The 57,671-nt window shown below is 53.1% G+C and carries 55 protein-coding genes (1 of these 55 running past the window's edge); 6 read left to right on the top strand and 49 right to left on the bottom strand.

Annotated features, from left to right (window positions below):
• The 35 genes from GQY55_RS25135 to GQY55_RS24965 form a co-directional block, all read right to left on the bottom strand.
• A protein-coding gene (locus GQY55_RS25135; RefSeq protein ID WP_160044667.1) for a YlmH family RNA-binding protein crosses the window boundary here: on the bottom strand, positions 1–416 show its 5' portion. Its footprint begins 367 nt before the window's first position; 416 of the gene's 783 nt are visible here — the first part of the coding sequence; the start codon lies at positions 414–416; the stop codon falls past the left edge of the window.
• A 6-nt stretch (positions 417–422) separates the two neighbouring features.
• Positions 423–692: a YggT family protein gene (locus tag GQY55_RS25130; RefSeq protein ID WP_160044666.1), complete on the bottom strand. Its 270-nt coding sequence runs from the start codon at positions 690–692 to the stop codon at positions 423–425.
• A gap of 7 nt (positions 693–699) precedes the next feature.
• Positions 700–1,143, bottom strand: a complete 444-nt coding sequence (locus GQY55_RS25125; RefSeq protein WP_160044665.1) for a cell division protein SepF — start codon at positions 1,141–1,143, stop codon at positions 700–702.
• The gene (locus GQY55_RS25120; protein ID WP_160044664.1) at positions 1,140–1,835 is read right to left on the bottom strand and encodes a YggS family pyridoxal phosphate-dependent enzyme; all 696 of its coding nucleotides are present in this window, start codon (positions 1,833–1,835) and stop codon (positions 1,140–1,142) included. The genes GQY55_RS25125 and GQY55_RS25120 overlap by 4 nt, the downstream gene beginning before the upstream one ends.
• Positions 1,836–1,842: 7 nt before the next feature.
• Positions 1,843–2,697: a peptidoglycan editing factor PgeF gene (gene pgeF, locus GQY55_RS25115; protein WP_160044663.1), complete on the bottom strand. Its 855-nt coding sequence runs from the start codon at positions 2,695–2,697 to the stop codon at positions 1,843–1,845.
• A gap of 38 nt (positions 2,698–2,735) precedes the next feature.
• Complete coding sequence (locus tag GQY55_RS25110; RefSeq protein ID WP_236575847.1) at positions 2,736–3,050, bottom strand: YlmC/YmxH family sporulation protein; 315 nt, start codon at positions 3,048–3,050, stop codon at positions 2,736–2,738.
• A gap of 453 nt (positions 3,051–3,503) precedes the next feature.
• Positions 3,504–4,286 (bottom strand): RNA polymerase sporulation sigma factor SigG, encoded by a 783-nt coding sequence (gene sigG / locus GQY55_RS25105; protein ID WP_160044661.1) that lies wholly within the window; start codon positions 4,284–4,286, stop codon positions 3,504–3,506.
• A gap of 77 nt (positions 4,287–4,363) precedes the next feature.
• Entirely contained in the window at positions 4,364–5,086 is a 723-nt protein-coding gene (gene sigE, locus GQY55_RS25100) for an RNA polymerase sporulation sigma factor SigE (RefSeq protein ID WP_160044660.1), read from the bottom strand.
• A 536-nt stretch (positions 5,087–5,622) separates the two neighbouring features.
• Complete coding sequence (gene spoIIGA, locus GQY55_RS25095) at positions 5,623–6,597, bottom strand: sigma-E processing peptidase SpoIIGA (RefSeq protein WP_160044749.1); 975 nt, start codon at positions 6,595–6,597, stop codon at positions 5,623–5,625.
• 499 nt (positions 6,598–7,096) lie between these two features.
• Entirely contained in the window at positions 7,097–8,218 is a 1,122-nt protein-coding gene (gene ftsZ, locus GQY55_RS25090; protein WP_160044659.1) for a cell division protein FtsZ, read from the bottom strand.
• 62 nt (positions 8,219–8,280) lie between these two features.
• Complete coding sequence (gene ftsA, locus GQY55_RS25085) at positions 8,281–9,558, bottom strand: cell division protein FtsA (RefSeq protein ID WP_160044658.1); 1,278 nt, start codon at positions 9,556–9,558, stop codon at positions 8,281–8,283.
• A 281-nt stretch (positions 9,559–9,839) separates the two neighbouring features.
• Positions 9,840–10,610, bottom strand: coding sequence for a cell division protein FtsQ/DivIB (locus tag GQY55_RS25080; protein WP_160044657.1), 771 nt, complete (start codon positions 10,608–10,610; stop codon positions 9,840–9,842).
• Positions 10,611–10,672: 62 nt separating this feature from the next.
• Entirely contained in the window at positions 10,673–11,956 is a 1,284-nt protein-coding gene (murA, locus tag GQY55_RS25075; RefSeq protein ID WP_160044656.1) for a UDP-N-acetylglucosamine 1-carboxyvinyltransferase, read from the bottom strand.
• Between the two features lie 16 nt (positions 11,957–11,972).
• Complete coding sequence (locus GQY55_RS25070; RefSeq protein ID WP_160044655.1) at positions 11,973–12,248, bottom strand: hypothetical protein; 276 nt, start codon at positions 12,246–12,248, stop codon at positions 11,973–11,975.
• Positions 12,249–12,383: 135 nt separating this feature from the next.
• Positions 12,384–13,493 (bottom strand): undecaprenyldiphospho-muramoylpentapeptide beta-N-acetylglucosaminyltransferase, encoded by a 1,110-nt coding sequence (murG, locus tag GQY55_RS25065; protein WP_160044654.1) that lies wholly within the window; start codon positions 13,491–13,493, stop codon positions 12,384–12,386.
• 5 nt (positions 13,494–13,498) lie between these two features.
• Positions 13,499–14,596, bottom strand: coding sequence for a stage V sporulation protein E (spoVE, locus tag GQY55_RS25060; protein WP_160044653.1), 1,098 nt, complete (start codon positions 14,594–14,596; stop codon positions 13,499–13,501).
• Between the two features lie 48 nt (positions 14,597–14,644).
• Positions 14,645–16,066: a UDP-N-acetylmuramoyl-L-alanine--D-glutamate ligase gene (murD, locus tag GQY55_RS25055; protein ID WP_160044652.1), complete on the bottom strand. Its 1,422-nt coding sequence runs from the start codon at positions 16,064–16,066 to the stop codon at positions 14,645–14,647.
• Positions 16,067–16,069: 3 nt separating this feature from the next.
• Complete coding sequence (gene mraY / locus GQY55_RS25050; protein ID WP_160044651.1) at positions 16,070–17,035, bottom strand: phospho-N-acetylmuramoyl-pentapeptide-transferase; 966 nt, start codon at positions 17,033–17,035, stop codon at positions 16,070–16,072.
• Positions 17,036–17,056: 21 nt separating this feature from the next.
• Positions 17,057–18,460 carry a UDP-N-acetylmuramoyl-tripeptide--D-alanyl-D-alanine ligase gene (locus GQY55_RS25045; RefSeq protein WP_306434049.1) on the bottom strand — a complete coding sequence of 468 codons (1,404 nt, stop codon included), beginning with the start codon at positions 18,458–18,460 and terminating at the stop codon, positions 17,057–17,059.
• Positions 18,460–19,947 (bottom strand): UDP-N-acetylmuramoyl-L-alanyl-D-glutamate--2,6-diaminopimelate ligase, encoded by a 1,488-nt coding sequence (locus GQY55_RS25040; RefSeq protein ID WP_160044649.1) that lies wholly within the window; start codon positions 19,945–19,947, stop codon positions 18,460–18,462. The genes GQY55_RS25045 and GQY55_RS25040 overlap by 1 nt, the downstream gene beginning before the upstream one ends.
• 56 nt (positions 19,948–20,003) lie before the next feature.
• Positions 20,004–21,956: a stage V sporulation protein D gene (locus GQY55_RS25035; RefSeq protein ID WP_160044648.1), complete on the bottom strand. Its 1,953-nt coding sequence runs from the start codon at positions 21,954–21,956 to the stop codon at positions 20,004–20,006.
• Between the two features lie 114 nt (positions 21,957–22,070).
• Entirely contained in the window at positions 22,071–24,311 is a 2,241-nt protein-coding gene (locus GQY55_RS25030; protein WP_236575846.1) for a penicillin-binding transpeptidase domain-containing protein, read from the bottom strand.
• Between the two features lie 96 nt (positions 24,312–24,407).
• The gene (locus GQY55_RS25025; protein WP_201452228.1) at positions 24,408–24,830 is read right to left on the bottom strand and encodes a hypothetical protein; all 423 of its coding nucleotides are present in this window, start codon (positions 24,828–24,830) and stop codon (positions 24,408–24,410) included.
• A gap of 87 nt (positions 24,831–24,917) precedes the next feature.
• Positions 24,918–25,871 carry a 16S rRNA (cytosine(1402)-N(4))-methyltransferase RsmH gene (gene rsmH, locus GQY55_RS25020; RefSeq protein ID WP_160044646.1) on the bottom strand — a complete coding sequence of 318 codons (954 nt, stop codon included), beginning with the start codon at positions 25,869–25,871 and terminating at the stop codon, positions 24,918–24,920.
• A 20-nt stretch (positions 25,872–25,891) separates the two neighbouring features.
• On the bottom strand, positions 25,892–26,329 hold the full coding sequence (gene mraZ, locus GQY55_RS25015; protein WP_160044645.1) for a division/cell wall cluster transcriptional repressor MraZ: 438 nt from the start codon (positions 26,327–26,329) through the stop codon (positions 25,892–25,894).
• Positions 26,330–26,547: 218 nt separating this feature from the next.
• Positions 26,548–27,819, bottom strand: a complete 1,272-nt coding sequence (locus tag GQY55_RS25010; protein ID WP_160044644.1) for an adenosylhomocysteinase — start codon at positions 27,817–27,819, stop codon at positions 26,548–26,550.
• Between the two features lie 47 nt (positions 27,820–27,866).
• Complete coding sequence (gene bshC / locus GQY55_RS25005; RefSeq protein ID WP_160044643.1) at positions 27,867–29,498, bottom strand: bacillithiol biosynthesis cysteine-adding enzyme BshC; 1,632 nt, start codon at positions 29,496–29,498, stop codon at positions 27,867–27,869.
• A 368-nt stretch (positions 29,499–29,866) separates the two neighbouring features.
• Entirely contained in the window at positions 29,867–30,793 is a 927-nt protein-coding gene (locus tag GQY55_RS25000; RefSeq protein ID WP_160044642.1) for an ABC transporter ATP-binding protein, read from the bottom strand.
• Entirely contained in the window at positions 30,790–31,785 is a 996-nt protein-coding gene (locus GQY55_RS24995; protein ID WP_160044641.1) for an ABC transporter ATP-binding protein, read from the bottom strand. Before GQY55_RS24995 ends, GQY55_RS25000 begins: the two co-directional genes overlap by 4 nt.
• 14 nt (positions 31,786–31,799) lie before the next feature.
• Positions 31,800–32,747 (bottom strand): ABC transporter permease, encoded by a 948-nt coding sequence (locus GQY55_RS24990; protein ID WP_160044640.1) that lies wholly within the window; start codon positions 32,745–32,747, stop codon positions 31,800–31,802.
• Positions 32,748–32,749: 2 nt separating this feature from the next.
• The gene (locus GQY55_RS24985; RefSeq protein WP_160044639.1) at positions 32,750–33,682 is read right to left on the bottom strand and encodes an ABC transporter permease; all 933 of its coding nucleotides are present in this window, start codon (positions 33,680–33,682) and stop codon (positions 32,750–32,752) included.
• Between the two features lie 219 nt (positions 33,683–33,901).
• The gene (locus GQY55_RS24980) at positions 33,902–35,557 is read right to left on the bottom strand and encodes a peptide ABC transporter substrate-binding protein (protein ID WP_160044638.1); all 1,656 of its coding nucleotides are present in this window, start codon (positions 35,555–35,557) and stop codon (positions 33,902–33,904) included.
• Positions 35,558–35,701: 144 nt separating this feature from the next.
• Positions 35,702–36,091, bottom strand: coding sequence for a DUF3397 domain-containing protein (locus GQY55_RS24975; RefSeq protein ID WP_160044637.1), 390 nt, complete (start codon positions 36,089–36,091; stop codon positions 35,702–35,704).
• 5 nt (positions 36,092–36,096) lie between these two features.
• Positions 36,097–37,074, bottom strand: coding sequence for a ketopantoate reductase family protein (locus GQY55_RS24970; RefSeq protein ID WP_160044636.1), 978 nt, complete (start codon positions 37,072–37,074; stop codon positions 36,097–36,099).
• Between the two features lie 217 nt (positions 37,075–37,291).
• Positions 37,292–37,939 carry an RsfA family transcriptional regulator gene (locus GQY55_RS24965; RefSeq protein ID WP_160044635.1) on the bottom strand — a complete coding sequence of 216 codons (648 nt, stop codon included), beginning with the start codon at positions 37,937–37,939 and terminating at the stop codon, positions 37,292–37,294.
• A gap of 360 nt (positions 37,940–38,299) precedes the next feature.
• Between GQY55_RS24965 and GQY55_RS24960 the strand changes: the two genes are divergently transcribed.
• Together GQY55_RS24960 and GQY55_RS24955 are read left to right on the top strand one after the other, a co-directional pair.
• Positions 38,300–38,536 (top strand): DUF2626 family protein, encoded by a 237-nt coding sequence (locus GQY55_RS24960; RefSeq protein ID WP_160044634.1) that lies wholly within the window; start codon positions 38,300–38,302, stop codon positions 38,534–38,536.
• 230 nt (positions 38,537–38,766) lie between these two features.
• Complete coding sequence (locus tag GQY55_RS24955; protein ID WP_236575845.1) at positions 38,767–39,867, top strand: coiled-coil domain-containing protein; 1,101 nt, start codon at positions 38,767–38,769, stop codon at positions 39,865–39,867.
• Positions 39,868–39,878: 11 nt separating this feature from the next.
• Here the strand turns inward: GQY55_RS24955 and GQY55_RS24950 are convergent, their stop codons facing one another.
• Positions 39,879–41,120, bottom strand: a complete 1,242-nt coding sequence (locus GQY55_RS24950) for an extracellular solute-binding protein (RefSeq protein WP_160044633.1) — start codon at positions 41,118–41,120, stop codon at positions 39,879–39,881.
• Between the two features lie 183 nt (positions 41,121–41,303).
• On the bottom strand, positions 41,304–42,635 hold the full coding sequence (locus GQY55_RS24945; RefSeq protein WP_160044632.1) for a PhoH family protein: 1,332 nt from the start codon (positions 42,633–42,635) through the stop codon (positions 41,304–41,306).
• Between the two features lie 108 nt (positions 42,636–42,743).
• Between GQY55_RS24945 and GQY55_RS24940 the strand changes: the two genes are divergently transcribed.
• Positions 42,744–43,313 carry a YhcN/YlaJ family sporulation lipoprotein gene (locus GQY55_RS24940; protein WP_160044631.1) on the top strand — a complete coding sequence of 190 codons (570 nt, stop codon included), beginning with the start codon at positions 42,744–42,746 and terminating at the stop codon, positions 43,311–43,313.
• 68 nt (positions 43,314–43,381) lie between these two features.
• Here the strand turns inward: GQY55_RS24940 and GQY55_RS31855 are convergent, their stop codons facing one another.
• From GQY55_RS31855 to GQY55_RS24915, 6 genes are all read right to left on the bottom strand, one after another.
• A complete protein-coding gene (locus GQY55_RS31855; RefSeq protein WP_268895063.1) occupies positions 43,382–43,510 on the bottom strand; it encodes a hypothetical protein in 129 nt (42 codons plus the stop codon).
• A 73-nt stretch (positions 43,511–43,583) separates the two neighbouring features.
• Positions 43,584–44,660, bottom strand: a complete 1,077-nt coding sequence (locus GQY55_RS24935; protein WP_160044630.1) for an LCP family protein — start codon at positions 44,658–44,660, stop codon at positions 43,584–43,586.
• A 97-nt stretch (positions 44,661–44,757) separates the two neighbouring features.
• A complete protein-coding gene (locus GQY55_RS24930) occupies positions 44,758–45,054 on the bottom strand; it encodes a YlaH-like family protein (RefSeq protein ID WP_160044629.1) in 297 nt (98 codons plus the stop codon).
• A 55-nt stretch (positions 45,055–45,109) separates the two neighbouring features.
• Positions 45,110–46,951 (bottom strand): translational GTPase TypA, encoded by a 1,842-nt coding sequence (gene typA, locus GQY55_RS24925; RefSeq protein WP_160044628.1) that lies wholly within the window; start codon positions 46,949–46,951, stop codon positions 45,110–45,112.
• Positions 46,952–47,090: 139 nt separating this feature from the next.
• Positions 47,091–47,600, bottom strand: coding sequence for a hypothetical protein (locus GQY55_RS24920; protein ID WP_160044747.1), 510 nt, complete (start codon positions 47,598–47,600; stop codon positions 47,091–47,093).
• Between the two features lie 202 nt (positions 47,601–47,802).
• Positions 47,803–48,462 carry a TerC family protein gene (locus tag GQY55_RS24915; RefSeq protein WP_160044627.1) on the bottom strand — a complete coding sequence of 220 codons (660 nt, stop codon included), beginning with the start codon at positions 48,460–48,462 and terminating at the stop codon, positions 47,803–47,805.
• 132 nt (positions 48,463–48,594) lie between these two features.
• On the opposite strand from GQY55_RS24915, the gene GQY55_RS24910 reads away from it, so the two are divergent.
• Positions 48,595–49,287 (top strand): TerC family protein, encoded by a 693-nt coding sequence (locus GQY55_RS24910; protein WP_160044626.1) that lies wholly within the window; start codon positions 48,595–48,597, stop codon positions 49,285–49,287.
• A gap of 124 nt (positions 49,288–49,411) precedes the next feature.
• On the opposite strand, the gene thiI is transcribed toward GQY55_RS24910, so the two are convergent.
• From thiI to GQY55_RS24885, 5 genes are all read right to left on the bottom strand, one after another.
• Complete coding sequence (thiI, locus tag GQY55_RS24905) at positions 49,412–50,638, bottom strand: tRNA uracil 4-sulfurtransferase ThiI (protein WP_160044625.1); 1,227 nt, start codon at positions 50,636–50,638, stop codon at positions 49,412–49,414.
• A gap of 1 nt (position 50,639) precedes the next feature.
• A complete protein-coding gene (locus GQY55_RS24900) occupies positions 50,640–51,794 on the bottom strand; it encodes a cysteine desulfurase family protein (RefSeq protein ID WP_160044624.1) in 1,155 nt (384 codons plus the stop codon).
• Between the two features lie 148 nt (positions 51,795–51,942).
• Entirely contained in the window at positions 51,943–52,668 is a 726-nt protein-coding gene (locus GQY55_RS24895; protein ID WP_160044623.1) for a lytic transglycosylase domain-containing protein, read from the bottom strand.
• Between the two features lie 227 nt (positions 52,669–52,895).
• A complete protein-coding gene (locus GQY55_RS24890; RefSeq protein WP_160044622.1) occupies positions 52,896–53,288 on the bottom strand; it encodes a hypothetical protein in 393 nt (130 codons plus the stop codon).
• A 42-nt stretch (positions 53,289–53,330) separates the two neighbouring features.
• Complete coding sequence (locus tag GQY55_RS24885) at positions 53,331–53,552, bottom strand: DUF1540 domain-containing protein (protein WP_160044621.1); 222 nt, start codon at positions 53,550–53,552, stop codon at positions 53,331–53,333.
• A gap of 208 nt (positions 53,553–53,760) precedes the next feature.
• Here GQY55_RS24885 and GQY55_RS24880 point away from each other — a divergent pair, with 208 nt between their 5' ends.
• Entirely contained in the window at positions 53,761–54,741 is a 981-nt protein-coding gene (locus GQY55_RS24880) for a family 43 glycosylhydrolase (RefSeq protein ID WP_373309176.1), read from the top strand.
• 79 nt (positions 54,742–54,820) lie between these two features.
• On the opposite strand, the gene GQY55_RS24875 is transcribed toward GQY55_RS24880, so the two are convergent.
• Positions 54,821–55,327: a YpuI family protein gene (locus GQY55_RS24875; protein WP_160044619.1), complete on the bottom strand. Its 507-nt coding sequence runs from the start codon at positions 55,325–55,327 to the stop codon at positions 54,821–54,823.
• Between the two features lie 239 nt (positions 55,328–55,566).
• Here GQY55_RS24875 and GQY55_RS24870 point away from each other — a divergent pair, with 239 nt between their 5' ends.
• Complete coding sequence (locus GQY55_RS24870) at positions 55,567–57,453, top strand: S8 family peptidase (RefSeq protein ID WP_160044618.1); 1,887 nt, start codon at positions 55,567–55,569, stop codon at positions 57,451–57,453.
• Positions 57,454–57,671: the final 218 nt, after the last annotated feature.

Below are 57,671 nucleotides of genomic sequence, written 5' to 3'. Positions count from 1 at the left end.
TCGCATACGACCGTGTGACAGCCGCTCTCCAGCACGTGAATGTCGCCGATTTTGGAACGTTTAATGCCAAGGCCAAGAATCGATCCCATATAATCGCCATGCTCCAACGTCAGAAATTTCCGGTCTACGGAATCGATGCTGAGCACCTTCAGCTTCATGTCCTCGCCGCTTAAATCGCGGTAGTCGGGGGCGATCAACGCCCTTGTCCGTTCCGCTTCCTCATAACCTCCGTCAAACCGCACGTGCACGTCCGGGTGGCGGTTCGCCAGCGATTCCACGATAAAAGCCTGCCTTGGATCCAAAAAGTCCGTCAGACGGGTTTCATGGTATTGGCCAGCGTTCACAACCCATTCCCAGGCCCGATCGACGAACTCGCGCTCATCCGGATGAAAATGATCGTAAATATCCAGTTTCATCGTCACTCACACCAATAAATACATCAGAATCGCGAGAACGCCCCGTTCGGCGAACTGCAGCACGATCAGCGCGATGATCGGCGAAATATCAAGCATTCCCGCGATCGGGGGGATAAAACGGCGAAACGGCGACAAATACGGCTCCACAAGCTTGCCCAGAAGCTCGCCGATAAAGCTTTCCCGCAGGTTCGGAAGCCAGGACATCAGCACGTAAACGATAATCATGTAAAAGTAAATTTGGAACAGATAATCCACGATGGTAATTATATCTAACAAAACCGCTTCACCTCATTCTGTTGTAATCATGTTCATCCGCAAGTATTTCGGAAATGGTGCCTGAGATTTCAACGGTATCCGGGGTACATAAAAAAATGTTCCCGCCAATCTTGGAAATGCCGCCGCTCAAGGCATAAACCGTTCCGCTGAGAAAGTCGATGATCCGCAGCGCCTGGTCGGTACGAACCCGCTGCAAATTGACGACCACCGTCCGGTGGGAACGCAAGTGATCGGCGATTTCCTGGGCTTCGTCGTAGGAGCGCGGTTCATGGAGGATTACCTTGACGTTTTTTTGCGAATGAATGCTGACCACATTATTTCCCCTTGGGTTTCTACGCGCTTCCAACTGCGGAGTTTCCACTTCTTCTTCAACCGGAAGCTGCTCCCGCTCCACGATTTCTTCCTGCTCCTGCAATCCCAAAAAAGACATAAATTTATTCATCACGCTCATCCTTCCCCCTCCTCTTTCCCTACTAAAATGCTGCCTAAACGGATCCAAGTCGCTCCTTCCTCAATCGCCACTTCAAAATCGTTAGACATGCCCATGGAAAGCTCCGTTAACGGTTCCTGCGTAATGCCCCTGCGGTTCAATTCGTCCCTTAACTCGCGCAGCCCCCTGAATACGAAACGGGTATCCTCCGCCTCGTCTTCAAAAGGAGCCATGGTCATCAAGCCGATCACTTTAATATGGGAAAAGTTTTGAATTTCCTGCAAAAACGATGCCGCTTCCTCGGGGGGCAAGCCGTACTTGCTGTCTTCCCCGGAAATGTTGACCTGTAAAAAAGCTTTGACCTGAAGCCCCCGCGCGGCGGCTTGCTTCTCCAGTTCCTTGGCAAGCGAGAGCCTGTCCAGCGAATGGATGTACTCGAACTTTCCGATCACGTCTTTTACCTTGTTGGTCTGCAGATGACCGATAAAATGCCACGTGCCCCGGTGTCCGAGCGCCTCCCATTTATCCTGTGCGTTTTGCCAACGGTTTTCGCCAATATGCTCAAGCCCGCTGTCCAGCACCTTGGCCGTCATCGCGGGCGAAACATATTTTGTAACCGCCACGATCTTTACTTCTTCAGGCGTTCTGCCGCTGCGCCGGCATGCCTGCTCAATGCGTCGATTGACGTCCTGTATCCGCTCTTCCAAAGTCACGGAAGGCTCACCCCTCTTTTAGCCCGATCCAACTAGCCATTCGTCCTGTCGTTCCCCCATCCTTCCGGTATGAGAAAAACAAATCGTTACGACAGCTCGTACACCATGATGTACATTCGATATGAGTCGGCAATATTCCTGCTTTAATCATAATGTGTCGATTCATTTCTTTCAAGTTGAGCATATATTTGCCGCCTTCTTTGGTTATGTACCAATCCGATACGGAATACTCGTCATTACCCAGGAAATCTTTTGCTAAATCATGGACATAAGACATAACTTTTCCATCGATTTCATAACAGCAGGACCCGATCGACGGCCCGATAGCCGCTTGTATATCTTCTGGCCGGCTGCCAAAAACCTCCGTCATGCGTTCCGCCATTTTTGCTGCGATTCGCGCCACGGTTCCTTTCCAGCCTGCATGCGCAAGACCGACCACCTGCCGAACCGGATCATAAAAAAACAAAGGCACGCAATCGGCATAAAAAGACGTGAGCATCACGCCCGGTACGTTGGTAAGCAGCCCATCCGTGTCCTGAACGGCCGATTCCCGCGTTAAGCTTCCCGCACCCGCCAGGCTTTTGTCAATAACGGCGATATCGGCGCGGTGGACCTGCTCCCCGCATGTCCATGAAGCAAGCGTAAACCCAAGCCGAGACGCGACAAGCTCGCGGTTGGCAATGACGTCCTCGGCACGGTCGCCGACGTGAAAGGCGCAATTCAGCGAATCGTAAGGCGTCTGGCCCACGCCCCCGTTCCGGCTCGTAAAGCCGGCACTGACGCCGCCATAACGGCTAACCCAAGGCTCCAGCATAAACAGCGCCGGGCGTCCCTGTTCCTCTTTCAAAACAAACGGTTCCATACCTGTTCACCTCAACATCCAGTGTACCACATGAAGACTCACAAATCCCTGTAATTTCGGCGATCCCTTTCCTGGCGGTCTCCTTGGGACGAAGCTTCCTTTTCGTTCGTCAGCGTTTTGAGTTCTTCCATTTTGACCAAAACGACATCCGAACCGATTTTGACGATGTTTTGCCATGGGATGATGAGATCCGCCCCGCCGCCGAACAAGCCCAAAAATTTATTATAACTTGGCACGACGATCGCGTCGATCCGGCCCTGGCGGAGATCCAGCTCCAAATCGCTGATTTGGCCGAGCCTTTTGCCGTCCACGATGTTGATGACGTCTTTGGTTTGAAAATCGGATATTTTCATGTTTATCCCCACCGTCTGTTTTTCTGGAATCAATGTCCGCAGCCCCTTTTCCTCCTAAATTTGCGTGCCTGCATCATCCGTTACCGTATTCTTGATATAAGTATATGTTCCCTTTGGGCAAAATGCCCTTCTTTTTCGAAAATCAAAAACGTTCACCGGCGCCCTATGCTCAGGCCTGATGCGGGTTTGCCCCGACAAATGCTTCAAGTGAAACAACCATGAATGAAACCGCTGCTTGCCACATATGTCTGATGAAGAGGCCCTTCGGACATGATCCATAAAATAACCCGGTTTTTTGCTTCGACGCCGATTCAGGGGCTTTATAGGTTACCTCGGAAACCATGAGCTCCGATGCATTAAAAAAACGACCCGAAACGGATCGCTTTTAGGTTTATAGGCTTGGCATAAACGTAAATGTCTTTTCCGCCAATCCTCAATATTCAATTGTTGGTTTTACGATTTCACATGTTTTTGCATTTGCTGAATGGCCGATTTCTCGAGCCGGGACACTTGCGCCTGGGAAATGCCGATTTCGTCGGCAACCTCCATCTGGGTTTTTCCTTCAAAAAAGCGCATGGAAAGAATCATTTTTTCCCGCTGGCCGAGCCTTTGCATCGCTTCACGGAGGGCGATTTCTTCGATCCACTGCACATCCTTGTTTTTGTCGTCGCTGATTTGGTCCATCACGTAGATGGGATCGCCGCCGTCATGGTAAATCGGTTCGAAAAGCGACACGGGATCCTGGATCGCGTCCAGGGCAAAAACGACATCCTCTTTGGGTACGTTCAGCACTTCGGAAATTTCGAAAATCGTCGGTTCCCGCGAATTTTGGTTGGTCAAGGAATCGCGCACCTGCAGCGCCTTATAGGCGATATCCCGCAGCGATCTCGAGACTCTGATCGGATTGTTGTCCCTCAGGTACCGGCGGATTTCCCCGATGATCATCGGGACCGCATAGGTCGAAAATTTCACGTTTTGCGACAAGTCAAAATTATCAATAGCTTTCATCAGTCCGATACAGCCTACCTGAAACAAATCGTCGACAAATTCCCCCCGATTGTTGAAGCGCTGAATGACGCTGAGCACAAGTCTCAGGTTGCCGTTCACGAGCTTTTCTCTGGCTGACCGTTCGTTGTGTTGCTGCAAGGAGTGGAATAATTCCCGCATTTCCACGTTGGTTAGGACCGGTAATTTTGCGGTATCCACGCCACAAATTTCGACTTTGTTTCGGGTCATGATGATATACCTCCCAAGGAGAAACATTAATGTACATTATCTCCCTGGGGGCTCATTTTATTCCTTGCAAAATTTCGCTACACCATCTTGTTGAACTCCTTGCGGAGGCGTTTGATAATCCTTTTTTCCAGCCTGGATATGTAGGATTGGGAAATCCCGAGCATATCCGCAACATCTTTTTGCGTTTTTTCTTCGCCGTCCTGCAGGCCGAAACGAAGCTCCATAATCGTGCGTTCCCGGTCGGTCAGCTTTTCGAGCGCTTTGTGGAGCAGCTTCCGGTCGACCTGTTCCTCGATATTGCGGTAGATCGTATCATTCTCGGTGCCGAGCACATCCGACAGAAGCAGCTCATTGCCGTCCCAGTCGATATTGAGCGGTTCGTCGAAAGAAACCTCGCTGCGGATTTTGCTGTTGCGGCGCAAATACATCAAAATTTCGTTTTCGATGCAGCGCGAGGCATACGTGGCAAGCTTGATCTTTTTTTCGGGGTCGAACGTGTTGACCGCTTTAATCAGGCCGATGGCGCCGATGGACACCAGATCCTCGATGTTGATGCCGGTATTTTCGAACTTGCGGGCAATGTAGACGACCAGGCGCAGATTGCGTTCAATCAGCATCGACCGGATGGCCGCATCCCCCGTCGGAAGCCGCTGCAGCAAATATTCCTCTTCTTCCCGGGTCAGCGGGGGAGGGAGCGCCTCGCTGCCGCCGATATAGTAGATTTCTTCGCTTTTCAGCCCCAAAAGAAACAGGATTCGGTAATATTGCAGCTGCGCTATCAATCGCCATTTTACAAGCATTTGTCGTCCTCCTAAAAGTTTCCCGAAGGGAAACTATCTTCGTAAGCATAAACTAATTTCCCGAAGGGAAACTATCTTCGTAAGCATAAACTAATTTCCCGAAGGGAAATTTGACTTCGTAAGCATAAGCTTCGTTTCCCGAAGGGAAACGATCTTCGTAAGCATTAACTTAGTTTTCCAAGGGAAAACTATCTTCGTAAGCATAAACTAATTTCCCGAAGGGAAATTTGACTTCGCAAGCATAAGCTTCGTTTCCCGAAGGGAAACGATCTTCGTAAGCAATAACTTCCCGAAGGAAACGATCATCGTGACATGAGCTTCATTCCCGAAGGAAACCGTCGACGATCCATGCATGTCATATCGCGTTGGAACGTTAAATTTAGATCCCTAAGCATCCACTTTGCAAAAGACACCGCCCGCCCAAGGCATCAATTTCGCGCTCCCAAATCGGTTTTTCCGCTGACATTGGCTCTCGCTTCGGAAAACCAGGTCCGCCGTCATCGCAGGACTTTTCCGAATGATCCGCTTGCTTCCCCTTACAAATGAGCCGACGTAGAGTTGACCGGCAGAATCGCTTCAGCCTTGACGGCGTTTTCCTCCCGTACCAGCTCCGGATGGATGATCGCCTGATAGGATCTGTCACCGGACAATTTGCCCCCATCCAGTCCGATCAACACCTTAGACGAACGGCTTGTCTGATTTCCGATTCGTATTTCGACGGCATCCGGTTTCAGGGCAAGCATAAACGCCGATCCGCGATTGACGCCCCGGTAGGGCACCAGACGCAGCCTGTCGCGCCATTCGAAATCGGCATCGTCCAGCTCGAGCAGCAGTTTGTCCGGTTCTCCCCCGTCCAGCCGCTGCAGCCAGGCCGCAGGCAGCTTTTCCTTCCACAGCGACGCTTCCATGACCATTACAGGGGTTCTCGTCAGCGGGTCCGACAGCTGGTTGCCGGTATCAAGCAATCCGGGGCAGGTTACGGTAAAATCCCCGATCGCCACTTGGACTTCTCCCATGTATTCCAGCCTGTTCTCCAGTTTCCGCCGCGTGGAATAAACGAATTTGAACCACAGCAGCACCGCAAAACACATGATAAACGTAAACCAAAACCCGATTTTCAGCTCAAACGAGAGTCCCCCCGAAGCCGTAAACCAGATGCCGTTAAAAATCTCTCCCGTATTTTTCAGCAAATAATGAATACCGATGATTCCGCCGGCCGCCGCAAAGTTGATCATATAAAAAGCTCCCATGTTCCGGATATAGTTTTGCAGACTACCAAAACCGAAAGCGATCCAGAGCATCAACAGAGACAATGCGAATTTGATGATAAAGGTATACATAAAGGAAAGCTCGGGCAGGAACATCATGACGACGTACAGCGCTCCTACCGTCGACGACGCCGCAAGGCGCCACCACCGCAGTCGCTGTTTTCTCGTCCAGGCGGTCAACCACAAGAGCGCGCCGTCGATCAACAGATTGGTGATGAAAATCAGATCAATATAAACAACCAGCCCCATCACCTGCCTGCGCAACGTGGATTCTTAATCGAATCTGCTATGATACCTTTACCGTTCATCATGGCTTTGACTTGGGAGATGTATTTAGTATAAAAAGAACCCTATCCAAAGTCTGTCTAAAATTGGGAGCCGGACATCAACTTTTTTTGTCGAGTTCCGATGGTTTTTGAGGAGAAGGCGATGGCCGATTTTGCAGCGACCGATTCGCGAAGGTTCGGCTGCAACCTTCAATCAGTCATTTGCCCCCTTGCTCACGTCCTTGACATTTCGGGTCCCCGTACCGTTTATGTAAAAAAGGCTTGATCCTCGAATCCTATCCCGCCCAGGCGACGGCGCATGTGAAAAAGCTGGGTTCCCCGCGAACCGGGTCGCAACGGACCGCCGGGACGCCTTCAACCGCGTTGATTGAGGTTAAATAGGTGCTTTATCATTTCAAAAAAAGACCCGCTTCCATTCAACATGGAAAGCGGGTCTTGGCTTATACGGTATGCGATTAGTCCTTTTGACGCGACCGGTTCCGCAAAAACGTCGGAATGTCCAGCTGGTCGCTGCTGGTCTGGTTGCCGAACGGACGAAGGTTCGACGTGCTGTTGCGGGTCTCCGCAGCCGGTGGTTCAGAAGGTGCGGCAGCTCCCGGCTTGCGGGATGGAGGCGCAGGCGTGCGGTTTTCAAATCCCGTCGCGATAACGGTGACTTTGATTTCGTCCTTCATGCCTTCATCAATGATCGCACCGAAAATCATGTTCACTTCCGGATCGGATGCGGAGGTTACGATTTCGGCCGCTTCGTTGACTTCGTACAGGGACAGGTTGGTGCCGCCTGTAATGTTCATGATGACGCCGAGTGCGCCTTCGATCGAAGTTTCGAGCAGCGGGCTCATAATCGCTTTGCGTGCAGCTTCGGCTGCACGGTTTTCGCCTGTCGCTATGCCGATCCCCATCAAAGCCGAACCGCGTTCGGTCATGATCGTTTTGACGTCGGCGAAGTCAAGGTTGATCAGGCCGGGCACCTTGATCAAGTCGGAAATGCCCTGTACCGCTTGACGCAGCACGTTGTCCGCCTCGCGGAATGCCTCCATCATCGGTGTTTTTTTATCAACGATTTCTAATAGCCGATCATTCGGAATAACGATAAGTGTATCGACTTTTTCCTTTAAGGCTTCGATACCGAGCACAGCTTGGGTGGAACGCTTGCGTCCTTCGAATGTAAACGGACGCGTTACCACGCCAACGGTCAATGCTCCGCATTCCTTGGCGATTTCGGCGATGACCGGAGCGGCTCCCGTACCGGTTCCCCCGCCCATGCCTGCGGTCACAAAAACCATGTCAGCACCTTTGAGGGTATTCATGATCAGATCGCGCGACTCTTCGGCCGCCTTTTTCCCTACTTCAGGGTTGGCTCCGGCACCGAGGCCGCGGGTCAGTTTATCCCCGATTTGCAGTTTATGTTCCGATTTGGCCATATGCAAAGCTTGAGCGTCCGTATTCACCGTGATGAATTCGACGCCTTGAACGCCGTTTTCGATCATTCGGTTCACGGCATTGCTGCCGCCGCCGCCCACGCCAATTACTTTAATTTGCGCCAAGCTCTCCATTTCAAAATCAAATTCCAACATACTTTCCCATCTCCCCCTCATTGTGCATGGATGGCCCGTCCACTTATTTAAATGGAACCTGCTTATATGAAATCACTGAAAATATTTTTCAATCGTTCAATAAAGCCTGGTTTTTGGGCAGTCTCCGGATTCGTAGCAGGACTCGCTTTTGGGCGGTTCACTGTTTTCTTGTTGCCCGCATTGCTCACGTTTGCGCTGCTGCCGCTGCGTACGCGGATACTGCGGATGACGTTATGTAAAATGCCAACGCCGCTGGTGTAACCAGGGTCTCTGACGCCGATGAAATCCGGCACGGCAATTCTGACGGAAGCCGCCAGCTCCGCTTGCGCAACCTGCAAAACGCCCGGCATGGATACCGTGCCGCCGGTAAGGATATAACCTCCCGGAAGCTCGGCATAACCGAGACGCTTGACCTCTTCGCGAACGAGATGGAAGATTTCCTGCACCCGCGGTTCCACGATGGCTGCCAGGTCTTCTTGGTTGAATTCCTTTTCGACGTTGCTGCCGATCCGGACCACCTTGAACGTAACGTCGGGCGCGGCATCGGCCATCAAAGCGCAGCCGTATTTGAGCTTCACCTTTTCCGCCTGATCCGTCAACGTCCGAAGCCCGTAAGCGATGTCGTTCGTCACGAACTCGCCGCCGATCGGCAGCGTTGAAGTCGAAATCATCGTGCCGCCTTCGAAGATGGCGATGGTCGTGGAACCGGCACCGATATCCACAAGGACCGACCCCATCGTTTTTTCGTCTTTGGACAATGCAAGCTGGCCCGCGCCCAAAGACATCAGCACCAGATCCTTGATTTTCAAGCCTGATTTTTCAACACAGCGCAAAAGATTATGTATCGCGGTCTTCGCGCCGGTAATGATGATTGCCTCCACCTCTAGGCGGACGCCGATCATGCCGCGCGGATCCTGAATTCCCTCCAAACCGTCAACGACGTATTGTTTTGCAACTACATCAATGATTTCCCGGTCAGGCGGAAGAGCGACCACTTCGGCGGCCTTAAGCACGCGTTCAATGTCCTCCTCGCCGATTTCCCGATCCTCGTTCGATACTGCCACGACGCCGTGGCTGGATTGAAGTCCGATATGGTTGCCTGAAATGCCGACATATACTTCCGATATTTCAATACCGACCATACGCTCCGCATGATCAACGGCACTACGGATGGATTGTACAGTCTGGTCAATATCTACAATTGCACCTTTACGAATTCCTTCCGAGTCGGCAGATCCAACTCCAATAATATTAAAGGTTCCATTATTCACTTCCCCAATAATAGCACGAACTTTGGATGTACCGATGTCCAAACTAACAATGATGTCATTGTTGCTCAACCGTGGCACCTCCTGTTTTCTATAGTATCTTTCCCATGAATAAAACACTCGTTTTTACATATTCAACATAGAATATTCTTTCCCTCTTTTTTCTACAAATTTTTCGACTGCCAACATTTAGTATAACAGGCTAAAAATCAAAAGAAAAAAGAGGGAGATTTTTAAGCGCGGAAAGTCCGAAAGATTGATCGGTCCCCGCTGTTAGCATCGTTTTGATCGAAAAACAAACAAAATTTAGTTCAAACGGTATAGATAACCCATAAAGTTAATTGTAGCATTTTTTAATTGCCGTGAGTAGTGCCATTTTGGTCCGACTCTTCGCCACCGAGAGTCTCAAACGGCGTATACGTGTCGGCTTCCAGCATCGTGATCGTCCCCGGCTGGGCATTCTCGATCACCTGGTTCAAATATTCGATCTTGTCGCCCAATAAAGAGATGGCCGTAATCACCACGAATCGCGATCGCGTATACATCTTGATCCGGTCGGGAAAGGAAGCGGTCGGCGACGGAATAATCTCCGAAATGTCGGAGATCAGCTCATTCGGGATTTGCCCCAGCGCCTTGCACAGCTCCGCTTTGTTCGGATCGTTCGGACTCCATTTGGTAAGGATCGGCTTCTCCACGGCAATGCCGCTGCTGTTTACGGCGACCTTGGTGCCGTTCGCGAGAATCGCGTCCAATCGGCCGCCTTCGCCCAGCTCGTAAGCGACGGTAGGGTACTCTTCGATTCTGACGTTGATTTCACCGGGGAAATGCTTGTCCACGACAGCTTTTTGAATCGACTTGATTTGCAGCAGCTGGTTTTCGACCTTGGAAGGCGAGACGCCGAAATATTGAATTCCCGTCTTCAGCCCGCTGGCCTGCAAGAGCTGTTCCCTTGAGGTAAACGTATTGCCTGTAAATTGAATTTCCGTCACCTGGCTCACAGGCGAGCGAAAGAACAAAACCGCCAAAATCGCGATAAACAAAAGCAGTAAAATGGCTATAATTTTCCGGCTGGCTTTTTTCTTGGGCCTGTTCTCTTTTAAAACGGGAATGTGAGCTTTTGGCATAGGGTTCTCTCCACAAAATACCTCTTATCCCCTCTCGCGGGAGGGAGGGGATAAGCATGGCGTTAATTTGCTAAATCTAGCGGTCTGGGCACCGGCGATAACCGGTGGATGTCAGCTCCCAGCTTTTGAAAGAGCAGCTCGATATGTTCGTAACCTCTGTCAATGTGATGAACTTGTTCGACGATGGTTTTTCCTTGGGCGGCCAGTCCGGCAATGACCAGCGCCGCTCCGGCCCTCAGGTCCGTGGCTTCGACGGTCGCGCCGTACAGCCGCTGCACACCTCGTATAAACGCACAGTTTAAGTCGGTGGATATGTCCGCGCCCATTCGCGTCAATTCATCGACATGCTTGAATCTGCCTTCAAACACCGTCTCCTTCATGACGCTGAAACCGTCGGCCAGCGACAGCAGCACCATCACCTGCGACTGCAGGTCGGTCGGAAAGGACGGATAAGGCGAAGTGACGATCCGTTCGATCGCCTTCGGGCGGCTCATGCTGCTTACGTTTATTATATCATTGCAGGTGCTGATTTGAACACCGGCCCGCTTGAGGACGTGGAGCAAGGACGACAGATGCGCCGGGTTGCTGTGGGTCAACGTCACGTTTCCTCTCGTGGCTGCCGTGGCGATCATCACGGTTCCGGCTACGATCCGGTCCGGAATAATGGTATATGAACACGGTGTAAGCCGATCTACGCCTTGGATCGTGATCGTATCCGTTCCCGCCCCGATGATGCTCGCGCCCATGGCATTCAGGAAGTTTTGCAGGTCCTGAATCTCCGGCTCGCGCGCCGCATTGGTAATGGTGGTTGTGCCTTCAGCCATCACGGCGGCCATCATAATGTTTTCGGTCGCTCCGACGCTCGGAAAATCCAGATGGATATCCGCCCCTTTTAGCTTGCGGGCTTTGCATATGATTCTCTGGTCAAATTCCTCGATCTCGGCTCCCAGCGCCTGCAGCCCCCGAAGATGCAGGTCGATTTTCCGCTCGCCGATCGCGCAGCCGCCGGGTTGATAGACGGCAACCTCTCCGAACCTCGCAAGCAGCGGCCCCATCAAAAATATGGAGGAGCGCATTTGCTTCATCAAATCTTCCGGTACATGAAACGAATTGGCGGACGACGTATCCAAGGCAACCGTCTCCTGATCACGCAAAGTCGTGCAGCCGATCCGATCCAGGATGTTCAGCATCACGTCGATATCCAGAAGACGGGGGACGTTGCTCAGCTGAACTTTGCCTGCGGCCAGCAAGCTCGCTGCCAGAATAGGCAATGCGGCATTTTTTGCTCCATGGATACGTATGGTTCCTGACAGGGATTTCCCACCCTCAATCACCAATTTGTCCAATGTATCACCTCCGAGTTTACCCCTCAACCGCCGCATTCTCTCTTTGCAGGCCGCTGCCGTGCCTGCCCGCTTGGAGATTCAAAGTCTCGTACAATGAATGCTTCAGGATGAGATCGTCCTCTGCTGTCGTTTGACCGGCCTGAAATCCAGTACAACCCTTCAGCGGACTTGTTTTTGCGTGACACATCAGACCCATGTGCTCGGCCTTGCAAGGCGAAAGTTGTGCGCGAAAGCGGCTTAATGGCAACCGGTCGGCATTCTCCTGACAAAAAAGAACATCCGTTTCGATCAAGGCCACAGCTTCGTGCCGAAAGCCGCGTCAAACTCCGCGCAGTTCGGGCGGGGCCGGCGTTCGGGTGGTGATTGTCACGATTATAGAGTATCTTATGTCGCGCGCGACAAGTGTGTGACAGTCGCCCAGCCCCTTTTACCGCCCCGATGCGAGGCGGCGCATTTCTTCGACGATCAGGTTCGCCGAATCCGGCTTCCCAAGCCTTTTCGATTGTTCGGACATCTTTTGCTGAACATGAATATCGCCCATGATATCCTCGATAGATTGAAAGAGACGCTTGCCGGATAAGTCCTTCTCCAGAATGACCTTCGCCGCTCCGGCCTTTTCCAGCTGGCGCGCGTTGGCCTCCTGATGGTTATTGGTCACGTTCGGCGAAGGGATCAGGATCGAGGGAATGCCCAAAGAATTGATTTCAGCCAGGAAGGATGCCCCCGCCCGGTTGACGATCAGCGATGTGGCCGCAAGCACCTCCGGCATGTTATGCACGTAAGGAAGCACATGCAGATGATTCGGCATGCTGCCGAGTTTGACGCGGATCTCTTCACGCGTCTTATCGAAATATTGCTCGCCCGTCACATAAACAAAATGAATGTGTTTGAGCTTCTGAAGCTGCGGAGCCATTTCGATCATCGCGTCGTTGATCGCTTTTGCCCCGCGGCTCCCGCCGACGACAAGCACGACCGAACTGTCCATCGGAATGCCCAGCGACGCGAATCCCCGTTCCCTGTTGGCGGACTGCACGGTGGTTGCCCGCGGGTTGCCCGTGTATATGACGCGTTTGGCCTTCGGGAAGGAACGCTCCGAACCTTCGAAGCTGACAGCCACCGTGCTGACGTACCTGCTCAGGAACTGGTTGGTCAAGCCGGGAATGGCGTTTTGCTCATGGATGATGGACGGGATGCCCAGCTTGGCCGCCGCATAAACGACCGGTCCGCAGACGTAACCGCCCGTGCCGATCACCACGTCCGGTTTGAATTCGGCAAGCATCCGCTTGGACGCTTTGACGCCTTTCAAAAAACGGATGACCGTCTTGATGTTTTCCGCCGACAATTTGCGGCGAAAGCCCGTAATGTCGATCGATTGAAAAGGAATTTGCTCCTGCGGTACAAGCTTGCTTTCCAAGCCTTTCGTGCCGCCGATATATAAAAACGCAGAATCGGGGTCTTCCGCTTCGCACTGCCTCGCAACGGCGATAGCCGGGTAGATGTGCCCCCCGGTCCCGCCGCCCGTTAAAACGACTCGCATGCCGATCACCTCGCATAACGTGATAGATTAAGTAAAATGCCCAGGGCGGTCAGCATCAGCGTAAGCGACGAGCCGCCGTAGCTGATCAGCGGCAACGTAATCCCCGTGACCGGCATCAGGCCGATGACGACGCCGATATTGATGATAACCTGCACGGCGACCATGCCGACGATGCCTACCGCAAACAAGCTGCCGAAACGGTCGGGAATCGTCATCGCGACACGCATGCCCCGCCAGACCAGGATCAAAAACAGGAGCAGCACGATCAGGCCGCCGATAAAACCGAGCTCCTCGGCCAAAATCGAAAATATAAAGTCCGTTTGCGGCTCCGGAACGTAGCTGTACTTTTGACGGCTCATTCCGAGTCCCAAACCGCCAAGCCCGCCCGGGCCGATGGCGTATAACGATTGAATAATCTGATAACCCGTCCCGAGCGGATCGGACCAAGGGTCGAGAAACCCGGTAATCCGCTTCAGGCGATAAGGCGCGGCCAAAATCAGGCCGACAAATCCGGCAGCGCCGGCCAACCCCAACATGCCCAAATGGCTTAAGCGCGCTCCGGCCGTAAAAATGATCATCATCGCGCCTCCCAGCATCACGGTGCCCGTACCCAAATCCGGCTGGAGCATAATCAGGCCGAAGGCTAGTCCGACCAGTCCCAGCGGCGGCATCAGGCCCCTGCCGAACGAGGTGATGTTCCACTCGTCGCTGCTCAGCCATTTCGAGAGGAACAAAATCATGCCAAGCTTCATAAATTCGGACGGCTGGATGCCGAACGAGCTGATGCCGAGCCAGCTGCGCGCCCCGCCGCGAACGACGCCGATCCCCGGTATCAACACGATGACCAACAGGACGAAGCAGACGATCAAGGCGAGCTTGGCGTATTTTTTCCATATCCGAAAATCGATGCTGGCCGTAAAAAACATGGCTACAAGTCCAAGTCCAGCAAAAAGCAGCTGGCGTTTGACGAAATAGAAAGAGTCCCCATGTTCATGGAATGCGAGCACCGAGCCTGCGCTGTATACCATAATGATGCCGATCGTGAGCAGTCCCAAGATGCAGAGAAACAGCCACAAGTCCGGCGCCGGGCGTGTCTTGTTCATGAAGAGGCCACCTTTTGCGAAAAAGTAGGGGCTTATCCACCCCCCTACTTAAAGATTATGCACCGCCTCTTTAAAAATGCGTCCACGCTCCTCATACGAGGCAAACATATCCCAGCTGGCGCAGGCGGGAGACAAAAGCACGATATCCCCCGGCTCTGCGGCGGCATGCGCTGCCTTTACGGCTGCGCGAAGCGTGTCGGCGGCGTCCTCCTCATTATCGACGACGACAATATGCTTTAATCCGGCAAGATGCGACACGTTGGCGATTTTTTGCGCCGTTTCGCCAAGCGCGACCACCGCTTTGACGCGTTCCGACAAGACCGGCGCGAGCTCCATGTAATCCGAGCCCCGGTCCAGTCCCCCGGCAATCAAAACGATCGGACGATGAAAGGATGTTATGGCCATCATCGTCGCTTTGGCATTGGTCGCTTTCGAATTATTGTAATAAGCGACTCCGTTCAGTTCCTTGATGTACTCCAATCGATGTTCCACGCCACGGAAGGAGGACAACGGCCCTCTTAACCGGTTTGCGGGCACGCCTGCGGCGATGGCGATCGCGCAGGCGGCCGCCGCATTTGCGACATTAAAGCGGCCCGGGATACCGACTTCCTCCACGGGGATGATCTCTGTGACTTGGCCGTGTTCATCCCGGTATACGATGCTGCGCCGAACTTCATCCTCTACGCCTTGGATAAAAGAAGGGCTGACGTAGACGCCTTCCACCAACTCCTCGTTGGTAGAGAAAGGCAGAAGCTTCGCCTTGATGTAGGGCACGAGCTCGCGGCAGGTCGAATCATCCCAATTGAGGACTGCGGTATCTCCTTCTCCCTGATTGGCGAACATTTTGGCTTTGGAAGCGACATAATCCTCCATATCGCCATGGTAGTCCAGATGCGTTTCCGCCAAGTTCAGCAAACATCCGATGCGCGGACGGAATTCCTTCGTTCCTTTCAGCTGGAAGCTGCTCAGTTCGGTCACCATCCAGTTGCCGCTGTCCGCGCCTTGCGCGGCTTCGCAAAGCGGCGTCCCGATGTTGCCCGCCACGATCGGACGCATGCCGGCTTCCTCCAGCATGTTTCCGACCCAGGTTGTGGTCGTCGTTTTGCCGTTCGAGCCCGTAATGCCGATGATGGGCGCACTGCAAATATGATAGGCGACCTCCACTTCGGTGACGATTTCGATACCGAGCTCCAGCGCTTGCTTGACCGGCCCGACTTTATAAGGAATCCCCGGATTCTTGATAAGCAGAGAAATACCGGGATGAACCAGATCCGCCGGATGACCGCCGCAAATGACGGTAATGCCGAGCGCCTCCAGTTCCCCGGCTTCGGGGCACTGATCTCTGTTTTTTTGGTCGTTGACGGTCACCTTCGCGCCGTAACTGTGCATCACCTTGGCAACTTGTACACCGCTTTTGGCCAGGCCCAGCACGACGACTTCCCGATCCCTGTACGATTCTGGATGCTTCATATTCTACAACCCCTTGTTCAAGTAAAGTCCGATGCCCGCGAGTACGATGCTCACCAGCCAGAACGTAATGACGACGCGCCATTCCGACCATCCCGACAATTCGAAATGATGGTGGATCGGACTCATTTTAAATATGCGTTTGCCTCTCGTTTTAAACGAAGCCACCTGCAGCACCACGGACAACATCTCGATGACGAACACGCCGCCGATGACGATGAACAGCAGCTCCGTTTTGGTCACGATCGCAATGGCGCCGATCGCACCCCCGATGCCGAGTGAACCGGTATCGCCCATAAACACTTTGGCGGGATGCGCATTGAAGACCAGAAAACCGAGTACCGCTCCGATCATCGCCGCGGCGCAAACGGCCGCGGACAGCGACGTCGCCTGCATGGCCACCAGGGCAAAAGCGGCACAAGCGATGGCGCTGACGCCGGACAGCAAACCGTCCACTCCATCCGTAAAATTGACCGCGTTGGTGACAGCCATCATCATGATGACAATAAACGGATAATAAAACCAGCCTCCCCAGTCAAACGAGAAGGAAGTTCCCGGAACGTGGATCGCGGTGCTGTGACCGTTTTGAATCAGCAAAATGCACATGATCGCCGAAAACAGCAGCTGGCCGATCAGCTTTTGGCGCGCCGTCAAACCCAGCGAGCGCTTAAAAACGATTTTGATATAATCGTCGAGAAACCCGATAAGTCCGAATCCGAGCGTAGCCACCAGCAGTACGTAAAAATCGGTGTTGATGACCGAAAATTTCAAGAAAGACAGCGTAAAAGCCAAAATGATTACGATACCGCCCATCGTGGGCGTGCCGGCTTTTTTCAAATGGCTTTGCGGGCCGTCGTCGCGAACCTGCTGTCCAAATTTCAGCCGCCTCAAAAGCGGAATGAGGAGAGGAGCGGCAATGATCGCGAGAATAAATGAAACGCCTATCGTCAGCAGCAGCAATTGATAATCCATGGATTCACCCCCTCCTTATGTTTAGTTATGCAAGTCTTTTTTGACAAGAGCATCCACTATTTCTTCCATTTTCATCCCTCGCGAAGCTTTGATCAGCACGATGTCTTTCGGATGAACTTGCCCGGCAAGATGGGAGGCGAGTTCTTCTTTATCGGAAAAATGATAGACGGGAAGATCCGGACGCTTGCGTCTGGCCGCTTCCGCCGTTTCCTCCGACAGCGGTCCGAACGTGTACAGCATGTCGACTTTGCCGTCCGCCGCATATTCGCCGACTTCCGCATGGAACTCGAGCTCCTTCGGCCCAAGCTCAAGCATGTCCCCTAGAACGGCGATTTTCCGGCGATGTCCTTTGAGGCTGTCCAGCACGTCGATTGCCGCCTTCATCGACAGCGGACTGGCGTTGTATGCGTCGTTCAGAACGGTAAGCCCGCTTGGCGCCGTAATCTGCTCAATCCGCATCCCCGTCAGGCGCAGGCCGGACAGTCCCTCGCGAATGCCGTCCTTGCCGATGCCGAAGTAATCCGCGACCGCAAGCGCGGCCAGACAGTTGATGACGTTATGCTGTCCGAGCAGCGGCAGGTCGAGGCCTTCCTCCGGATGCCTGTGGGTAGTGAAAATGACGCCTTTGCCGTGGAACATCATCCCGGTCGGGTAATCGTCGTTTTTGTCCGGATCCATGCCGAACGTAAAAGTCTTCAGCCCTTCCGGTTTTATAGTCTCCGGCTCATCCAACACAAGCGGAATCAGCGGCTCATCACCGTGGTAAACCAGCAGACCGCCCGGCTTCATGCCGCTTATGATCTCGACCTTGGCGCGGGCGATTTCATGCCTCGACCCCAGCTGCAGCAGATGGGCCTCGCCGATGTTCGTAATGACGGCCACTTCCGGCGAAGCGATCGCCGACAAGCTTTCGATCTCGTGGCGTCCGCTCATGCCCATCTCCAGCACCGCGATTTCCGTATCCTGCGGCATTTCGAGAATCGTCAGCGGCAGGCCGATATGGTTGTTGAAGTTCCCGCCGGTTTTGTGAACCTTGAAAGAGGTGCCGAGCAGCGCGTACACCATATCCTTCGTCGTCGTTTTGCCGTTGCTGCCGGTAATGCCGACGACGCGGCAGCCGACTTCCGCCAGGTAGGCTTTGGCCAGCGCCTGCAGCGCGGCGAGCGTATCCTCAACGACAATGGCCGGCCCCGCCGGCGGAAGGCCGCGGTCCCGCTGCCATAACACGGCGCCTGCGCCGCCTTCAAGCGCGGCCGCGGCAAAGGCGTGGCCGTCGAATTTCTCGCCCACCAGCGGCACGAACAGCCTGCCGTCTTCAATTTTGCGGGAATCCGTAAAGACCCCCTTTACCCGTATATCACAATCATGGTCATGCGCAAGAGTTCCTCCGCACATGACCGCCACTTCGTCCAGCTTCTTCGTAATCACTTGTTCATACCCCTTATCGCTTCCTTGGCCACTACCCGATCGTCAAAATCGTATTTCGTATGTCCAATGATTTGGTAGGTCTCATGACCTTTCCCCGCAATCAATACTACATCGTCGGGGCTTGCCATTTCAATAGCCTTTTGTATGGCCGCCCGCCGGTCCACGATGAGCCGGTATTTGTCCCGCGGAACGGATTCTTCGATGAGACCCGCCTCGATGTCCTTCAGGATCAGGTCCGGGTTTTCCGTCCGCGGATTGTCCGAAGTCACCATGACGAAATCGCTGTATTTCGCCGCAAGCTTGCCCATCAGCGGGCGCTTCGTACGGTCGCGGTCGCCGCCGCAGCCAAAGACGGTAATGACGCGGCCCTTCGCAAACTCATTGACGGTTTTCAGCACGTTCTCCAGTCCGTCCGGGGTATGCGCGTAATCGACGATCACCGCAAACGGCTGGCCTTCGTCCACCGCCTCCACGCGGCCGTCCACGCCCGGCACCGATTCCAGGCTGCGCTTGATGCCGTCAAGCTCAAGCCCTTCCACAAGTCCGGCCGTAATCGCCGCCAGCGCGTTGTATACGTTGAATTTGCCGACCATTTTCAACTGGATGTCGGCGCTGCCCCGGAACGTGTCCACATGGAAAGACGTGCCCTGGGCGGTAACGGAAATGTTCGAGGCGCGCACGTCCGCCTTTTCGTCCAAGCCGTATGTAATGACCTCCGCAGCCGTAATCTTGGCGAAATATTGCGATGCTTCGTCGTCGGCGTTTAAAACGGCGAATTTCCGCTCGCTTTCCTGACGCCCGAATTTGTTGCCGAGCCGGGAGAAAAAGAGGCCTTTCGCGGCTCTGTACTCCTCCATGGTGTTATGGTAGTCGAGATGATCCTGGGTCAGGTTCGTAAAGATCGCCGTGCGGAAATCGGTCCCTTTTACCCGTCCTTGCTCGAGCGCATGGGAGGAAACCTCCATTACGCAGCACTGCACGCCGCCTGCCGACATGTCGTCCAAGGAACGCTGCAGCTCGAGCGCTTCCGGGGTCGTGCCGGACATCGGGAACGTGCGGCCGCCGTAGCGGGTCTGGATCGTGCCGATCAGACCGGTCGGAATGTCGTGGTCGTTCATCATCTTTTCGATCAGGTAGGTGGTCGTCGTTTTCCCGTTGGTTCCGGTGACGCCGATCATTTTCATGTGCGAGCTTGGCGAGCCGAAAAACGCATCCGCCATGACGGCCATCGCGTAACGGCTGTCCTTGACGATAACCTGCGGCAGTTCGATATCCAGTTCCCGTTCGACCACAAGCGCAACCGCGCCTTTTTCGGCCGCCTGCCCGGCGAATTCATGGCCGTCCACCGTATGCCCGGGCAAGCAAATGAACACGTCTCCGGGCGCCACCTTGCGCGAGTCGGTCTGAAGACCGGTGATGGTGATGTCCCCGCTCCCTTTGATTTGTGCAATTGTTAGTGTTGAAGCCAGTTCATTCAGTTTCATTACGTATCCCTCGCTCTAGTTTCTATTATCGTCCATTGCTGCAATGATTCAGACCTTTAATCGGCAGCTTTGTTCGGCTCGTTCGTGTCCGGGTCGGTCCCCATGTAAATGCGGATCGTCGAACCCCGTTCCACCCGGCTGCCCGGTTTCGGCGCCTGGCTGACGACCGTGTTGCCCGTGCCCGATTTGGACAACACGAAGTTCATGTTCAAATCCTCGTACAAATCCTGCACGGTGGCCCCGACCAAGTCCGGCACCGTAACGATCGGCGTATCGCCGTATTTATATGCCTTCGGCAGCTGATCCTTTCGCGGAGGCACGTTCAGCACCTGAAGGGAATCCCGCAAAATGTTTTGCACGATCGGCGCGGCCACGACGCCCCCGAATTGGATGCCCGCCGGATTGTCCACCGCCGTATAAACGACGATTTGCGGGTCGTCCGCCGGCGCGAACGCGATAAAAGACACGATGTGCTCCGTGGCGGAATAGCGGCCGTTGACGACGATCTGCGCGGTACCCGTCTTGCCTCCGACCCGGTAGCCGTCGATAAAGGCCGGGCGTCCGGTGCCGTTGGCCACGACGCTTTCCAGCGCTTCGCGGACCTGCTTCGACGTCTCTTCGGAGATCACCTGTCTGACCAGCTGCGGTTTGTTTTCGCTGACGACCTCGCCCGTATCCGGATTCACCCAGGCTTTGGCCACAAACGGCTTATACAGGTACCCGCCGTTGATGGCCGCCGAAACCGCCGCCACCTGCTGGATCGGCGTGACGGATACGCCCTGGCCGAACGCCGTGGTCGCCAATTCGACGGGGCCGACGCGGGACGGTTTGAACAAAATCCCGTTCTCCTCGCCGTTCAAGTCGATGCCCGTTTTCGAACCGAAGCCGAAATCGCGGATGTATTTGAACAACGTGTCTTTCCCGAGCCGGTTGCCCAACGTGACAAAGCCGGGGTTGCAGGAATTTTCGACCACCTGCAGGAAAGTTTCGCTGCCATGGCCGCCGCGTTTCCAGCATTTCAGCGTGGCTCCGCCGATTTTGATATATCCCGGATCAAAAAAACGCTCGTTTTTCAGGTCGACTTTCTTCTCCTGCAGCGCCGCCGCCAGCGTGATGATTTTGAAGGTCGAACCGGGCTCGTAAGTCATCCAGATCGGCAGGTTCCGGTTAATGACCTCGGACGCGTATTGCTGGTAATTGCCCGGTTCGTATCCGGGCCTGCTCGCCATCGCGTAAATTTCGCCCGTCTTCGGATTCATCGCGATCGACCAGGCGCCCCTGGCCTGATACTGCACCATGGCCTGGTCCAGCTCGCGCTCCATGATCGACTGGATGGACTTGTCAAGCGTAAGCTGCAAAGTAAGCCCGTCCTTCGGCGCGTTGTATTTTTCCGAGGAACCCGGCATAATGCGGCCGCCGGCGTCCGACAGATAGGAGATGCTGCCCTGGATGCCGTTCAGCTTGCTGTCATATCTCTGCTCGACGCCCGTCAAACCTTGGTTGTCGATTCCGGTAAAGCCGAGGATATGGCTTGCAAGATCCCCATAAGGATAATACCGCTTATTGTCCTCGGCAACAACGATACCCGGCAGGTTTAAATCACGAATTTTCTGAGCAAGCTCCATCGTAATTTTGCGTCCACCGGGTTGAAGTTTCACACTCATCTTCCTTTGGGTAATCGTGCTTTTGATTTTCTCTTCCGTCATTCCGAGCAATGGCGCAAGCAATCTTGCGGTTTTGTCGGGATCTTTCACCTGAACCGGCACCGCCATGATGGTTGGGGAGCTGATGTTGTAGGCAAGCGGCACGCCGCTGCGGTCCTGAATCTCGCCCCGCTTGGCAACGGACGGAATTTGCCTTCTCCAGTTCTCCTCCGCTTTCGCCGAAAGCTCCGCACCTTTGCCCAGTTGAACATAGGCAAGCCTTATTATTATAGCAGCAAACAGCAAGCAAAGAACGGCCAAGCTGACGAGAAGTCTGCGTCTGCGCGTCACGTTCGAAACCTTCACTTTTGATACCTCCCTGCTTATCCAGATCGACATGTCCGTTATTCCTAACATGGTATTCGGGACAAACAGGGGATAGAACAAGCTGTCCGAAAATGACAAAACTTTTCAGGTTCCTCAGTTATCTTTGTTTTTGCCGTTGGTTGTGCCCAATGTGGATTGGTTCGTACCGGTAGACTGCCTATTTTCGCCGGTTTGCGTGCCGGATTTCCGGTTTTTTCCATCCGCATCCGAGGTTTCGTCCTTGTCTTTACTACCGTCAGGCGCATCCGAGGGCCTTAACGTCAGCTGCACCGTCCGTTTTCCGTTTTGGCTCGTCACCTTCTGGCTCGTGACATATCCTTCGCCGCTGACGTTCACCCCGACTTTCATCAACGTCAGCACGTCCAAAGCGTCGCGCAGCGATTCGCCGGTCAGGTCGGGAACTTCCATCGTCTTGTCGGTTTCGGTGAATAAATAAATCCGTTGCTCCGGGCTTAACGGTGTTCCCTTCACCGGAAATTGCTTGACGACCGTCGTCCCTTTGCCCAACGTGTCGAAAGCGATGCCTGCTTTGAGCAGCTGTTTCTCTGCATCTTTCGCACTTTTGTTGACCAGGTCCGGAGCAAGCGGACGGTTTTGCGCTTGAACGGCGGTGTTTTTCTTGCCGTCCGGATCTTGTTTGGTCGTGCTTTTCGGTACCCCCATATACTGGAGCGACTGCGATACAATCTTCTTAAAAACCGGTGCGGCAGCCGTACCGCCGCCGACCGTGGCGTTGTCGGGCTGGTCAATGACGACCAGAACGGCGATTTTCGGATCGTTCACAGGGGCATAACCGATAAACGATACGACCGATTTGGAATAATCGTATTCGCCATTAATATTTTTAACAGCCGTCCCCGTTTTGCCTGCTACGCGGTAACCGTCGATGTAAGCATGGCGTCCCGTGCCGATGTCTTGATCCGCTACGACCTGCTCCAAATATTGGCCGGTTTCTTTGGCCGCCTCCGGAGTAATCACCTGTTTTACAAACTCTGGTGGGGTTACTTTTTTTGTGCCCGTATTCGGATCATCGATCTCTTTGATAATATGCGGTTTCATTAGCTTCCCGCCGTTTGCAATCGCAGAAACGGCAACAAGCTGCTGAATGGGAGTGACGTTTACCCCGTGCCCATAAGTTGCCGTCGCAGTCTCGACGGGACCCGGGAGATTGACGGCCCAAGAGGTTTCTCCAGGCAGGTCTATTCCTGTCTTCTTGCCAAAACCAAAGTTTCCGATATATTGAAGCAATCGCTCTTTCCCCAATAGTTCTGTTCCTAGCTTGACGAATGCTACGTTACTGGAACGTTTGACCCCTTCAAGGTAAGTGATTTTCCCCCATCCTACCTTGTTGATATCATGGAGAGGTTTTTTAGTGCCCTTGACCAGAATGGTGCCGGATTGGTACTTGGCGTTTGGATCAAACAATTTTTCGTTAACGGCAGCAGCCAAAGTTACGATTTTAAACGTCGATCCGGGTTCATAAACCGATTTTATCGCATGATTCATGAAGGCAGCGTAATTTTTCGTTTCCCAGTATTTATTCGGGTCGAATGTCGGCAAATTGGCCATCCCCAGTATTTCCATCGTCTTGGGATCCGCAGCAATGACCGTCATACTAATCGGATGATATATATCAAAAGCTTCTTTCATGGCGTCTTCGATATAATACTGGATCTGATTATCGATCGTCAGCTTATAATTTTTACCATTGACAGGCGGTTGATAGATTTCGTTCGAATTGGGAAGCTTGTCGCCCGAAGTATCCGACTCGTATTTCAGGTATCCCGGCGTCCCTTCCAATTGCTTGTTGAACATGTATTCAAACCCGGCAACCGCCTTGCCGTCGCGGTCCGTATACCCAAGCACGTGGGAGGCAAGCGTTCCTTTCGGATAATAGCGTTTGGATTCCTTGATCAGGCCAAGGCCCGTTTCCTGGCCTTTCTTTTTCTTTTTAAGCTCCTCTTTCAGCTTGTCGTTCAGCTGATCGATCTGCTTTTTTTTGTTTTCGTCGATTTTCCAGCCTTCGTTGCGGACTTCCTTGCTTTTCGCATAATCCCCCGTTTTGCTGTCCTTGGCGTTCACAAGCTCCTTCAGCTCATCCACGTTTTTGCCCAAAACTTGATGAAGCCCATCCACAACCATGTCCTCAAGCCCGTTGCCATGGATCGCTTTCGGGCTGACCACGACCGTATAAGCGGGGGCATTAATCGCCAGGGCGTCCCCGTTCCGGTCCAAAATGGTTCCCCGTTCCGCCGGGATTTGCGATTGCTTCACCCATTTCGCGACGCCCTTTTCATGCCAATCCTCGCCTTGAACGACTTGCAGCGTAAACATGCGGATAAACAAAACAACAAAAAGGAGGGTGATGAATCCTCCTAGTAGCAGTGTGCGAAGTTTTATTCTTTTAACCATACTTTAACCTCACAAGCTCTATTTTTTGTCGGCAGAACCGTTTGCAGCGTCTCCGCCTTTGGCCGAAATCGGCGACCGTTCGACGTTGATCACTTGCCCGTCGGCGGGTTCCTCGAAGCCCATCTGCTTCGCTTTATCGCGGATCCCCACTTCCAGCTGCTGCTTCTCCACCGTCAACCGGCTGATTTCCTGCTTCGAAGCCTTGATCGATTTGTCGATTTTTTGGTACTGCTTGTTCAGCCCGTATATGTTCGCGTTTTGCCAGATGATCAGGCTTGCTATCATGACGCATACGACGATCGTGAACAAATAAAGCAGCTTCTCTTTGATCGGAAGTTGCGTTCGGCGGGTGACCACCATCGTCTTTTCCCGGTAACCGGGAGATGTGCGCTTCGTCTGTGCTTGTTCTTTAACTGCCAAGTTACCACGGGTATAGGCCATGTCTTCTTCCCCTTCATCCTAGTCTTACGCTTATTACAAGCATAGAACGTCCTTTATCGTTTATGGTTGTTTCGCTTTTGCCACCGTTCACAGTTTCTCGGCAACCCTCAGCTTCGCCGAACGCGCCCGCGGGTTCTGCTCAAGCTCTTCTTCGCCGGGGACGATCGGCTTCCGGTTGACCAGCTTCAGCTCGCCCCTCCCGCCGCCGCAGACGCACATCGGGAAATCGGGCGGGCAAGTGCATTTTCCGACATAGCCGTTAAAAATTTGCTTGCAAATCCGGTCTTCCAGCGAATGGAACGTAATGACGGATACGCGCCCTCCGGGAGCCAGGCACCGAACGGCCTGGTGAAGCGATTCTTCAAACGCCCGTAGTTCGTCGTTGACGGCGATCCGCAGCGCCTGAAAGCTCCGTTTCGCCGGATGCCCCCCGGTTCTGCGCGCGGCCGCGGGGATTCCTTCTTTAATAATATCGACCAACTGTCCCGTTGTTTGAATAGGCGATTGCGCACGGTGTTCCACGATGAATTTCGCAATGCGCCGGGAAAATTTCTCTTCCCCGTACTGATATAAAACTCTTGCAATCTCTTGTTCCGGCCATTCATTGACGATATGCCAGGCCGTCAAATCCGAAGATTGGTCCATCCGCATGTCGAGCGGGGCGTCGTGGTTATAGCTGAAACCGCGTTCCCCTTCGTCAAACTGCGGCGACGAAACCCCCAAATCGTACAAAATGCCGTCGACCTGCGGTACGCCGTCTTTCATCGGCACCGCCAGCTCTTTCAGCGTTTCCTCCAAATGGCGGAAGTTCGTTTTGACCAGGGAGACCTTGTCCGCGTAAGGGGCAAGCTTTTCCCTGGCATTGTCAAGCGCCCAGTCGTCCTGATCCAGCGCAATCAGCCTGCCGTATTCTCCAAGCTTGGATGCGATCAGGGAGCTGTGCCCCGCCCCGCCAAGCGTACAGTCGACATAAATGCCGTCTCGTTTGATGTGCAGCCCTTCTGTCGCTTCTTCTTTAAGCACCGTGATGTGATGAAACAAGCTGCAGCCCTCCAGACTTATTACAATTCGAAATTAAAATCGACCAGCTTCTCAGCGATTTCGTTAAACGTGCCCTCCGACTGCTGAAAATATGCCTCCCAGGTGTCCTTGCTCCAAATCTCCACGCGATTCGATACGCCGATGATCACGCATTCCTTGTCAAGTCCGGCGTACCCGCGAAGATTCCCCGGTAAATTTACCCTTCCCTGTTTGTCCCACTCGCATTCCGTCGCCCCCGAGAAAAAGAAGCGGGTAAATGCGCGGGCATCCGATTTCATAAGCGGGAGCGATTTGAGCTTCTGCTCGAGAACGCTCCATTCGTTCATCGGGTAAACGAAAAGGCACTGGTCCAAGCCGCGGGTGATGACAAATGAGGAGCCCAAAAGCTCGCGGAATTTGGCAGGAATGATCAAACGGCCTTTATCATCAATGCTGTGTTGAAACTCACCCATAAACATTTCGGCCAATCAACTCCTTACCCTAAATCCCCCACTTTGCACCACTTTCCACCACTTAAGGATACTAGATTCGCCACCCAAAATCAAAATCCTTCTTGACGCCTGTGTTTTTTTGGATATGAATCCAGCCGCCCTCCTCTGCCCAAACGCATAAACCCCCTTGATCCATAAGGATTCAAGGGGGTTATTCGAGAGAAATCTCTAACCATCAATTTCCTTTATTCCTGCGTCGTCCAGCTGTCCAAATATTCGATCTGCGCCGTGGTCAACGAATCGAGTCCGATGCCCAGGCTTTCCAGCTTATAGCGGGCTACCTGCTGATCAATTTCAAGCGGCACGTTTAGCACCTTGGCGCCGATCGTTTTATAGTTGTCGTTTACGTATTTCAGGGACATTGCCTGAAGCGCAAACGTCATGTCCATAATTTCCGCCGGATGCCCGTCTCCCGCGCCCAGGTTGACGAGGCGTCCTTCCGCCAGCAGATACAGCTTGCGACCGTCCTTCAGCTCGTATTCCTCGATGTTGCGGCGGACGGTTCGGATGGAAGCGGCCCGGCTGGCCATGTCCACTTTGTTCACTTCCACGTCGAAATGGCCGGCATTGCACAAAATCGCGCCATCCTTCATGACGTCAAAATGCTCCCCGGCAATGACGTCGCGGTTGCCGGTGACGGTCACGAAGAAATCGCCGCGTTTTGCCGCCTCGATCATCGGCATCACTTCAAACCCGTCCATATGGGCTTCGACGGCGCGGATCGGATCGACTTCGGTCACGATGACTTTGGCGCCAAGGCCTTTGGCCCGCATCGCCACCCCTTTGCCGCACCAGCCGTAACCGACGACGACGGCCGTTTTGCCGGCGACGACGAGGTTGGTGGTGCGGTTAATCGCATCCCACACCGATTGTCCCGTGCCGTAGCGGTTGTCGAACAGGTATTTGCAATACCCGTCATTTACGGCTACCATCGGCAGCTTCAGCAAACCTTCCTTCTCCAGCGCTTTCAGGCGGATGATGCCCGTCGTCGTCTCTTCCGCCCCGCCGCGGATCGTCTCCAGCAGGTCCGGACGCTCCGAATGCAGAATGGTGACCAGGTCGCCGCCGTCGTCGATGATCAGATCCGGTTTCGTTTCCAATGCCTGAATGAGGAAGCTTTTGTATTCGTCCGGATCAGGATTGTATTTGGCCAGCACCGTTACGCCGTCTTCCACCAGCGCCGCACAGACGTCGTCCTGCGTGGAAAGCGGGTTGCTGCCCGTAATCGTCACTTCCGCGCCTCCCGCCTGCACCACTTCCGCCAAATAAGCGGTTTTGGCTTCCAGATGAAGCGTGATCGTTACTTTGAGCCCTTTGAAAGGTTGTTCGGCTTCAAACTGCTTGCGGATTTGGTTCAATACCGGCATGTGGGCCGAAGCCCAATCGATTTTCAGATGGCCCTCCGGGGCCAAAGACATATCCTTCACAATGCTGTTTTTCAAGGACAACGTGCTCATGAAAAACCTCCTCGTCAAATGGTTTGCTTCAGTTTTGCAACAATTTGCTACATTTCGATGATTTGATGTTCCGCCGTATAACGCGTACAGCTTCCAATAACGTCTTGAAGCCAGCCGAAGCCATAGCGGTTTATATAGTAGAAAATGTTGTAAACTCTCTCCTGGGGTTTGCCGTTCGGGAACAGCGATACGGCGATGTGGTCCCATTGGCGCAGCGCCGCTTCATGCCGTTTTTCCAGCGCCTCCTTCGTCTTGCGTTCAAGGTAAGCGATTTGCTCCAAAATTTTGCTTTTGTTTTTCTCCCCGAGCGGCAGCAGGCCGGACTGGATGGTGCCGAGCTCGCCGATCAGCGGATCGTACAGTCTCTCGAAAGCGGCCCGCGTCTCTTCGAACCTTGGTTCGATATGGAGATGCGCTTGGGCGTTAAGCCAGCTTTGGCGCGCTTCGCCGAAACGGTGCTGAACGTCCTGGAACGTCAGGCCGAATTGGTTCATCTGCTTCCGAACCGTTCCGCTGACGAGCGTAAAGGACATTCTTGGCAGCAAAATCGGCATTTGCAGGCCGAGCACGGCAAAAGCGTCCTTCGTGATCGCCCAATAGGAAATTTCCCCTTGCCCCAGCACGGTACAAAGCACCGGCAGCAGGGAATCCTGCATCAGCGGCCGCGTCAGCACGTTGTTGCTGAACCGCTCCGGATGGTTCGCGAGTTCGGTTTCCAGCTGTTCCTTCGTAAAGCTGACGATGCCTTTGCGGTCCGCGAAAACATCGTCATGTTTATACAGCAGCAGCCGGTTTCCTTCATAAATATAAAAGAGATTCGCGCCGTCCGCCGCAACTTCCGCCTGCAGCGGATAGCCCAGGCCTGTTATGCGGTCCGCCGCCGTCTGGTACGTCTCGCCAAGCTCGTCATTTTGCTTGACCATCCGTTCGAATACCGGGATTTCCAGCCGCCGCAATGCCGGGTCCGCCGAATCCAGCAAAATAAGGCCCGATTCGCCGAAAAGACGGCCCAGCAGTTTGGCGAAGGCATCGCTCAAATTGCCCGAAGCTTCGGCCGTTTGATGCAGCAGGTCCATAATTTCCGGCTTGTTGACGCTGTCGGGCAGCAGCGAGGCCAAATGGTCCAGCGAACGTTTCCACCGCTCGTTGGATACTTCGATCTGACTGACCGGACCGCGCGGGCCCGGAGCGGCATCCATTTTGATTTTGGCGACCTGAAGCTCCGGCGTCATGACGTACGTATGGTTCACTTCATCCCAGTCATGATCCTCCCCGGCGATCCAAAACACCGGAACGACGGGACGCTTCAGCCGCTCCGCTGCTTCTTTGGCCGCAAGCACGATCGTGAGCGCCTTGTACACGACAAGCAGCGATCCGGTAAACAGCCCGCTCTGCTGTCCGCCAACAACCGCGAGCGTACCTGCCTGCTCAAGCAAGTCGAGCGAGTTATGTACCTCTTGATGGTCGTTATGCTTGTTATTGTATCGTCTAAGACAAGCTACGAGCGCTTTTCTGTCGATACGGGTTTCTTCGGATGCATCCAGCCACTCCGCACGGCCCGACCATGCCGCATCCTCGCGGAAATCCGCACCGTACAGATCCTGCACCCGCGCATAATGGTTTATATAATCGTCTGCGAGAGCCGAGCCGCTCTTCAGCGAATCTGTTACTACATTCATGAGGTCTGCCTCCTATTATCGTACCTGTTTGAATCTTCCGTTTCCTATGTCAGGATTTTGCAGAATTCGATTCCGGCCGCTCCCTGGTCCAGTATATAGACGAACGAGACCGTTTCGTTCTATATATTGTTGATTGAAGTCGCTCTTTGGATTCTTGCAAAATCCTCATGTGTATCATTGCCCAAAAATCTTCCTTGATTGTAACCAAAGATCCAGCATGCGTCAAAGAAATCGGAAGGAAGCTTCCTTCCCTTCCGGCAAATGCTTCCGAAATAGTTACAGTTTCATTATTATAACGCTTCTTTCTCCGGTATGCCATGCCCAAACGAAAAAAAACCGCCGGTTTTACCGGCGGCAGCCTTCGGGGCTTAAGCGTAAGGAGCGGCAACCCAGTGGCCTTTCGATACTTCGACCAGCCGGGTGTCTTCTTCCGCTACTTGTCCGTCCTTCGCGGAATGGATCGGTCCGGACAGCTCGTCGTTCATCATGATCCGCTTTTTGTTCTCCTCGACTTCCGGATCCGGAATCGGGATCGCCGACAGCAGCGTTTTTGTGTACGGATGGATCGGGTTCGCGTATAGCTCTTCGCTGTCCGCAAGCTCGACCATTTTGCCGAGGTACATCACCGCAACGCGGTCGCTGATGTGCTTAACCATGGACAGGTCATGGGCGATGAACAGATACGTCAGGCCGAGGCGATCCTGCAGCTCCTGCAGCAGGTTGACCACCTGCGCCTGAATGGATACGTCCAGCGCGGAAATCGGCTCGTCGCAGATGATGAATTTCGGATTGACCGCAAGCGCGCGCGCAATGCCGATCCGCTGGCGCTGACCGCCGGAAAATTCATGCGGGTAACGCGTCGCATGGTCCGGATTCAACCCGACCATATCCAGCAGCTCCTCGATCCGCTTTTTCCGTTCCTTGCGGCTTCCTGCCAGCTTGTGGATGTCCAGCGCTTCCCCGATGATGTCCGACACGGTAAAGCGCGGATTCAGCGAAGCGTACGGATCCTGGAAAATCATCTGCATGTCGCGGCGCATCGCTTTCATTTTGCCCGGCGACAGCTTGTAAATGTCCGTGCCGTTAAACCGGACGCTTCCGGCGGTCGGCTCGTACAAGCGGAGAATGGTGCGGCCGGCCGTCGATTTGCCGCAGCCGGACTCGCCGACCATCCCGAGCGTCTCCCCTTCGCGGATGTAAAAGTTGATATCGTCGACGGCTTTGACGATTTTGCCTCCGCCGACGTTAAAGTACTTTTTCAAGCCTTCGACTTCGATCAAATGGTTCTCTTTCATGACGAACGAACCTCCTTCGCCATCTCATGCAGATTCCAGCAGCGTGCCGTTTGCGTGTCGCTGAACACCGTCTCGCCGGGGTTGATGCGTTCGCATACCTTCATCGCCTCGTCGCAGCGCGCGCAGAACGCGCAGCCGATCGGCGGCTTGATCAGGTCCGGCGGCGTGCCGATGATCGGAATGAGCGGCTCGTCTTTTTTCTGGTCGAGCCGCGGCATGGAACGGAGCAAGCCTCTCGTGTACGGATGCTGCGGGTTTTTGAAAATTTCCCATTTCGTTCCGGTTTCCACCACTTCGCCGGCATACATGACGATGACGCGGTCGCACATGCCCGCCACGACGCCAAGGTCGTGCGTAATCAAAATGATGGAGGTGCCGAATTTTTTCTGCATGTCCTTCATGACGTCCATGATTTGCGCCTGAATCGTCACGTCGAGCGCCGTCGTCGGCTCGTCCGCGATCAGAAGCGCCGGATTGCAGGCCAGCGCGATCGCGATCATAACGCGCTGGCGCATGCCGCCGGAAAATTCATGCGGGTACTGCCCGAAGCGTTCTTCCGGGTTTTTGATGCCGACGAGCTTCAACATTTCGATGCCGCGCTCTTTGGCTTCGGCTTTCGTCATTTTCTGGTGCTTCATCAGCACTTCCGTTATTTGTTTGCCTACTTTGATCGTAGGGTTGAGGGAAGTCATCGGATCCTGGAAGATCATGCCGATATCTTTGCCGCGGATCGCTTCCATCTCTTTATTCGATTTTTTCAGGATATCCTCGCCCTGAAAAATAATTTCGCCGCTTTTGATTTGGGACGGCGGCGACGGAATGAGGCGCATGATCGTCTGCGCGGTCACGCTTTTGCCGCTCCCGGATTCGCCGACGATCGCCACCGTCTCCCCTTTGCCGATTTCGAAGTTCATGCCGCGGACGGCTTTGACTTCCCCGCCTTTGACCTTAAAGGAAACCTGCAGGTCTTTCACTTGTAAAATCGGATCCATGATCTCACCTCCTGTTATTTCAATTTCGGATCGAGCGCATCACGGAGGCCATCACCGAAAATATTAAATGCAAGCATGGTCAAGCTGATAATGATCGCCGGGAAGAGCATCCGCCAAGGATAATACATCCAGCCCGTCAATGCGTCGTTGATCATCGAACCGAGCGACGCCCTCGGGGCCTGCACCCCGAGACCGAGGAAGCTGAGAAACGCTTCCGAGAAAATCGCGTTTGGCACGGACAACGTCAGCGTGACGATGATCGGCCCGACCGCGTTCGGCAGCAAGTGCCGGAACAGCAGCCGGCCGGAGCCTGCGCCCATCGAACGGGAAGCAAGCACGAACTCGCGGTTTTTGAGCTGCATGATTTCGCCGCGCACGATCCACGACATGTTGATCCATCCGGTAATCGTCAGGGCCAAAATGATCGTGCCGATGCTCGGCTCAAACACGACCAGCAGCAAAATGGTAACGAGCATATAAGGAATGGAGTACAAAACCTCCGAAAATTTATTCATAATGGCGTCTACGCGTCCGCCGAAGTAACCCATAATCCCCCCGTAGATCACGCCGATCAGCAGGTCGATGAGGGCTGCGGCCAGACCGACGATAAGGGAAATCCGCGTTCCCATCCAGGTACGGACGAACATGTCGCGTCCCAAATCGTCGGTTCCGAACCAGTGCTCTTTGGACGGCGGCTGGTTTGTGTTCAACAGGTCGTTGGTCGAGGAATCGAAATTCGCGAACAACGGGCCGAAAATCGCTGCCAGGACGATGAGCAAAAGCACAACCAAGCTCGCCATCGCCAACTTGTTTTTGCGGAGCCGCTGCCATGCGTCTTTCCACGCCGACAGGCTTTCCCGCTGAATGATCTCCGCCTGCTTTTCGTCGACGCCGATTTTACGGAAGTCTTCCGGCGTCAACTCTGCGGCTGCGTTCGTGAAAGTAGTCTCATTCGCTGCCACCGTTATCCCTCCTTCCCGCCGGTCAATTTGATGCGAGGATCAACCAGCACATAAACGATATCCGTAATAAAACGCGCAAGCATGAGCAAAACGCCGTAGAAAATGGTGACGCCCATGATCATCGTGTAATCCCGGTTTGTGATGCATTCAACGAACACTTTGCCGATCCCGCCGATGCCGAAGATTTGTTCGATAACGACGGAACCCGTAATGATATTGGCGGTCATCGGACCGATATAAGTGACCACCGGCAAGATGCCGTTGCGGATCACGTGTCTGAACATAATCGTTAACCAGTTCAGGCCTTTGGCCTTGGCTGTCTTGATATAATCGGCATGCAGCACTTCAAGCATGCTTGAACGCGTCAAACGCGCGATAAATGCAATCGGTTGCGCAGACAACGCTGCGACGGGCAGCACGTAATCCAGAGGACCGTCGAAGCCCATGACATGGAACCAGCCCAGCTTCTCGCCGAATATAAACTGAATGAGGGACGCCAGCACGAAACTCGGTACGGCAATCCCCAATACGGCGAGGATCATGGCGACGTTATCAATCAGCTTCCGATGGTAAAGGGCTGCGAGCATCCCGAGCAAAATCCCGACGATGACCGAGATGACGATCGCGATCAGGCCGAGCTTCAGCGAAGCCGAGAAGGTTTGCAGAATGATATCCGTAACCTCCTGGTTTTGGTGTTTCATCGAAATGCCGAAGTCTCCCGTAGCTATATCGCCCAAATATTTGAAATATTGCACATATACCGGTTTATCGAGACCGTACTGCTCCATTAGACGGGCTTGGATCTCAGGCGGGACCTTTTTCTCGGACATAAAAGGATCCCCTGGTATGGCTTTCATCAGAAAAAAGGTGGCTGATATCAAAATGAACAACGACACCAGCATATAAAAGAACTTATTGGCTACATAACGAACCATGCCCGATTTAACCCTCCCCGCAATTATTTTTAAATTCTACATATTTCGACAATATTCGATATAATTCGATTTTAATGAATCCGAGGCGCTTTTGTCCAATCTATTTACTACTAATTCAAGAAATATCTACCTCAAGCAAAATCATGTGAAAAAAAATCGGGACATATATGGAAGATCCACATATATATCCCGAATTACTTTCCAAATTTACACTATCATTTACTCGAAGTATGCGCGCGTAAAGTCAACGCCGCCGGAGTAATCGATTTTGACACCTTTCAAGTTCGGTTTGATCAGTGCTACGTTGGTGTAGTAGTAAATCGGTAACAGCACTTGTTGATCTTGAATCAAAAGTTTTTCTGCTTTTACGAAGTCGTCCATACGTTTTGCGTTGTCGGAGGAAGCCAGTGCATCGCTGACAAGCGCGTCGTATTCTTTATTTTTAAAGCCGATGTCGTTGTTGCCGCTCTTCGAGGTCCACAGGTCAAAGAACGTCATCGGATCGTTGTAGTCAGGGCTCCAGCCTGCGCGTGCGATTTGATAGTTCAAGCTTCTGCGGTTTTTGAGGAACACGCCCCATTCCTGGTTTTCGGTTTGCACGTTTACGCCCAGGTTTCGCTTCCACATATCCGCCACGGCGAGGGCAATTTTCTTATGCTTTTCACTCGAGTTGTAAATCAGGGTTACTGGAGGAAGCGTCGTGTAACCTTCTTCTTTCATGCCTTCCTGCAGCAGTTTTTTCGCTTCGTCCATGTTTTCGGTAAAGTAATCGTCTTTATGTTCCGTGCGGAAATCTTCTTTCTCGCCCGCAATGCCCGGAGGAACGAATCCGAACGCCGGTTTTTCTTCGCTTTGCGTTACTTTTTCGACGATCTCTTGACGGCTCAAAGCCATTGTGAAAGCCTTGCGGATTTTCGCGTTGTCAAACGGCTTTGCCGTTACGTTGAACTGATAGAAATACACGCTGCCGATCGGTTTCAGATTCAGCTCGTTTTTCAGTTCTTTTTTCACCGCAGGCATTTGGTCGGTCGGAATTTCGCCGTTCGGGTTACCCGCATAATCCAATTGTCCGCTTCTGTAACTGGAAAGCTCCGTCGCGCCGCTGTTGGAAAGGGACATCGTGATTTTGTTCAGCTTGATGTCTTTGTTATCCCAGTAGTTTGCGTTTTTCGTTACTTCAATCTTTTGACCGGTTGTCCAAGTCGTCAGCGTGAAAGGACCGTTTGTGATCATCGTTTTTGGATCGGCAGCCCATTTCGGGTTGTCCTTCACGGATTGGTGAACCGGATAGAACGTATAGAACGACGTCAGGCTGAGGAAATAAGGCGTCGGATTTTTCAGCGTGACTTCAAGCGTGTAGTCGTCGGTCGCTTTTACGCCTACTTGATTGAAATCGGTCGTTTTTTTGTTGTTGTATTCTTCGGCGCCTTTAATGTAATACAACTGGTAAGCGTATGGCGGAGCCGGCGTCGAGTTCGGATCGAGCACGCGCTGCCATGCAAAGACGAAATCTTTGGCGGTCACAGGATCGCCGTTGCTCCATTTCGCGTCTTTGCGGAGGTGGAAAACATATTTCAGTCCATCGGAAGAGATATCCCATTTCTCGGCTACCCCAGGGACCGGTTTGCTGTTTTCATCCAGGCGGACCAGGCCTTCATACATCATGTTAAGCACAGTATGAGCCTGGGAGTCTTGCGCTTGCGCCGGGTCAAAAGTTGGCGGTTCAGCGCTGAGGTTGATGTGAAGTATTTGATCTTTGGCAGCGGAGGCGTTTTCCTTGGAACCGCCGCCGGCGTTCTTCGAGCCGCAGCCCGCAAGAACGGTTCCCACAACTAGGAGCATCGTTAGCAGGGTCAATAGTGTTTTCCTTCTCATGATGTAAATCCCCCTAAGGTTATTAAGTGTATGGTAAATGATTATACAACCAGTGGTCAAAAAAATCCATACCCAAAATCAAGTTCATATCGTTGGGTATATGGCGATGCCGCTTTTTTGAACATTTTTTGTCCTGCATATTTTCTACGACATCGTTATGAATATGTATTTTAGTATTCCAAATATTGTAAATAATAGGTAACTGAAGCTCATGACGACAAAGGACATCCGCCAAATTAGTTTCGCCATTTTTTGTATGTCTATCCTGCCCTTGAGGCGGTTTTGCGCGCTGCCGACAAGCCCTACGGAAATAAGCAAAAGCAGCAATATGAGATAAAATCCGAACCTGGAACCAAAGGTAAGATTAAACAGCGCCGACACCGAAATGATCAGGAACAACGTCGTCACGTCCATGGCAAGTTTCAGGGAAGCCTTTCGGTTATGTTTCCACCTGTAATGGATAAAGTATACGAGCAAAAAAGGAAAAAACGGGAGAAGGCTCAAAAACACAAACGAATTTTTCAGAAAATCCAAACGGATCACTCCTCTCGAATCGACAGTCCTTTCACCATGCCGGCAATCAGTTCGTGGGCCGGAGCCCGCATCCCGGCTTTTTGCGCCAAAGCGATGATTGCGCCGTTGATCCAGTCCACCTCGGTTTCCGCCCCGTCCTGAACATCCTTCAGCATTGAAGAGGTATTGCGTGCCGTAGCCCGGCACACGTCCAGAATCTGATCCCAAATATCCTCTTCCCAGCCGATACCGCAGGCATCATATACGGCGAGCGCTTCGTCAAGCAGCTGCCTCATCGCCTGCAAACGAACGTCCGAAGCGAGCAGCTCCCCGTTGCGTATATTCCACAGCGCGGTAAGCGGATTGATGACCGCATTGATCAACAGCTTGCGATAAATTCTGCTATCCATGTCATTCGCTAAAACCGCCGAAAATCCTGCATTTTGCAGCATTTCCGCCAAATCTTCGAGACGTTTTTCATTCCGGCCATCCAACCTTTCTCCGCCGGCGCCGATCCATGTCGTTCCCGCTCCCGCATGCACCACTTCGTGCGATGCCGTCCGTTTCGCCCCTTCCGTCGTGACGGCCGCATACAGCGGCCAGCCGGGAAGGATCTTTTGCAGCCGCTCCATATGCCCAAAGCCGTTCTGGAAGCAGACGACCCCCGGCGGATTCCCGGCCGCTTGCTTGTCCCCCAGCAATTTCGCCGCCGACATCAAGCAGGCCTCTTCGGTGTCCTTTTGTTTGGTCATGAGCATCATCCAGCGTCCGGGCTTTTGGCTCCATGCCGGAGCAAACTCCTCCAGCGTACCCGCAGCGAACGTTCCCGGCACCGCCCGAATGCAACAATCGCCGGCAGCGTTTCGAATGAGAATGCCTTTGGAGTTAAGCTCTTTTGCCTGCTCGGCCGTTCGGCACCATATCCGCGCTTCAACCCCCGCAGCCGCGAGTTTACCGCCGTACAGCAGCCCAAGCGAGCCGCCGCCGATCAGATCTATCGTCATCGTATATCCCCACCTGTTTCGACTTTTGCTTGCGATATTATTTTTTGAGAACTTGTTCCTCTATTGCTATTATAGCCCACGGGAAGCCCCGGAAACGAGAAAAAAGTCTGGCTTCGTCAGCACAGACTTCGTACTCCCCTGCAAAATACCCGTTCGGCGCTTAGGGCTCAGCTGATCCGGACGGGTCCTTCGGGTTATGGCTTGATGATGTTCACGCCTATTCAATGCGTTCGAGATTGCCGTTTGCATCCATCTTAAAGCGGGTTTTAAGCTCTTCTTCTTCCTCCGTCAAAAAAGCAAGACGGCGCGCCCGGTCCATGATTTGGATCAGCGCTTTGTAATCGTCATTGACAACCCGGTAGTCCGTCTGAACCTCGTTTACTTCCTTGCTCAGCTGCTCGTTGATTCTGCGCAAATTGGCGATCTCGTCTTCTTTTTCGCGGAGCTCTTTCTCGAGCATTTTGAGTTGGCGCCCGTTTTCCTGCAGATTTCCTTTCCATTGGCGCAAAAAGCGGATGACCGCATCGATGGACAGCGACTCCTCGCTTGCCCCGTCAACCTTGTAATATCCGGCCTCGGCTTCGAGTCCCAGACCTGCAACCTGCAACCCGCTGCTCGCAGGTTGTTTTTTGTAATAGCTGCGTTTTTGCCGTTGCGATTTGGCCAGGCTGATGGCTTCCTCGTACTTTTTGCGGACGCAGCTGTTCCAGCGGAATCCGCATGCAGCCGGCGTTCTTCCGATTTTTTCGCCGACCTCCTCGAATGCGGCCAGCTGCGTGCTTCCCTCACGGATATGCCTTAATGTAACCTCCGCCAAAATAAGATCGTCTTCGGCGCTCCACGCATCTTGTCTAACTGCTGTCATGCAACAAAACCCTCCTAACAACATCCTAAAATAACCGTCTTCAAACCCTTGGTTTGCGCTTTGGTTTGAATGGGGTATAACAGCTGCTTAATTTCATTTCTATGCTTCTCATAGAGTTCATAGAATCTATTTGATACTAAATTGTATTGCCAAATTTTAATGGGCTCATACTCCAAAGGCTGGAAATTTCACCTGCGATTCTTCGGGCTGAATACTTTCCATGGCAATGATCACAATAAGCAATAGAGAAAAGAAAAAAGTTCACATTTGTTCATGACTTTTCGTTTACACCCATTTGCGATAACGTTATAATGATGTGTAGTAAAGCTACGACCGTACATAAGAGAGGGGGATACTTACGTGGCACGCATGTTTCGAGTACTTGGCTTCTTTACGCTCGCGATCGGTTTGATGGCATTTGCCGGAAACATGGTGGAGATGGCGTTGCTGTTTTTCGTGCAGACTGCCTTTTTCATGATTTTAGGTTACCTGAAATTTACGGAAAAAACCTATATTGTTCTCTTCTGGGGCTACATGATCGTGACGTTTACCGGTTTCAGCTACTGGACAGTCTTCAAAATGGGTCTGCCGCTGTAATTTGGATTCCCGATCAAAGCTTCAAGAATTACAAAAGAGACGATCCGACACCGTTGCCGGACCGTCTTTTTTCATTTTGGCGATCTCGGCTAAAAGAAAATTGAATTGTTTGTTGATCGTCCGTGCCTTTCGTCCGTGAACGAAGATTATGAAATGGAAGGTGCAGGCATATAGTTTAAAATAGGACTGGCAATCAAAGGTTCTAGTCTTGCCTTGAGGGGGGAAGATCTGTGAAAGGCATCTGGAGACGTCAACGGCTGCTGGTTCTGATCGTGCCGGTTTTGCTCCTCTCCCTGCTGCATCCGCAGCAAACGCTGAAGGCTGATCCGAAAGTTCCTGAGGACGCCGAGCAGCAGCAGATGCTGCAAAAGGGACTGTCGATCGTGGAGATCGATCATGAGATTGAACGCATCAAAGCCCGGCAGGAGGAAACGCAAAAAGAAATCGAGAAACTTCAAACCCAGTTGGAAGACAAGGAGAAACAAATCGAGAACCGCCGGGAGCGTGCGGGCGCCGTCATCCGATCTTATTATATGGGCGATAGAGAGAGTTTGTTCACGATACTTTTTTCGGCGCAGAGCCTAAGCGAACTTATCGAAATATACAACTTTTACGAACTGATCATGGATCAGGATAAAACGGTGCTGGATGCCTACCAGTCGGAATACGCGAGCATCAAGAAGACGAAAGGCCGTCTGGAGGACTCCAACCGCCAGCTGGAGCAAATCAGGGTAAATCTCGTAAAGCAAAGGGAGCGCGTGCTGGCGCTGCAAAAGGAGCTGGACGGCGACATTTCCGGCAGCAGCGATCCGGAAGCGATGAAAAAAATGATTTCGGAGTTTACGGCCTATTGGGAAAACGTCGGGATTTACGAGGTAAAACGGTATTTTTCGGCCCTTTCGTCGGCCATGAACGACCTGCCCGAATTTATCCAAAGCAAAAAAGGCGCCATTCGGACGAGCGGCACCACGTATACGATCGAAGTTCAGGAGAAGGATTTGAACGAATTTCTGGTCGGCAAAAACGAGCTGTTCAAAAATTTCGCTTTCCGTTTCCGGGACGGCAAGGTGATTGCGGAAGGAACAAGCGGCACGCTGACGCTGCAGGTGGAAGGGCATTACAGCATCGAAAACGAACCCGAAAACTCGATCCTTTTCCATGTCGACAAGCTTGTGTTCAACGGGCTGGAGCTCCCGGACACCACCTGCCGCCAGCTTGAAGACGAATTCGACCTCGGCTTTTACCCGCAGCAGATCGTATCGTTCGTCAAAGCGACCGAAGTCAGCAGCACGGACCAGGTGCTTCACGTTACTTTGAAGCTGTCCATGTAGATCTTTTTCTTCTATTGGGCGGTTTTTTCGGCCGAATGGCCGCTCATCGTTTCCCTGTACTGCTGTTCGGTCGTTTTTCCGGAAAGGAAAAGTTTTGCGGCTGCGGCGAAATCATTCCATCGGGACTGCAGCGAACGGTCCAAAGCCCCGCCCTCGTTCGGCTTCAGCAACCGGTCGAGCGGGAGCGGCGGCGATTGGAAAACGTCCCTGACATACGCCTTTTTGCGCACGGGCAAATATCCGGTGGCATCCGTCCATATTTTTTGGGACATATCCGACGTCATGTACGCGATCCATCCGGCCGCTTTTCCGGGATCCTCAACCTGCGACGAAACGGCAAAAGACCGCCCGCGCAGCAAAAAAGGATTCGCCGCGTACAGGTGTTCCGGCACCCGAAACTCCGTCATTTCCATATGAGCCTGGTAGGCCGCCGAGTAAGGCACGGACATAAGCGTCAGTCCCCCTTCGCTCAGGCTTGACCAGGCTGTTTGCATGTCTTTGTTGTTAATGAACTGGATGGATGGGCGAAGCTTCGCCATGGCCTCCATTTCCGCGGCCGAAGGATTGACCGGATTCGCCGTCCCGAACGCTCCCATCAATGCGGCAAACGCATACGGATCGCCGGCAGGCAAACCGATCGCTTGTTTATCCTTTCGGCTGTCCAGCTTGGCCAAAAGCTCCTTCCATTCCTTTTCCCCATGCGGCGAATCGCCGGTTTCCGGCGCGGAACCTTGTCCCCGCCACACCAGCACGTAAGGATCCATATCCAACGGGACGCCCCACTGATAACCGTTCCATTCAAGCATTTGGGAAATCGGGCTGATGACGTCGCCTCCGGTCGTGCTGCTTTGATAGGATTCCGCAGGCAATATGTAGCCGCCGAGCGCAAGCGGGCGGATCCACGGGGTGTTGATCAGCATGATGTCCGGTCCTTCGCCGACCTTCAGCGTTTCCGTCAGCCGGCGGTAAGCATCGGCATCCGGTATGTTATTTAATTCGACTTGCACTCCGGTTTCGCTGACGAAAGCTTCGTTCAAGTCGGTCAGTTCCTTGAAATCGGATTCATCGAGATGTGTGGCGATCCGGATCGGCTTGTTGTCCGTATCCTGCGGCGAGGCAGGCTGCGGATTCCAGACGTTCGTTTTTTTCTCTTCGCCGCGGCTGCCGTCAGTGGTCAAATTTTGGGCTTGGGACAAGCTCGTTAAGGACAGCAGCAGGATGGCAAACAATAACCAATAGTTTTTCCGCTTCAATTCGGCCCGCCTCCTCGGAAAATGCTTCATCCCACTCTCCATAGTTTATCAAAAAGATAGGGCGCTTGTCCTACTTTTTGTTGGAAATGTTTGGACTCCCGGCCGTCAAGACGATCAAAGCCCTGGATCCGATGCGCCATGCATGCAAGAAGATCCAGGACTTTGCAATCGCCTCGAAATGTCCTACAGCAAATCCGCCGCCAGCTGCGCGAGCTTCGACCGCTCCCCTTTTTCGAGCGTTATATGTCCGCTGATGTTTTCGGCCTTGAATTTTTCGACGATGTACGTGAGTCCATTGCTTGATGCGTCGAGATAAGGGTGGTCGATTTGTTCGGGATCGCCCATCAGGATGATTTTGCTGCCTTCGCCGACCCGCGACACGATCGTTTTGACTTCATGGCGGGAAAGGTTTTGCGCTTCGTCCACGATGATGAACTGCCCCGGAATGGATCTGCCGCGAATGTACGTCAGCGCCTCGACTTGGATGCTGCCGAGTCCCATCAAAATTTTGTCGATGTCGCCCGATTTTTTCGTATCGAACAGAAACTCGAGGTTGTCGTAAATCGGCTGCATCCATGGACGCAGCTTTTCCTCCTTTTCCCCGGGCAGGTAACCGATATCTTTGCCCATCGGCACGACGGGCCTTGCGATCAGCAGTTTTTTGTATTTATGCTCATCTTCCACTTTCATAAGCCCGGCCGCAAGCGCCAGCAGCGTTTTGCCCGTGCCCGCCTTGCCCGTAATCGTAACCAGCGGAATGTCGTCGTTCAGCAGCAGCTCGAGCGCCATTCGCTGCTGGGCGTTCCGGGCGCAAATCCCCCAAACGGGGTCGTTGCTCAAATAAAGCGGCTCCAGCTTGGTAGCCTCCGCGTTAACTTTCAGCAGCGCCGATTTGGTGCTTCCCATCTCGTCCTTTAAAATGACGAACTCATGCGGGTGAAGCGGGTAGGAAAGCTGCAGCGGCTTGATCGGAAGAAAACGGTACGAATAAAACTCGTCGATCACCGACGGATGAACCTTGAGCTTCAGGTTGCCCGCATACAGATCGTCCGGCCCCGCCGTCCGGTCCGACAAATAGTCCTGCGTATTCAGCCCAAGCACGTCGGCCTTAATCCGGACCAACACGTCCTTGCTGACAAGCACCACCTCGGACGGGTCCTCCTTTTCGCTCTCCTCCATATGATAATTCAAGGCTACGGCGAGTATGCGGTTGTCGTTGGAAATCTCCCCGAACATCTCCTGAACCTTGAGAAAACTTCTGTGATTCAATTCGACCTTCAGACTGCCGCCGTTATCCAAAGCAACCCCGCTGTGCAGGTGCCCGCTTTCCCGCAACCGGTCGAGCAGTCGCGACACCGTGCGGGCGTTCCGCCCGATTTCATCGGCGTTGCGCTTTTTGGAATCGATCTCCTCAAGCACCACCGCGGGAATGACGACCTCATGCTCGTCGAAAGCGTAGATCGCACCGGGATCGTGAAGCAGCACGTTGGTATCCAGTACAAAAATTTTTCTCATACCTTCTCCCTCCACCAAACTCATAATGAACACATAAATTATTCCGTCATGGACATCCTAAGTTACAATTCGCCATTAGAATCTATGACCTGGAAAGGACGATCACATATGAGAATGCTTCTGCTTGTCGTGTTGGCACTGGCTATCGTTAGCGGCTGTAACAAGGCTCAGGACAAAAACGCATCACCCTCTCCTCAAAGTAAACAAGGACCTTCGGCAGCTTCCACCCATTACAACCGGGCAACGGTGCAGTCGACCGGAAAATCGGCGGTGCGCACGGCGGAAAACACGACCGATCTGTCGATCAAAAACCATCTCGAGGCATTGGCCGAACGCGTGGCCGGAGTGAAAAAAGCTCACGCCGTCGTGTTCGGAAACACGGCGGTCGTCGGCATCGACGTCGACGGCAATCTGACCCGGTCCCGCGTCGGCACCATCAAATATTCGGTGGCCGAAGCGCTGCGCAAGGATCCGCGGGGGAAAAACGCGCTCGTGACCGCCGACATGGATTTGTCGCACCGGATTGCCGAAATCGGGGAGCATATTAAAAAAGGAGAACCCGTCTCCGGCTTCGCTTCGGAGCTTGCCGACATCGTCGGCCGCATCGTGCCGCAGCTTCCTAAAGACGTCAAACCGAAAACCGGCACGCCGCCGGCTGCGCCGACACCTCATCGCTAAGCAGGCCCTTTTTCCGCAAAACGCAACATTTTCCACGCGAAATGAAGAAAAAGCCCAGTGAAATATCACTAGGCTTTTTTCTTATGCGGACGCAAGAAGCAGCGCCCTGCTTTGGAACCGGCAGGCCGGCAGCTGCAGCATACGGTTGTATGATCGAAAACGGCTGACGAGATCACTTGCGCAACTGCTTCGGACATCTTCCCGACCTCCTGTACAGGTTCCAGTGTACTCTATTATATTAGGTGTCTTCGCAAATATTGCCCCCAATATTTACGGATTCGCCTTCTCCGCGTTTCCCGTCGAAGCCGGCTGGACTTTTCCCGCCATTTCGTCTTTGAGCGCCTGCTTCGCTTGATTAAGCTCGGCATCGTCCACATAGACATACGGGCTTCTCCAAGTCCCCGTAACCGGCATAAACCGAACGTCTTCCTTATTTACCTTCCAATAAGTGGCGATCATGTTTTTCAGCTGATCGCTTTCGATGTCGGTTTCCATGTTTTTGTCCATGGCCTTCAGAACGCCGCCAAGACTTGTCACGCCCTTGAAGGTTTGCATCTTGTCGATCAGCGCGTGCAGCACTTCGTTTTGTCTGCGGTTGCGGTCGAAATCGTCCGAACCTTTCGTTTTGGGACGGCAGTTGGATTTGCGGTACCGCACGTAATCCAGCGCTTTTGTCCCGTCAAGCTTCTGCTCGCCTTTTTTCAGGTTGATGTTCGTTCCGTCGGCGGTGTCCCGGTAACACATGTCCATATCGACGTTAATGTCCACGCCGCCCAGAGCGTCCACCGCGTCCCGAAATCCCTGGAAGTTGAGGACCGTTACGTAATCGATCGGAATGTCGAAATATTTGCTCATCATCGTTTTCATTTCGTCTTCCGCCTTGATGCCGGTATCCTTTTCTTTCGAAAGGAACGTCGGATAGTAGGCGTTCGCTTTGTTGGACTTATAACCCTTCAGCTGGATTTTCGTGTCCCGCGGAAGCGAAACGACCGTAACCGTTTTGGTGTCCGGATGAAACGCGGTCACCATGATGACGTCGGACAGATGCGTCTTTGTCTCCGGACGGTAGTCGGTGCCAAGGAGCAGCATCGTCAACGGCTTCACTTTTGCCGATTTTTCCGGCGGAACCGGGTTGTTGTTGCCGGTATTCAGCACGCCGTTTTCGGCTTCGTAATACAAGTAACCGGCATAACCGGCCACGGCAAGCACGGCCAAAATAATCACAATCAAAACCAGTTTAAAAAATGCTTTCAATCCGCTCTTCTTTTTTTTCTTTTTGGGCGGCTGTTTGCTTTGTTTGCTGCCACTTTGAGATCGTGGAGGTAAATTATTATTGCTGAAACTCATCTCAAACACCTTTTTCATTTATTTTGAGTTATTCTCTCTATAAACGACGACGCCGCGAAAAAAGTTTCAAAAGAGCCGGAAATGGGTTGCCGCGAAACTAACTTCTTTTTGCCGCTGCCTCTGCCTTTTTCTTCTGGCGTCCTTCCACGAAATACCGGACGCGGACAAGAAGCATAAGGGCTACCGCAACAAGCAGGCACTGGATGATCGGAAGCTTGTCGTGCTGGAATATGAGCAGCATCCCTGATCCGAGCGCCATCAGGACGTACAGCAAAATTTCCTTCAGCAGCGGAAGCTTCTGTTTCACGCGGAAAACTTTATTGTAAACGTACGTAATCAACACGAAAATGATAATGTAAGACACGACCGGATGCGAGGCAAACCAGGCTTGCATGTGCGGTACACTCCTTTCGGTAACGGGCCGGTCCGGCCCGTACGTTCATTACAACTTACAGATTGGCTTCGGCCATTTTGCGGTGCTTCTCGGCACGTTCGCGTTCGCTTTTGTTCAAAATTTTCTTGCGGAGACGGACCGACTTCGGCGTAATCTCGCAATATTCGTCGTCATTCAGGTACTCCAGCGCCTGCTCGAGCGAGAAAATCCGCGGCGTCTTCATTTTTACTGTATCATCTTTTGTCGCCGAACGCACGTTGGTGAGCTGTTTCTCCTTACAGATGTTGACGACGATGTCGTTGTCGCGGTTATGTTCGCCGACGATCATGCCTTCGTAAATTTCGGTTCCCGGCTCCAGGAACAGGATGCCGCGATCCTCGACGCTCATCATGCCGTAGAACGTGCTTGTCCCGGTTTCGCTGGACACGAGCACGCCTTGGTGGCGTCCGCCGACCTGGCCGCCATGCAGCGGGCCGTAGCTGTCGAATGCGTGGTTCATCACGCCGTAACCGCGCGTCAGCGTCAGGAAATGGGTGCGGTAACCGATCAGGCCGCGGGCCGGAATCAGGAATTCCAGGCGGACCTGGCCGTTGCCGCTGTTGACCATGTTCACCATTTCCGCTTTGCGGGTGCCGAGGCTTTCCATGACGGCGCCCATGCTTTCTTCAGGCACGTCGATGAGCAGGCGTTCGATCGGCTCCATTTTTTTGCCGTCGATTTCGCGGACGATGACTTCAGGTTTGGACACCTGCAGTTCATATCCTTCGCGGCGCATGTTTTCGATCAGGATGCCCAAATGGAGCTCCCCGCGTCCGGAGACGACAAACGCGTCCGGGCTGTCGGTTTCTTCCACGCGCAGGCTGACATCCGTTTCAAGCTCTTTCATCAGGCGTTCGCGCAGCTTGCGGGACGTTACCCATTTCCCCTCGCGTCCGGCGAACGGGCTGTTGTTGACGAGGAACGTCATCTGCAGCGTAGGCTCGTCGATTTTCAGCACAGGCAAAGCTTCCGGATGCTGCGGATCGGCGATCGTTTCCCCGATATTGATGTCTTTGATGCCGGCGATCGCCACGATATCCCCGCCGCCCGCTTCTTCGATTTCGATCCGTTTCAAGCCCTGGAAGCCGAACAGCTTCTCGATCCGGGCAGATTTGCTTTTGCCGTCCCGCATAATGACCGTCACCGGTTGTCCTTGCTTGATGATGCCGCGGTTGACGCGTCCGATGGCGATCCGGCCGAGGTATTCGTTGTAATCCATCAACGTTACGAGAAATTGCAGCGGTTCGTCCACTTTTTCCGTCGGTGCCGGAATATGGTCGACGATCGTTTCATAGAGGGCCAGCATGTTGTCGTCCTGCTTTTCGGGATCCAAGCTGGATGTGCCGTTCAGGGCCGAAGCGTACACGACGGGGAAGTTGAGTTGGTCGTCGTTTGCTTCCAGCTCGATGAACAGGTCGAGCACTTCGTCAATGACTTCGGCCGGGCGTGCTGCCGGACGGTCGATTTTGTTGACGACGACGATCGGGGTCAGATTTTGCTCAAGCGCTTTGCGGAGCACGAATTTGGTCTGCGGCATGCAGCCTTCATAAGCGTCCACCACCAGAAGGACGCCGTCGACCATTTTCATGATCCGTTCCACTTCGCCGCCGAAATCGGCGTGCCCCGGCGTATCGACGATGTTAATCAAAAAATCTTTATACGTAATGGCCGTGTTTTTGGCCAAGATGGTAATTCCGCGTTCACGCTCCAAATCATTGGAGTCCATGGCGCGCTCCTGCAAATGCTCATGCTCCCCGAAAATGCCGGATTGCTGCAAAAGCTGGTCTACCAGCGTCGTTTTGCCATGGTCAACGTGGGCAATAATGGCAATGTTGCGAATTTTATCTCTTGAATGCATGGTTTTATCCAGATCCTTTCCCTTTCAAATCAGTGCGGATGTCTTCACCAAAAGAAGCGCCGGGCGGTAAATGCCGACGCTTCAACATATCCCTTATATTATAGTGAAATTTCAGAAAAAAACAAGTTTTTTTGTCCTGTCACCAGCCGCGGTTCCACTTGTTTCCACGGGATCGGCCTTTCCCCGCAATAAACCAAATGCCCAGCGCAATCAGCAGGACGGCCAGCACGTAGATCGCGCCGGTGTGCAGCAAAGTAAAGAACAGCAGCACGAACGACACGATGCCGAGAAACAGCGCGATCAGCAGCACGCCTTCCGGTTTGGGGGATTCGAACATATGGTATTCGTATACTCCGACCGCAATGCCGAGCAAAAACACCGGCCAAAGATACGTCATGAGCCCGAAACCCCAAAAATTACAAATGGCGAACATCAAGCCGTACACCACCAGCGCGCCGCCCGGAATAAGCACATAGGCCCGGGCCCTTTTGCTGAAAAACAGCAGATGGAGCAGCAAGCCGACGATGATGATGGCAAACGGCCACAAGGTGCGTCCCAAAAAACCGAACACGCCCAACTTCCCCAGCAAAATAACTACCCCGGCTATGACGATAAACAACCCCAGCCTTACATCGTTTTTGGAGGACATTTTCCCCACCCTCTTTTCTCCTGTACCTTCACGTATCGTTTCTGCACCAAACGACATGTTTTCACCCTTAGTTTATCTGAAAAAAAGCGAAAAAACCATATTCGTCCCGTAAATTTTTTACAGCCAAAGTAAGGAAAAATGTAAAATATTGCTGCCCTTCGCAAACAAAAAAGCCGGCAAAAAACCGGCTCTTGCGGGAAAACTATGAACGGTGAAGCGACAGCTTCCGGAAGCCTCCGGCGGCAATGACGAGAGCGGTCACAAGCGCGGGGACCAGCTTATGAAGCTCGGGCATGAGGGAGGACAGCAACATGCCGGTCCGGGAATCCTGCAGAAGCATGTCGCCGGCGGTATATCCCAGAATGCCCGCTCCCAAATAAATTAGAAGCGGAAAGCGGTGAAGCAGCCCGACGATCAAATTGCTGCCGAAAACGACGATCGGAATGCTGATGGCGATCCCGATGACGAGCAGCGCCAAGTCCCCGTTCGCCACGCCGGCGAGTGCCAGCACATTATCGAGGCTCATGATGAAATCGGCGGCCAAAATGCTTCGCACCGCCTTCCAAAGCGAAGCGGACTCGCCCATTCGGACATCGTCCTTTTCATCCGCCAGCAGCTTGCACGCGATCCAGAACAGGAGAACGCCTCCCGCTGCCTGCACGAACGGAATTTTCAGCAATAACACGGCGACGAACGTCAGGACGCATCTTAATGCGACCGCTCCGAGCGATCCCCACCAGACCGCCTGCCTGCGCTGCCTGGGCGGCAGATTTTTGCTTGCAAGCGCAATGACGACGGCATTGTCTCCGCTCAGCACCAAATTGATCATCAGAATCTGGGCAAGCAGCCATATCGGTTCCAACAGTCAACACCCCCACACTTACTCCTATGCCTCCGTCGTCCAAGCTATGCTTGACTATAATTGAAATATTATCCTATAATGAATCCGATTTGTTAAGGCTCCGTTTACAGTCATGACGAGGAGTGACCCGATGTGGAAGCTGTACTGGCCTTTTTGGCGAAATTGATCAATATCGTATTTCTCGATCTTATCTTAGCTGGCGATAACGCCATCGTGATTGGCCTGGCTGCGAGGAACCTGCCGTCCTCAACGCAGAAAAAGGCCATTTTTTATGGAACCGGAGGCGCGGTCCTCCTGCGGATCATCGCAACGATCGTTGTGGTATGGCTGCTCAAAATTCCTTGGCTTCTGCTCGTCGGCGGCGTCCTTTTGATCGGCATTGCCTACAAGCTTCTCGCTGACGATGACGACCACACCGATATTAAAGCGGGGCGCACGCTTTGGGGCGCGGTACGAACCATTATCGTGGCGGACGCCGCCATGGGGCTGGACAACGTGATTGCGGTCGCCGGCGCGGCCCAGCAAAATATTCTGCTCGTCATTATCGGCCTGCTGATCAGCGTCCCGATCGTCGTTTGGGGAAGCACCCTTTTCATAAAATTAATCGACCGTTTCACCTGGATCATCTATCTGGGATCGGCCGTGCTCGGGTATACGGCGTCCAACATGATTACGGAAGAGAAGCGGCTGCAGCCGTTTTTCGAAGAACATCCCGCGCTCCGCATCGCTTTTATAGCGGTCGTCATCCTCGGCGTGCTGATCGCCGGTTATGTGAAAAAGCGGCTGGACCAGCAAAAAAAGAAAAACGAAAATTCGTACGGCTAAAGTCAAACCGTTAGCGATGTTTGGTTGACACTGCGCTTCGGACCTTGGCAGACATGCAAAAAACCGTCTCAGGTCGCAACCCGGACGGTTTTTTTGTGTTGTTTAAATATTGGTGATTTAAGGTTTAGAACCAATCTTCCTCGATGGCTTCCTCGCGGTCCGCCGCAATGACCGAGCTTGGCGTCAGGATGACCGTTTCGGTGCGCTGCACGGCCTCCTCCAACATCCCGGGCAGATTTTCGAGGGATGCCTCGACTCTTTCCACCACATGCAAATTCGGGTTGGTCGTCGGAGATTTCGGGACAAACAGCGTGCAGCAGTCTTCGTATGGCAGAATCGACAACTCATAGGTGCCGATTTCCTGCGCGATCTCCACGATTTCGTTTTTGTCCATCATGACGAGCGGGCGCAGCAACGGCAGCTCCGTCGCACGGCCGATGACGTTCATGCTTGGCAGCGTCTGGCTGGCCACTTGCCCGAGGCTGTCCCCTGTGACGATTGCAAGCGCCCCTTCGCGCTCGGCCAGCATGGTGGCGATCCGCAGCATCGAGCGGCGCATCAGCGTGATGATCAGATTATCCTGGCCCACCTGCGTAAAGGAAGTCTGAATTTCCGTAAACGGAACCAGATGTATTTTGATTTTGCCCGCGTAACCCGAAAGCACCTTCGCCAGCTCCATCACTTTCTCTTTGGCTTTCCGGCTCGTAAAAGGGTAACTGTAAAAATGAACGCATTCCACTTCCAAACCGCGTCGCATCGCGGAATACCCCGCCACGGGGCTGTCGATGCCGCCCGACAAGAGCAGCATGGCCTTGCCGTTGCTTCCCCGCGGGAAGCCGCCGGCGCCAGGGATGACCTCACAGTAAATGTACGTACCGCTTTCCCTGATTTCGATCCGAAGCTCCAGTTCCGGGTTCCTCATGCTGACTTTGAGCTGTCCGAATTCGCTCAGCAGCGGCGACCCGACCAAATGGTTCATTTCCTGCGACGGATGCGGGAAAGCTTTCCATACCCGCCGGGCCGTTACCTTGAAGGTCGTTTCGTCCTTCAAATCCATTTGCTTGATAAACGCCCTGCTGGTTTCGATGATAGCATCCAGTTCCGACGGGCAGACGGCCACCGGGCTGACGGAATAAAGGCCGAACACTTTTTTCAGCACCTTGATGATCGCATTCGGGTCTTCGCCGTTCAGGACGATGTACAGCCTGCCGTATTCCTTTTGAATCGTCGCGGCCGGAAACGGCCGGATGACGGACTTCACGTGCGCCAAAACCGTTCGTTCGAACCGGCCCCGGTTTTTTCCTTTTAGTGTAAGCTCTCCGAGGCGGAGAAGCAGCATATCGTATTTCAAATTATTTCATTCCTTCCTGCCTTAACGGCTGCAAGCGGTTCACCGCAGCATTCAGCGCGGATATCAACTGCTGCAGCTCTTCATGCGTATTGGTCATGCCCATGCTGATCCGGATGGCGCTTGATGCGGCATCCCCGCTCCTTCCCATCGCCAGCAGCACCCGGCTCGGCTCGGCCGTTTTGGAGGAGCAGGCCGACTTGGTCGAAACCAACGCTCCGTGCTCCTCCAGCGAATGAAGCAGCACTTCGGCCTTCATCCCCGGAAAAGACAAGTTGACGATATGGGGAGCGCCTTCCCTGAAGCTGTTCGGCTCAAGGACGGGATTGGTCCCGATCCAGGCCAGAAGCTCGTCCCGCAACGCGCCGACCTGCGCCATGAACGCTTCCGTTTGTTCCGCGGCCATCCGCATCGCTTTGGACATCGCCACGATCCCCGGGATATTTTCGGTTCCGGCCCGCATTCCCGCTTCCTGCTTGCCTCCCGTCAACAGCGGGTGAAGGGTGATGCCCTCCCGCTTGTACAGGATGCCCGTCCCTTTCGGACCGCGGATTTTATGGGCGGATAACGTATAAAGGTCGGCTTTCCACGCCTTCAAACGGACGGGAAGTTTGCCGAACCCTTGAACCCCGTCGATGTGGAACAACGTCAGCGGATTGGCTTCTTTGACCGCCCGCCCGATTTCCTCAAGCGGCTGAACGGCCCCGGTTTCGTTATTGACGTGCATGATGCTGACCAGAATCGTATCCTTCCGAACAGCGGACGCGACATGCGCTGGATCGACCTTTCCTTTGCCGTCGACGGGCAAAAACGTCACCTCGTAGCCTTGGCGCTGCAGCGCCAGGCAGGTGTCATAAACCGATGGATGTTCGATTTCCGTCGTCACGATATGTTTCCCGCGGCCGGCATACTGCATCGCCGCGCCTTTGATGGCCATATTGTTGCCTTCGGTTGCGCCGGAAGTCCATATGATTTCGGACGGCTGCACCTGCAGCGATGCCGCGCACACCTCCCGCGCCCGTTGGATCAGTCTGGCGGCATCCTCTCCCATTCGGTGAATGGAGGAAGGGTTGCCGTAATGTTTTTTCATGACCTCCGCCATCGTTTGGACGACTTCGTCATAAGGCGGCGTACTTGCCGCATGGTCCCAATATACCATGGTTGCCTCATCCTCCCGCATTGCAGTTTCCGGACAATACAAAAAGATCAAAAGGAGGGTGAGTTTTCCGAAATGATGTCATAAGCCGTTTCCCCCGTTTGATCCCGTCATTTTAACCGTTTGTTTATCGTCCTGCTCGTCTATCGTATTATGCTTCGTACTTCAACTGCGCGTCCGCGACTTTACGGATGTATTTTCTCGTTTCGAGCGGCAGCATGTCAAGTTTGCCCATCAGCTGCTCGTCGGTGGATACCCCAAGTTTGGCGAGGCGGTTCGGACCCGCATTGTATGCGGCCAACGCCATGTTCACCTGACCGTTAAACCGGTTGATCTGATACGACAGGTAACGCGTGCCCGCATCGATGTTTTGCGCAGGATCAAACGGATCGGTGACGCCCAGTCCCGCTGCGGTTCCGTCCATCAGCTGCATCAGTCCCTTCGCCCCGGCGGACGACACGACGTTTGGATTAAAAGAGGACTCCGTATCGATGACCGCTTTAATCAAGGCTTCGTCGACGCCGTATTTTTCGCTCGCTTGCCGAATCAAATCGTCGTAGGCAGTAGGGCCAGATTTCGAAACCGAATGGCGCGTTTCATGGCCTGAAATATCCGAAGTTTCCGTGCTTGCCGTCTTGCCGAGCTGTTGCCACAACAAACCGTCGCGGTACGTAACCCCCGGCGCCGTCGGCGCCACCGCAGCATCGGTGCCGGATACGTCACCGGACGAAGGCTGGACGTATTGCTTCAGCATGACGCCGAAACCCGAGCCGCTCCCGCCCTGCAAAATGTCCTGGATAAGCTCGTCCCTATTTTGAATGCGGCTGTTGTCTTGAAGCGAAGACAGCTGCTTCGCGGTTGCCGAATCGATCTGCATGCTTCAATAACCTCGTTTTCGTCAAAGTAATGGAATGCTTTAGGCTATTTTATCATGCTTTCGGCAATTTACGCCATATTCCCGTGAAATATTATGTATTTTGCCATCACGGGAAGATCTTTTATCCGCAGTAATCATCTAAAATGGAGCGCCTTAGCGGCATAAAAAAGCGTCCCTCCGCCGAGTTTACGGCAGAAAGGACGCTTTTTCGGGCTTTAGGCGGCGGATTATCGAGCGAATGGAATAAGAATAAAATAGCTTACCGTGGCCAAAATGCCAAGCCCCATTCCCCAAGCGCCCCACGCTTTTTTACCTTTGCTGTAAGCGTAGAAGCCGGTTGCGGCAGCGATCGGCCCGAGAACGATGGACCACAGGAACAAGGATACGACGCCGCAGGCTACGCTGATGTAGCCGGCCGTTCTTCCCCATGTTTCCTCCTGGCCCGCGTCGCCGGCATCCTCATCGATTTCATACCGCGCCGATTTCGGCGGCGCTACCTCGGCGGCATATTCCTCGCGATGATTGTCGCGGCGCGGGTAATCCGTGCGCTCCCGTTTTGGTTCGTATTCCCTTTCCTCTTTCGGCTGCTCTTGCTCTTCATGTTCGCGTAAATCGTCCATCGGAATACCTCCCTGCTATGGTTGGTGACTTTGCGGACTGCATTAAGAAGATTTGGGTCTGAACGTCAGGCAGCAGGTAGCGGAAGAATTCGGCGCATAGTCCTTGTGCTCGGCGAAATGTTCGTGTCCGAACTCCTCGCTGTATTTCGCGGAAGCATGCTTGTCGATTTCGATCAGGATCTGTTCCGCTTTGCAGACGTTTTGCTCGCCCCAGAAATTGCAGTTGCTGACGCTGCATTTGACAATAGTTCTTGGATCACTCATGTTTAGGTCACCTCATATAGCATTGTCCCCTTGTGAACGACCCTGTATACCGCGATCCCCATGTCAGTTGCTGGCCGGAGTTCAAAATTCATGAAACGGAATTCCATCCGGGAAAGCAAACCATTTTCCTATTGACAGCGTTTACAATCGTATTGTAAATTTCATTAAAGACTAAATCTTTTTATATTTTTTTGAAATCATTTTTGCAATGCGAAAGGAGACATCAAAAATGCGAAAGAAGAAAACGATGCTGGCATCCCTGTTGTTAACGGCCATGTTCTTCGTTCAGTCGATCATTCCTGCAAGCGCTTCAACATGGAACCTGAACGGAGATACCAACGTGCATGATCCCGCCTACATCGTGGAAAACGGAACGGGAACGCACTGGGCATTCAGTACGGGCTCGGGCATCCAGGTCCTCTATTCCACCAACGGCACGACCTACCAACGCTCGCTTCCCATTTTCAATCAAAAGCCGGCCTGGTGGAGCCAGTACGTACCGAAACAGGACGGACTGGACGTATGGGCACCGGATATTTTCTATTACAACGGAACGTATTACCTGTATTATTCCATCTCCACGTTCGGTTCAAAAGTGTCGGCGATCGGCCTTGTCACGACCAATTCGATTTCCGGCGGCGTTTGGAAAGACCAGGGGATGGTAACGTATTCTAACGATTCCTCCCCTTATAATGCCATCGACCCGAATCTGATGCAGGACGAAAAAGGCAACCTATGGATGGTGTTCGGTTCATGGAGCAACGGGATCTACATCACCGCCATCAGCAAGGATACGATGAAGCCGACGGGCAACGCCTACCGGATCGCCACCAAATCCGGAGGTATCGAAGCGCCGAACCTGGTATATAACAGCAAAACCGGTTATTATTATTTGTTTGTTTCGATCGGAAAATGCTGCTCGGGCCTGGACAGCACTTACCAAGTTGCGGTCGGCCGTTCCAAAAGCGTGCTCGGACCGTTTTACGACAAAAACGGAGTCGACATGAAAAACGGAGGAGCCACCGTCATCGACAGCGGCAACAGCGCGTGGATCGGGCCCGGAGGACAGGACATCAACGGCACGAACGTCATCGCAAGACACGCGTACAGTGCCGCGGAAAACGGAGCGCCGAAGCTGCTCATCAGCGATTTGTACTGGGATGCGGACGGGTGGCCGTATTACAACTGACGAAGTCACACGAAAAAAAGCGAGCGTTCGGATTTGCCTCCGAAGCTCGCTTTTTGCGTATTCGTTGATAACGGGCGGCTTACGCGTGAGAACGCTGGCTTTGCATTCTGCGCTCCGTCAAATAGTCGCTTTCATAATAAGTAAGGTCATCTCTGAGGTCTTCAAATACTTTCGTAATGTCCAGAATAATGTCCCGCACCGGACGCACAGGTTTCACCCGAAAACGGATCGCGTCTTGCCCGGTATAAGCGTAACGGCCATCCTCGGAATAACTTTCGCTTTTCGGATAGAAAAAGTTATTCACGCAATGGTGATATACGTTATAGAGAGCTTTCTCAGCGAATTCGGTATCGAAATTGGCGCGGCGCAGCGCGATTCCAAGCTTCTCCGAAGAAACTTCGCTAAATACTAGCAGATGGCGCAAATCCGACAGAAATCCTTTGTAAAAATGCACCGTTTCCTCGTTGGCATCCGCGGCAAGCTGCGAAAGCGAATGTTCGTTCAAAAATACCTCCAGCTTATCGATCGCATACTTCAGCTTCTCCTTCGTGGTCTCACACAACCTTTGAACATTACCTGCTGACATCGCTAATTTGCTCCCCCTTAATGATTCCTTCAGTCCAAATACTGGCATCATACAAATCAACCGCTTTACAGCATCATTTTTCCATGTACTATCCTAACACAAAACAATGTAAAGCGGTATCCCTTTTAGGGATTCCGGACGGACAAAAACAAGCAGCCCCCGCCATCGCGATTCCAAGAATAAAATAACCCTTCTTTCCTAACGATAAAGGTAATTTCATGATCAGGGAGGTTTATCTTATGTCCCGTCGCACATGGGCGGGCATCGGCATCGCGGCGGCCGCCGCCGCGCTTATTATCGTGATGCAGATGCCCCGTTCCGCCGATACCCATACCCGAAAGGAAGCCGCGGAGCCGGTCGTTCCCACTCCGAAGCAGGAGCATATATCCAAGCAAAACCTGGTGGCCCAGGATATCGCTTCAACGGACCAACTGACCCGCCTCGACGCCAAACAGCATTTGGTTTCGATGATCGAAAGACTCAGCGAGGCCGGACCGGCTCAAATATCGGACGATATCCGGAAGCTGCAAAAATCGCATGACCATTTTACCATGATGATATGGCAGGACGCCAAACACGGCAAACAGCGCGTATATGCCGCCAAAAACGATTGGAGCGCCGCGGACCGGAAAACGCTGAAGGGATATATCGACAAAGCGGCAAACAGCATCAACCAACAGCGATCCTATGAGTCGCCTTCTTTCAAGCTGGACGGCAAGCAGTATTTCGTCATCGCCGAGCCCTCCAAAAACAAGCCGAAGCAGGGCGTCATCGCCTTGATGAACCAACGGATTTTGATGGAAGTGGTCAATCACCAGAAGAAAAACCTGCGGCTCATACCTTATCCGAAGGAAGGCAAATTCAAGGTGGAATCGGTCCATGCCGATACGCTGCGGGATATTACCGTCCGGACGGGCCATGACAACGAAAAGGCGAGCCATTTTTACGAAAACGAAATCGTCGTTCGTTTTCGTCAAGATCCTTCCCGCCAGGAAATGAACCGGATCATGGGCGAGCTGCGGGCCGAATCGTCGCGCAAGCTGGGTTACGCTTACGTGTTTCATGCAAGCGGCATGGATTACAGCCAGTTAAAGGCGTACTTTTTGAAAAACTGGAACCCGTTGTATGTTGAACCGCATTATTTGTATATGACCAACGACAAAATCAAGGGAGCTTCCAGCACGCTTCCGAATGTGCCGAACGATCTGCTGTTCGCCAAATACCAATGGAACCTGCCGGCGACCGAAACGAACCAGGCTTGGGATTTGTCACGCGGCAGCAGCGACATCATCGTCGGCATCGTAGATACCGGCGTCGACTTGAATCATCCCGACCTGCAGGGGCAGCTGCTGAACGGATACAACGTCATCAACCCGGACTCCGATCCGTTGGACGACGTCGGGCATGGAACGCATGTATCGGGCATTATCGGCGCTCTCGTAAACAATAACGAAGGTGTCGCCGGGATCAGCTGGTACAATAAAATGCTCCCGGTCAAAGCGCTCGATAAATCCGGTTCCGGCACGACCTATTCGGTCGCCGAAGGCATCATTTGGGCGGCGGACAACGGGGCCAAGGTCATCAACATGAGCCTCGGCAACTATGCGGACTCGCAGTTTCTCCACGACGCCGTAAAATACGCCTTCGACAAGGACGTCGTGCTGGTTGCCGCCTCGGGAAACGATAACACGGAACGCCCGGGATACCCTGCCGCTTATCCGGAGGTGCTTGCCGTGGCGGCGACCGATTCCAACTGGAAACGGGCCTCGTATTCCAATTACGGGGATTATATCGACGTGGCAGCGCCGGGGACAAGCATCGCCAGCACTTACCCGGGGAACCAATATGCGGCATTGTCGGGAACATCGATGGCAAGCCCGCATGTCTCCGCGATGGCCGCCTTGATCCGCTCCCGGAATCCGGATCTCACCAACAAGCAAGTGATGGACATCATGCGCAGCAGCACCATAGATTTGGGGCCCAAAGGAAAGGACAAATATTACGGGTATGGACAAATCGACATTTATAAAGCGCTGCAGGCTGCCGGAAGCACGGAAGCGCCGCTTCAGTTCTGGCCGCAGCATGTCCAGAAGAAGATGGAATCCATTTTGAAGAAGGACAAATAATTTTGCCCGCCGTTTGGCGGGAGCGGTCATAAGAAAAACGTCCACACAAGTACTTCCACAGAAGACAAACCGCGCTTAGCGGAAATTTTTACGTGAGATATGTGAAGCCGTCGCTTCGAAACATACACTTTCTTGTATATAAAAAAAGCAATCAGCCCTCTTGTGATATGCTCCCATCATAGTAGACAGTAGAAAAAATAAAAACTTCTACTACTTCA

It is taken from the genome of Paenibacillus sp. USDA918EY, from assembly GCF_009870825.1.
GTDB classification, from domain to species: domain Bacteria; phylum Bacillota; class Bacilli; order Paenibacillales; family Paenibacillaceae; genus Paenibacillus_AQ; species Paenibacillus_AQ albilobatus.
This window is presented reverse-complemented; position numbering and strand designations above follow the sequence as displayed.

Excerpts from the sequence above, each read along its gene's own strand:
- GQY55_RS25030 (WP_236575846.1), bottom strand. The coding sequence starts at position 24,311 with ATGTTTACGCTGCAAGTCGTTCAAGGCGAGGATTGGCATGAAAAGGGC.
- GQY55_RS25000 (WP_160044642.1), bottom strand. The coding sequence starts at position 30,793 with ATGAAAGAGAACCATTTGATCGAAGTCGAAGGCTTGAAAAAGTACTTT.
- GQY55_RS25080 (WP_160044657.1), bottom strand. The coding sequence starts at position 10,610 with ATGCCAAAAGCTCACATTCCCGTTTTAAAAGAGAACAGGCCCAAGAAA.
- murG (WP_160044654.1), bottom strand. The coding sequence starts at position 13,493 with ATGCGAGTCGTTTTAACGGGCGGCGGGACCGGGGGGCACATCTACCCG.
- murD (WP_160044652.1), bottom strand. The coding sequence starts at position 16,066 with ATGAAGCATCCAGAATCGTACAGGGATCGGGAAGTCGTCGTGCTGGGC.
- GQY55_RS25040 (WP_160044649.1), bottom strand. The coding sequence starts at position 19,947 with ATGAAACTGAATGAACTGGCTTCAACACTAACAATTGCACAAATCAAA.
- GQY55_RS24995 (WP_160044641.1), bottom strand. The coding sequence starts at position 31,785 with ATGGATCCGATTTTACAAGTGAAAGACCTGCAGGTTTCCTTTAAGGTC.
- GQY55_RS24875 (WP_160044619.1), bottom strand. The coding sequence starts at position 55,327 with ATGTCAGCAGGTAATGTTCAAAGGTTGTGTGAGACCACGAAGGAGAAG.
- GQY55_RS25025 (WP_201452228.1), bottom strand. The coding sequence starts at position 24,830 with ATGGCCTATACCCGTGGTAACTTGGCAGTTAAAGAACAAGCACAGACG.
- GQY55_RS24885 (WP_160044621.1), bottom strand. The coding sequence starts at position 53,552 with ATGAGTGATCCAAGAACTATTGTCAAATGCAGCGTCAGCAACTGCAAT.
- GQY55_RS24895 (WP_160044623.1), bottom strand. The coding sequence starts at position 52,668 with ATGCAGATCGATTCGGCAACCGCGAAGCAGCTGTCTTCGCTTCAAGAC.
- ftsZ (WP_160044659.1), bottom strand. The coding sequence starts at position 8,218 with ATGTTGGAATTTGATTTTGAAATGGAGAGCTTGGCGCAAATTAAAGTA.
- spoVE (WP_160044653.1), bottom strand. The coding sequence starts at position 14,596 with ATGAACAAGACACGCCCGGCGCCGGACTTGTGGCTGTTTCTCTGCATC.
- GQY55_RS25125 (WP_160044665.1), bottom strand. The coding sequence starts at position 1,143 with ATGAGCGTGATGAATAAATTTATGTCTTTTTTGGGATTGCAGGAGCAG.
- mraY (WP_160044651.1), bottom strand. The coding sequence starts at position 17,035 with ATGGATTATCAATTGCTGCTGCTGACGATAGGCGTTTCATTTATTCTC.
- GQY55_RS24940 (WP_160044631.1), top strand. The coding sequence starts at position 42,744 with ATGAGAATGCTTCTGCTTGTCGTGTTGGCACTGGCTATCGTTAGCGGC.
- GQY55_RS24970 (WP_160044636.1), bottom strand. The coding sequence starts at position 37,074 with ATGACGATAGATCTGATCGGCGGCGGCTCGCTTGGGCTGCTGTACGGC.
- bshC (WP_160044643.1), bottom strand. The coding sequence starts at position 29,498 with ATGAATGTAGTAACAGATTCGCTGAAGAGCGGCTCGGCTCTCGCAGAC.
- GQY55_RS24870 (WP_160044618.1), top strand. The coding sequence starts at position 55,567 with ATGTCCCGTCGCACATGGGCGGGCATCGGCATCGCGGCGGCCGCCGCC.
- GQY55_RS24965 (WP_160044635.1), bottom strand. The coding sequence starts at position 37,939 with ATGACAGCAGTTAGACAAGATGCGTGGAGCGCCGAAGACGATCTTATT.
- GQY55_RS25110 (WP_236575847.1), bottom strand. The coding sequence starts at position 3,050 with ATGAAAATATCCGATTTTCAAACCAAAGACGTCATCAACATCGTGGAC.
- GQY55_RS25010 (WP_160044644.1), bottom strand. The coding sequence starts at position 27,819 with ATGAGCACGTTGTCCTTGAAAAACAGCATTGTGAAGGATATGTCTTTG.
- GQY55_RS24900 (WP_160044624.1), bottom strand. The coding sequence starts at position 51,794 with ATGGTATATTGGGACCATGCGGCAAGTACGCCGCCTTATGACGAAGTC.
- mraZ (WP_160044645.1), bottom strand. The coding sequence starts at position 26,329 with ATGTTTATGGGTGAGTTTCAACACAGCATTGATGATAAAGGCCGTTTG.
- pgeF (WP_160044663.1), bottom strand. The coding sequence starts at position 2,697 with ATGGAACCGTTTGTTTTGAAAGAGGAACAGGGACGCCCGGCGCTGTTT.
- GQY55_RS24935 (WP_160044630.1), bottom strand. The coding sequence starts at position 44,660 with ATGAGTTTCAGCAATAATAATTTACCTCCACGATCTCAAAGTGGCAGC.
- GQY55_RS24980 (WP_160044638.1), bottom strand. The coding sequence starts at position 35,557 with ATGAGAAGGAAAACACTATTGACCCTGCTAACGATGCTCCTAGTTGTG.
- sigG (WP_160044661.1), bottom strand. The coding sequence starts at position 4,286 with ATGACCCGAAACAAAGTCGAAATTTGTGGCGTGGATACCGCAAAATTA.
- typA (WP_160044628.1), bottom strand. The coding sequence starts at position 46,951 with ATGCATTCAAGAGATAAAATTCGCAACATTGCCATTATTGCCCACGTT.
- GQY55_RS24930 (WP_160044629.1), bottom strand. The coding sequence starts at position 45,054 with ATGCAAGCCTGGTTTGCCTCGCATCCGGTCGTGTCTTACATTATCATT.
- GQY55_RS24920 (WP_160044747.1), bottom strand. The coding sequence starts at position 47,600 with ATGTCCTCCAAAAACGATGTAAGGCTGGGGTTGTTTATCGTCATAGCC.
- GQY55_RS31855 (WP_268895063.1), bottom strand. The coding sequence starts at position 43,510 with ATGTCCGAAGCAGTTGCGCAAGTGATCTCGTCAGCCGTTTTCGATCAT.
- GQY55_RS24880 (WP_373309176.1), top strand. The coding sequence starts at position 53,761 with ATGCGAAAGGAGACATCAAAAATGCGAAAGAAGAAAACGATGCTGGCA.
- GQY55_RS24985 (WP_160044639.1), bottom strand. The coding sequence starts at position 33,682 with ATGGTTCGTTATGTAGCCAATAAGTTCTTTTATATGCTGGTGTCGTTG.
- GQY55_RS24890 (WP_160044622.1), bottom strand. The coding sequence starts at position 53,288 with ATGGACGATTTACGCGAACATGAAGAGCAAGAGCAGCCGAAAGAGGAA.
- sigE (WP_160044660.1), bottom strand. The coding sequence starts at position 5,086 with ATGCTTGTAAAATGGCGATTGATAGCGCAGCTGCAATATTACCGAATC.
- GQY55_RS24945 (WP_160044632.1), bottom strand. The coding sequence starts at position 42,635 with ATGAGAAAAATTTTTGTACTGGATACCAACGTGCTGCTTCACGATCCC.